We start from the raw sequence: 56106 nt of genomic DNA, 5'->3' as shown, positions 1-56106 counted from the left end.
GACCGTCAGCGCCGGTCCGGACGGCATCGACGATGTGGACATCCGGTTGCGCCCGCATCCCGGCTCGGATCCGCTGCCGATCGGCAAGGGGGCCTCCGGTGGTGAGCTCTCCCGGGTGATGCTCGCCCTCGAGGTGGTGCTCGCGCACGCGAACCCGGTTCCCACACTGGTCTTCGACGAGGTGGACGCCGGTGTGGGTGGAAAGGCTGCGGTCGAGGTCGGCAGGCGGCTCGCCAAACTCGCGGCCACCCATCAGGTCATCGTGGTCACCCATCTCCCGCAGGTGGCGGCGTTCGCCGACAAACACCTGGTCGTGGACAAGAACTCGAACGGTGGAGTGACGCGCAGCGGTATTCGTCAGCTCGCCGATGAGCAGCGGGTTGTCGAACTGTCCCGGATGCTCGCCGGGATGGACTCCACCGATACCGGTCGCGCGCACGCGGAGGAACTGCTCGAGCTGGCGCGCGCGGCCAAGAGCGGCACGGAGGAAACCGGCGGCAACCGGGCGCAGCGAGCACGCAAGCGCCCGGCGACCACCTGTGTCGGAGCGCAGTCCGGTGGTAAGTCCGCTTCGGACGGAAAGAACTCGAACGGCAAAGGTAAGCCTCGCCAGAAGTCTCAGCCGAAAAATGCGAAGGAGAAGATGCCGATGTGATCCACGCCGATCGACAACCGAATATTGCGCGGTGCGGTCACAGGGCGGCCGGGGAGGAACGCCTGAACTGGGGAGAATTCAGCGCCGAGGGGAACTAATTGAGCCGATGATGCGGCTCGTGACGTGAAGTATTCATCGACATGCGTTCGGCGTGGCAACGTCATTATCACGAGCACATTTGTCACCATCAGCCACATGAAGATCTCGTCCATGCTCACGCGTCCGAACCAGACACTGCCCGGTATCACGGGCGTGGCGCGGGTCGACCGGCGTACCGGTGACCTGCTGCGGCGCGTCAGCGCGGGCGACATCGTGGTTCTCGATCAGCTCGACCTGGATCGGCGTACCGCGGACGCACTGGTCAACGCCGAGGTGGCAGGTGTGGTCAACGCCTCTCCATCGACCTCGGGCCGGTTCCCGAACCTCGGTCCGGAGGTTCTGGTCGCCGCGGGAATACCGCTCATCGACAATGTGGGCGGCGAGGTGCTGCACGCGGTCAAGGACGGCATGAAGCTGCGCCTGCACGAGGGCGTCGTCTACCAGGGGGAACGCGAGCTCGCGAGCGGGGTGGAGCAGACCTCGGAGTCGGTCGCGGACCAGATGATCGAGGCGAAGGCCGGAATGTCAGCCCAGCTCGAGGCCTTTTCCGCGAACACGATCGAATTCCTCCGCAAGGAGCGCACGCTCATCCTCGACGGAGTCGGGGTACCCGAGCTGCACACCGGTATGCGGGATCGTGAGGTGCTCGTGGTCGGTGACGGCCGGGACGCGCCCGAGGACCTGAAAGCACTCAAGCGCTATATCAAGGAGCACCAGCCGATCCTCGTCGGCGTTGACACCGGGGCGGACACGCTGTTCCACGCCGGGTACCGGCCGAGCGTGATCGTGGGCGACCCGCAGGGGATCGGCACCGAAACCCTCAAGAGCGGGGCCGAGGTCGTCGTGCCCGCACAGGCCGACGGCTACGCGCCCGGGCTCGAACGGATCCAGGATCTCGGCATCGGCGCGGTCACCTTCCCCGCCTCGGGGAACCCGGAGGACCTCGCGCTGCTGCTGGCCGAGGCCGGGAACGCGAGCCTCGTGGTCACCGCGGGATTCCAGGCGACCCTGCGGGAGTTCCTCGACCGGGGCCGCTCGGGCTCCAACCCGTCGACCTTCCTGACCAAGCTCAAGCTCGGCAGCAAGGTCGTGGACGCGAAGGCCGTGGCCACGCTGCACCGCAGTAGGGTCTCCACCGGCGCGATCGTGCTGCTGATCGTCGCCGCCCTCGCAGTACTGCTCGCCGCCTTGCTGCTCTCGGATGTCGGCAAGGTCTACCTGAACTACGTCGGCGACGCCTGGGACTCCCTCGTCGCCTGGGTCAAGGGGCTCTTCACGTGATTTCCCTCCGCTACCACGTCATCTCCATCGCGGCGGTGTTCCTCGCGCTCGCACTCGGGGTGGTGCTCGGCTCGACGACCTTGTCGAACACGCTCCTGTCCGGGCTGTCCAACCAGAAGGACGACCTGTCGGCGCGCCTGTCCGACGAGCAGGCGCAGAACAACGTGCTGCGGGCGAAGCTGGACCGCGCGGACAAGTTCGCGGCCGGGGTCGGCCCGACCGCGGTCAAGGGCGTGCTGGACCGGCGCACCGTCGCCATCGTGAGCACCCCGGACGCGAGTCAGCGGGCCAAGGACGCCATCGGTGGCCTGGTGAAGAACGCCGGTGGATCGGTGACCGCCCAGCTGCAGCTCACCAAGGACTTCTCCGATCCGAGCAAGTCCGACCAGCTGCGGGACCTCGTGACCCGCGTGATCCCCTCCGGAGCGCAGCTGCCGACGGCCTCCGATCCGGGCACCTTGTCCGGGGGCCTGCTCGGTTCGCTGTTGTTGCTCGGTAAGAACAACCAGCCGCAGGCCAACCCGCAGGAGACCTCGGCGGCGATCTCGGCACTCAGCGACGGGGGTTTCGTCCGCGCCAGCGGTGACGTCAAGCCAGCGCAGCTGGCGATCGTGCTCACCGGGGGCGCGGAGAAGGGCGACGCGGCGGGCGACCAGGCCTCGACCGTCGCACGATTCGCCGCGCAGCTCGACAAGTCCGGCGCCGGCGCCGTGCTGGGCGGTGGCGACGGTTCCGCACAGGGCAACGGGGCCGTCGGAGTGGCCCGCGCGGACAGCGCGATCAACTCCCAACTGTCCACAGTGGATGACACGGACCTCGCGCAGGGCCAGATCGCGACGATCTTCGCGCTCGCCGAACAGCTCAACGGGCAGTCCGGCCAGTACGGAACCGCGGGCAACGCGAAGGCCCCGCTGCCGGGCAACGCGCAGGGCTGAGGCGCAGGCCCGAGACACAGGGCCGAGACACAGGGCCGGGGTATCCGGCTGAGGTACCGGGCTGGGGCGCAAACACACGAGGCCGAGCCGAACAGCGAGTGGTGCACCCTTTATCGGTGGTTCCCGATCGAGCGGTGCCCCGCACGCGTGGCCGACGCACCCGGGAGCGGCTCGTGTCGGTTCTCCGCGCCAGTGGTGTTAGGCTGGAGTCCCGTGAACGGCTGGGCCGCACGAACGGCGGATTCGGTGATCCACCGGCGCCGCGAGTGGCTAGGCGTTCGCCTCGGTGGCAGCACGCGGACCGAGTACCGAGCCAGCACTCACGTCACGGGGAGCCCACAAGGTGGCATCGACTCGCCAGACCAAGCACATCTTCGTCACCGGAGGCGTCGCCTCATCGCTGGGTAAGGGACTGACGGCGTCCAGCCTCGGTCAGTTGCTCACCGCACGCGGGCTCCGGGTGACCATGCAGAAGCTGGATCCCTACCTCAACGTGGATCCGGGCACCATGAACCCGTTCCAGCACGGCGAGGTGTTCGTCACCGAGGACGGCGCGGAGACCGATCTCGACATCGGGCACTACGAGCGTTTCCTCGACCGGAACCTGAACGGCACGGCCAATGTCACGACCGGCCAGGTGTACTCGGATGTGATCGCCAAGGAGCGCCGCGGCGAGTACCTCGGCGACACGGTCCAGGTGATCCCGCACATCACCGACGAGATCAAGCGCCGGATCTTCGCGATGTCCTCGGCGGACGAGGACGGGATCGTTCCGGATGTGGTGATCACCGAGGTCGGCGGAACGGTCGGGGACATCGAATCGCAGCCGTTCCTCGAGGCGATCCGCCAGGTCCGCCACGACGTCGGCCGGGACGACTGCTTCTTCCTGCACGTCTCGCTCGTGCCGTTCCTCGCGCCGTCCGGGGAGCTGAAGACCAAACCGACGCAGCATTCGGTCGCCGCGCTGCGCAACATCGGTATCCAGCCCGACGCACTCGTCTGCCGCGCGGACCGGGAACTGCCCGAATCGCTGAAGAACAAGATGGCGCTGATGTGCGATGTGGACACCGAAGCGGTGATCGCCTGCCCGGACGCGCCGTCGATCTACGACATCCCGAAGGTCATCCACGCCGAGGGGCTCGACGCCTACGTGGTGCGCAGGCTCGATCTGCCGTTCCGCGATGTGGAGTGGACCGTGTGGGGCGGACTGCTCGACCGGGTGCACCACCCCGAGGAAACCGTCCGGATCGGACTCGTCGGGAAGTACGTGGACCTGCCCGATGCCTACCTTTCGGTCACCGAGGCCCTGCGCGCGGGCGGGTTCGGGAACCGGGCGAAGGTACAGATCGTCTGGGTGCCCTCCGATGAGTGCGCGACGGATTCCTCCGCGGCGAAGGCGCTGGCCGATCTCGACGGCGTGATCGTCCCCGGGGGCTTCGGTATCCGCGGTATCGAAGGAAAGCTCGGCGCCGTCCGCTATGCCCGTACCCGCAAGATCCCGCTGCTCGGGCTCTGCCTCGGCTTGCAGTGCATGGTGATCGAGGTCGCTCGTTCGCTTGCCGGGCTGGACAAGGCGAACTCGGCGGAGTTCGGTGAGGACACCCCGCATCCGGTGATCTCCACGATGGCCGATCAGCAGGACGTGGTCGCCGGGGAGCGCGATATGGGCGGCACGATGCGGCTCGGCGCCTACCCCGCGAAACTGGCCGAGGGCTCGGTGGCCGCGCGTGCCTACGGGAGCGGAGAGGTCTCCGAGCGGCACCGGCATCGTTACGAGGTGAACAACGCCTACCGGGACCGGCTCGCCAAGGCCGGACTGGTGTTCTCCGGGACTTCCCCGGACAACAATCTCGTGGAATTCGTCGAGCTTCCGGTCGAAGAGCATCCGTTCTTCGTTGGCACACAAGCACATCCGGAACTGAAGAGCCGACCGACCCGCCCGCACCCGCTGTTCACCGCGTTCGTCAAGGCGGCGCTCGACTACCGGGCGGCCGAGCGGCTTCCGGTGGACCTCGGCGATGTGGAGCAGCCGGCGGAATCGGTACCCTCGGCATGAACCACGTCTTCGAGACGGTCTCCTCGGAGCCCGTCTACCGGGGCAACATCTTCGCCCTGCGTGCCGATGAGGTCCTGATGCCCGGCGGGCGCACCGCGCGCCGTGAGGTCGTCGAGCACTACGGCGCGGCGGTGGTCGTCGCCCTCGACGAGGACGGCGCGGTGGTGTTGATCCACCAGTACCGGCACGCGGTCGGCAAACGGTTGTGGGAACTGCCCGCCGGACTGCTCGATGTCCCCGGCGAGTCGCCGGTGCAGACCGCGCGGCGGGAACTGGTCGAGGAGGTCGGGCTCGCCGCGCGGGACTGGCGCACGCTCGTGGATGTCGCGGCGAGCCCCGGAATGACCGACGAGGTGGCCCGGGTGTTCCTGGCCACCGGACTGTCCGAAGTGGACCGTCCGGAGCCGAGCGAGGAAGAGGCCGATCTCCGGATCCACCGGGTACCGCTGGACGAGGCGCTGCGCATGGCGATGGCCGGGCAGATCATCAACGGCTCGGCGGTGAGCGGACTGTTCGCCGCGCGCGCCGTGCTCGACGGCACGCTGCCCGCGCGGGAGGCCGAGGCCGAATTCCCCGACCGTCCCACCAGGTTCGCCGCGGGACGGAGGATCTGAGCTGCCGCGCGCCTAATCGCGCAGCGGGCGGCCCTCCCCGTCCACGCCGCCGTTCACGATCAACAGAATCCCGTCGATGAACGGCCACAGGGCGCCCACGCCGAAGGTGAAGATCGTGACGAGCAGCTGGGCGACCGCGATCCCGGTGTTGCCCGCGTAGAACCGGCCGATTCCGCACGGCAGCACGATGTTCAGTACCCCGGCGGCGACCCTCGACTTCGGGGAGAGCTGGTACTGCGGCATCGGTGGCGGCGCATAGGGCCCGGCGAGCGGGACGGCACCGGGCGGCGGCGCCTGCGGCAGCGGCGGGCGCAGGAACGAGGGGCGTGGTTCGGGCAGGTCCTCGAACAGCGCGGTGAGGTCGCCCCGGACCACGGCGGCGCCCGCCGTCGCGGTGCGCTGCCCGTACTCCTCGGCCGTGATCCGGCCGGCCTCGAAGTGCTCCCCGAGCACCGAGATGGATTCCTCCCGCTCCCGGGTCCCGATCCGCTGTGCGTCGTGCGCGGAGTCCGCCATGCCCGGGACGGTAGCACCACGAGATACCGCGGGGATTGCGTTAATCTCGGTTGTCATGGTGGCGGTCGGTGCTGTCGTGCGTTCCTACCTCGATCACCTCGGGGTGGAACGGGGATCCTCGACGAACACGCTTCGCTCGTACCGCCGCGATCTCGACCGGTACACCACCTTTCTGGGGGAGCAGGGGATCTCCGCTCTCGACGAGGTGACCGAGGACCAGGTGAGCGGATTTCTGGTCCGGTTGCGGGAGGGCACCCCGGAACAGCCGCCACTGGCCGCCTCCTCGGCCGCCCGTGCGGTCGTCGCGGTGCGCGGGCTGCACCGGTTCGCCTTTCTGGACGGGCTCTGCGAGCGGGACGCCGCCCGTGAGGTGCGCCCGCCGACCCCGCCGCGCAAACTGCCCAAGGCGCTCCCGGTCGACGATGTGCTGCGGCTGCTGGATCTGCCCGGGGACGAACCGGTGGTGCTGCGCGACCGGGCGCTGCTCGAGGTGCTGTACTCCACCGGGGCGCGCATCTCCGAGGCCGTCGGCTGCGATATCGACGACGTGCACGGTTCGGAACGAACGATCCTGTTGCGCGGCAAGGGAGGCAAGGACCGGATCGTGCCGATCGGGGTGCCCGCGCTGGAAGCGCTGGACGCCTATCTCGTGCGGGCACGCCCCGGTTTCGCCGCGAAGGGAAGGGGCACCGGCGCGGTGTTCCTCAACCAGCGGGGCGGGCGCCTTTCCCGGCAGTCGGCCTGGCAGGTGTTGCGTACCGCGGCCGAGCGCGCCGGGATCCGGGTTCCCGTTTCCCCGCACACACTCCGGCATTCCTTCGCCACGCATCTGCTCGAGGGCGGCGCGGATGTGCGGGTGGTGCAGGAACTGCTCGGACACGCCTCGGTGACCACCACTCAGGTGTACACCTTGCTCACGGTGAACGTGCTCCGCGAGGTGTATGCCACGGCGCACCCGAGGGCCCGTGGCAGATAGGCTGCGGGGAACAAGGACGACAAGGAGCCAGGTCACCATGTCGACAGCGCAGGACGAGCCGGACGAGGACCCCCGGGAGGAATCGGCACTCGGGCCGACGGGGCGCCCGAGGCGCGTGATACCGGAGCCGCCGTTGCTCGACGGCCATGGTCCCGCGCGCGTGCTCGCGATGTGCAATCAGAAAGGCGGGGTGGGCAAGACCACCTCGACGATCAACCTCGGTGCCGCGCTCACCGAATTCGGCCGCCGGGTACTGCTGGTGGACTTCGACCCACAGGGCGCCCTCTCGGTCGGACTAGGTGTCGCTCCGCATCAGCTGGATCACACCGTGTACAACGTGATCATGGACAAGGGCACCCAGGTGAGCGACGTGGTCATGCGGACCAGTGTCGAGGACATGGACCTGCTGCCGAGCAACATCGACCTGTCCGCTGCGGAGGTGCAACTGGTCGCCGAGGTCGGCCGGGAACACACCTTGCTGCGGGTGCTTGGTCCGGTACTCAACCACTACGACTACATTCTCGTGGACTGTCAGCCCTCGCTCGGCCTGCTCACGGTGAACGCGCTCACCGCGGCCGACGGGGTGGTGATCCCGCTCGAGTGCGAGTTCTTCAGCTTGCGCGGGGTCGCCCTACTCATCGACACGATCGAGAAAGTGCAGGAAAGGCTGAACCCGAAACTGCAGATCACGGGCATCCTCGCGACGATGTTCGACCCGCGCACCGTGCACTCACGCGAGGTGATGGCGCGCGTCGTCGAGGCGTTCGGGGACACCGTGTTCGACACCGTGATCAACCGAACCGTCCGGTTCCCGGAGACCACGGTCGCCGGTGAACCCATCACCACCTGGTCGCCGCGCTCGGCGGGCGCGAAGGCCTACCGCGCACTGGCGAGGGAGGTGATCTCCCGATGACCGGACGACGTGCCGCCCTGCCAGGGGCCGCCGAGCTGTTTCGCTCCACCCACGCCTCGCGGCAGAACGCCGAACGCGCCACCGCACCCGCTCCCGAGCCGAGCGGAAAGAAGACCACCGGACGCGAACGGCACTCCGCGAAAATCACCGTGTACATCTCCGACGAGGAGCTGCTCGCCCTCGAACAGGCGCGGCTGGCCTTGCGCGCCACCCACCGGCTCGCCGTCGACCGGGGCCGCATCGTGCGCGAGGCGGTCGCCGTGATGCTCGAGGACTTCGACGACCGTGGGGCCGAGTCCGTGCTGGTGCGCAGGCTCGGTGGAGAAACCGAGCGACCGTGAGCGAGCTTGCGAGCGAACCGAGGGCACAGCAGCGTTCGCGAACGGCCGAGCCGAGCGCCAGCGAGGAGCGACCGTGAGCGAGACCGCGTTCGCGCGGGGCGACGAGCCGTCCGCCGAGGCCGAACAGGTACCGAAGTTCCAGGTGAGCCTGGACAACTTCACGGGCCCGTTCGACCTGTTGCTGCAGCTGATCTCACAGCATCAGCTGGACGTGACCGAGGTGGCCCTGCACCAGGTCACCGACGATTTCATCGCCCACATCCGCGGGCTCGGGGACAACTGGAACCTGGACGAGACCACCGAGTTCCTGGTCATCGCGGCGACCCTGCTCGACCTCAAGGCCGCGCGGCTGCTGCCCGCCGGCGATGTGGAGGACGAGGAGGACCTGGCGCTGCTCGAGGCGCGGGACCTGCTGTTCGCGCGGCTGCTGCAGTACCGGGCGTACAAGCAGGTCGCGGCGCTGTTCGCGGAACTGGAGGCGGGCGCGCTGCGTCGTTATCCTCGTTCCGTGGCGCTCGAACAGCGCTACACCGAGCTGCTGCCCGAGGTGATGATCGGGGTGAGCCCGGAACGGTTCGCCGAGGTCGCGGCCTCGGTGTTCCGGCCGAAACCGCCGCCCCAGGTCTCGATCGAGCACCTGCACATGGCGAAGGTCTCGGTGCGCGAACACGCGGCCATCCTGCGCGGCAGGCTCGCCGAGCGAGGCAGTGCCACCTTCGGCCAGCTGATCGCGGACTGCGCGCACACCTACGAGGTCGTGGCCCGCTTCCTCGCCTTGCTCGAGCTGTACCGCGAGGCGAGCGTCGGGCTCGAGCAGGAGGATCCACTCGGGGAACTGAACGTGCGCTGGACGGCCAGCTCGCTCGAGGAGGCCGAGGCGGCAGCCCAGCGAAGCGGCGATGAGGAAGAGGAGTACGGGTGACGGAGCCAGAAGGCACAGCGGCCGTGAGCGAGCCGGAGGTCGAGGAGACCGCGGAGCCGGTGGCGGAACCCGAGACCGCACCGGAGACCGTGGCCGAACCGGAGACCGTGGCCGAAGCGGAAACCGAGTCCGTTGAGCCCGGGCCATCCGCTGGGGCCGGACCCGCAGCCGAGCCCGAGGCCGCGGCTGCCTCCGAACCCGAGGAGGGCATCGAGGAACCGGAACCCGGTGACCTCGACGAGGACGCGAAGCTCGAGGCGGCCTGCGAGGCGCTGCTGCTCGTGGTGGACACCCCCATCCACGAGGAGACGCTCGCCCAGACCCTCGGACAGTCCGCCGACCGGGTGCTGGAGACCCTGGAACGCCTCCGGGACCGCTACACCGCCGCCGAATCGGGTATCGATCTGCGCCGGGTCGGCGACGGCTGGCGCTACTACACCCGCGATGTGTACGCCCCGTACGTGGAGCGGCTGCTGCTCGAGGGACAGCGCGCCAAGCTCACCCGCGCCGCGCTCGAGACCCTCGCCGTGATCGCCTACCGGCAGCCGGTGACCAGGGCCAGGGTCGCTGCCGTACGCGGAGTGAACGTGGACGGTGTGATCCGCACCCTGATCGCCCGAGGGCTGATCGAGGAGGTCGGCACGGACGGCGACACGAACGCCACCCTGTACCGCACCACCGAGCTGTTCCTCGAACGCATCGGACTGGCCAGCCTGGAGGATCTTCCTCCTATCGCCCCCTTGCTTCCCGAAGTGGACTCCATCGATGACCTCGACTGAACCCGAGGGGATGCGCCTGCAGAAGGTGCTCTCCCGTGCCGGTATCGCCTCCCGCCGCGCCGCCGAGGAGATGATCGCCGACGGGCGGGTCTCCGTGAACGGCGAGCTCGTCACCGAGATGGGCAAGCGTGTCGATCCGGAGACTGCCGTGGTGCGCGTGGACGGCAGGCGGGTCGCCGTGCGCGAGGACCTCGAATACCTCGCGCTGAACAAGCCGCGCGGCATGCACACCACGATGTCCGACGAACAGGGCCGCCCCTGCGTCGGTGACCTGGTCGCCGAACACGGGAACCGGCTGTTCCACGTCGGCCGCCTGGACGCGGACACCGAGGGGCTGCTGCTGCTCACCAACGACGGCGATCTCGCGCACCGGCTGACCCATCCCTCGTTCGGTATCGCCAAGCGCTACCTCGCCGAGGTGCCCGGACCGGTGCCCAAGGAGGTCGGCAAGCGGCTGCGCGAGGGCGTGGAGCTGGACGACGGCCCCGCCGCCGTGGACGAGTACCGGCTCGTCGCCGAACACGCCGGACGGGCCCAGATCGAGGTCGTCCTGCACGAGGGACGCAATCGCATCGTGCGGCGGATGTTCGACACGGTCGGGCACCCGGTGCAGCGTCTCGTCCGCACCGCGATCGGCTCGGTGCAGCTCGGCAACCAGCGCCCGCGTACCCTGCGCCAGCTCTCCAAGGACGAGATCAGCGGCCTGTTCGCCGCGGTGGACGAGTAACATCAGGCCTGTTTTTAGGCTAAAATTCAGGCCATGAAGATGGACAGCAATGACATGGTCAGCGTCAGCGAGGCCAAGGATAAATTGTCCAGCTTGGTGAACGCCGTTGAGCGGGAGGGCAAGCAGTTCGTTGTCATGAAGCAGAATCGGGTGGCCGCGGCGATGGTCGGCGCGGAGACACTCGACCGGTTGCAGCGGCTGGACGAACTCGAAGAGGACCTTCGGCTGCTCGGTCTCGCACTCGCGCGGACAACGACCGATGACGGCGTCCGGCATTCACTGGAGAGCGTCGCGGCCGAGTTCGGCGTCGATCTGGACGACTGATGGCTGCGGTCCTGCTCACCGATGATGCCCGGGAAGACCTACGAGGCATGGACGGGGCGCAGCGCAAGCTCGTGTTGAAGGCGCTCAAGAAGCTCGAGGACAGCCCGGAGCACCGCGGTGCGCCGCTCGGCAGCCGCAGCCGGGGCGATCTGACCAGCTTCCGGAAGCTGGTCGTCGGCGACCGGGACTACCGGATTGTCTACCGGGTGGAACGAGATGGCACGGTCGTCGTGGTCTGGGTGATCGCCGGTCGTGCCGATGATCGCTGTTATGAGCTCGCGATGTCCCGATTGCGGCTGCGCGGCGGCGCCATTGCCGCCGAGATAGTGCAATTGCTCGACACTGCCTGGCAGCGCGGCGGTTAGTTCACACCGTTTTCGGGGTGCGGTGGCGCAGCGTGCGCAGCCAGCCCACCACCGGCTCGACCAGGCGCGCCCCTACCGGCCCGATGATCGCCATCAGCAGCACGTAGGTCGTGGCGAGCGAGGCCATCTGTTCGGGTACCGCGCCGCTGGCCAAGGCGAGCCCGGCGACCACGATGGAGAACTCGCCCCGTGCGACGAGGGCGGCACCCGCGCGGGCCCTGCCCAGCGGGCGCACCCCGGCGCGGCGGGCGGCGAACCACCCGGTGACGATCTTGGTGATGGCGCTGACCACGGCGAGCCCGATCGCGGCGGGCAGTACGGGCGGGATCTCGGCCGGGTTGGTGTTGAGCCCGAACACGACGAAGAACAGCGCGGCGAACAGGTCGCGCAGCGGGGTGAGCATCCGGGTGGCGTTCTCCGCGGTGGAACCGGAGATGGCGATGCCGAGCAGGAACGCGCCGACCGCGGCGGAGACCTGCAGCTCGGAGGCGAGCCCGGCGACGAGCATGGCCACCCCGAGTACCCGCAGCAGGAACACCTCGGGATCGGGGGAGTCGACGATGGCCGAGACGAACCTGCCGTAGCGCAATGCGACCACGAGCACCACGGTCACGCTGACCAGCGCGATCCCGACCGTGGTCAGCCCGCCGAGCAGGGTGGCTCCGGCGAGTACCGCGGTCAGGATCGGCAGGTACACCGCCATGGTCAGGTCCTCGAACACGAGCACCGCGAGGATGGTCGGCGTCTCCCGGTTACCGAGCCTGCCCAGGTCGGAGAGCACCTTCGCGATGATCCCGGAGGAGGAGACCACGGTGACCCCGCCCATGGCGAGCGCGGCTACCGGACCCCAGCCCAGCAGGAACGCGATCGCGACCCCGGGGGCCGCGTTGAGCACGATGTCGATGAGCCCGGACACCCAGGACCGTTTCAGCCCGGTGACCAGTTCCGCCGCGGAGTACTCGAGCCCGAGCAGCAACAGCAGCAGGACGACGCCGATCTCACTGGCCAGCTCGGTGAATTCGTGGATCCCGTCGAGCGGGATGACCCCGCCCTGCCCGAAGGCCAGACCGCCGAGCAGGTACAGCGGGATGGGGGAGATCCCGATACGCCAGGCGAACCGGCCCAGTACCCCGAGTCCGAAGAAGATCGCGCCGAGTTCGACGAGGGAAATCGCGGTGTCGTGCATCAGCCGCGTTCGAGGATCTCGGCGGCCTTCCGCAAACCTTCGCTGGTGCCGACCACGACGAGCAGGTCACCACCGGCGAGATGGAATTCGGGACCGGGGGAGGGGTGCGCCGTTCCCGCGCGCACCACCGCCACGATGGAGACGCCGGTTCTGGTGCGCATCGCGGTGTCCCCGAGGGTGCGCCCGTCGAACGGGGAGTGCGGGCCGATCGGCAGCTGCTTGGTGCTGATCCCGGTGACATCCCGCTGCTGCTCGTCCAGCGCGGCGACGAGCTGGGGCGAGCCGAGCAGATTGGCCAGCGCCCCCGCTTCCTCCGGAGTGAGCGGGATCGAAGCGGTGCACGCGTCCGGATCGTCCACCTTGGAGATGATCAGGTCGAACCGGCCGTCGCGGTGGTTGACCACGCCGACCCGACGTCCGGCCTTCGAGGCGAAATCCTGCCGTGTCCCGATGCCGGGAAGCGGTGTCACATCGACGTTCACCACTCCACGCTAACCCACCGCGCGGGTCATGAGACTCACCCGTTTGCCCTCGCCTGTCTGCAACGTGCCGACCTGGGCGAATCCGAGCCGTTCGTGGAAGCGCATCGAGCCGGGATTGGGCGGTTCGAGGTTGACCTCGAGCGCGATCTCCGCGACCCCGGCCGCCTTCGCCTCCTCGAGGACCGCCTGGTGCAGTGCCGCGCCGATCCCGGCACCGCGGTGGTTCTCGTCGACCACGATCCGGTCCAGGTACCAGTGGTCGCGGTAGTTCGCCTCGAACCACCGGTAGTTCTCGCTCTCGTACCCGGTCCCCGGGCCGATGACGACGACGAGCCCGGCGAACTCACCGGAGATCTCGGCGGCGAGCGCGAGCGCGCTGTGCCCGAGCACGGACCGCAGTCCGGTCTCGTCGAGTTCGTTGACCTTGGGGACCGCCGCGTTGTTCAGCCGCAGTGCCGCTTCACGATGCTGTTCGCCGAACGGGATGATGCGCATGATCGGCGACGATATCGGGTCGGGCAGAATGGCTGATGACTCGGCGATACGGAGGAGGCGGATAGTGCGGGCTGGCACGTTGCGCGGAGTGATCGCGCTCGACGGACCTTCGGGCACCGGTAAATCGACCGTGGCCCGCAGGCTCGCCACCGCACTGGAGGCCGGATACCTGGATACCGGCGCGATGTACCGCGCGGTCACGCTCGCGGTGCTGCGCGCCGGGATCGACCTCGCCGACGAGACCGCGGTCACCCTCGCCGTCGCCGAGTGCCGGCTCGCGATCGGCACCGATCCGGCGAACCCCAGCGTGCTGCTCGACGGTGAGGATGTGGCCGCCGAGATCCGCGGGCCCGAGGTCACCGGTTCGGTCTCGCCCGTCTCGGCCATCGCCGAAGTGCGCGAACTGCTGGTCGCCGAACAGCGCAGGATCATCGCCGCGACGGTCGAGGAGCGCGGCGGCATCGTTGTCGAGGGCCGCGATATCGGCACCACGGTGGCCCCGGACGCCGAGATCAAGGTGTACCTCACCGCCTCCGAGCAGGCGCGCGCGAACCGCAGGTACCGCCAGGACAACTCGAGCGGGCGGGCCTCGAGCGCCGAGGCCGCGCTCGCTTCGGTGACCGACCGGGACCGCATCGACTCCAGCAGGGCGGTCTCCCCGCTGCGCAGGGCCGAGGACGCCGTGGAGGTGGACACCACCGAACTCGACGCGCGCGGGGTCGTCGCGATCCTCATGTCCCTCGTGGACGAGCGCGGCCTCGTCGGCAGCGGTACGGAGCGCGGGTCGTGACCACCGCGACCGGGCTGCCCGAGGGGACCGGTCCCGCGCTGCACGACGCGGCCAGGTTCGTGGGGCGGTACCTGTACCGGCCGTTCTTCCGGATCCGGGTGCACGGCATGGACCGCTTCCCGCGCACCGGGCCGGTGGTGCTCATCGCCAACCACAGCTCGTTCATCGAACCGCAGCTGCTGCTCGGCCTGGTGCCACGGCGGTGCGTGTTCCTGGTCAAACGGGAACTGTTCGTCGGCCCGGTCGGGGCGTTCTTCCGCAGGATCGGCCAGCTCGCGATCGACCGGAGCAGCCCGGACCGCGCCCCGCTGCTCGCCGCCGTGCGCGTGCTGCGCGAAGGCGGGATGATCGGGGTGTTCCCGGAGGGCACCCGCGGGGACGGGGATGTCGAGGCGGCCGAACGGGGCGCGGCCTGGCTGGTGCGCGCCTCCGGTGCCACGGTCGTCCCGGTAGCGACCCGGGGCACCAGCAAACAGGCCCGCACCGGATTCCGGCCCCGGGTGGATCTGCTCGTCGGGGAACCGTTCACCCCGCAGATCGGCAAGGGCTCGGCGGGCCTTGCCGAGGGCACCGAACACGTCCGCGGCGAACTCGCCGAACTGGTGCGTAGGCTTGACCGGATACGAACCGACGGGGAGCAGGCATGAGTGAGTCCGAACTGATGGGTGACGAGGTGCTCGACGGCACCTGGTCGGACGAGTCCGAATGGGAGGAGTTCACCGGCGCCGAACCGGCCGAGGACAGCGGAACCGCCGCGCCGCAACCGGTTCTGGCGGTCGTCGGGCGGCCGAACGTCGGCAAGTCCACGCTGGTGAACCGGATCCTCGGCAGGCGCGAGGCCGTCGTCCAGGACGTACCGGGAGTCACCCGCGACCGGGTCAGCTACACCGCGCAGTGGGCGGGCAAGGGGTTCACCCTGATGGACACCGGCGGCTGGGATCCGGCCGCCGATGAGCTCTATGCCGCGGTCACCGCCCAGTCCGCCTATGCCATGGAGCACGCCGACGCGATCCTGTTCGTGGTGGACGCGATCACCGGGGCGACCGCGACCGACGAGGCCGCCGCGCGGATCCTGCGGCGGGCCAAGACACCGGTACTCGTGGTCGCGAACAAGGTCGACGACGACCGCAGGGTCGCCGACACCGCGGACCTGTGGTCGCTCGGGCTCGGCCAGCCCTATCCGGTCTCCGCGCTGCACGGCAGGGGATCCGGCGATCTGCTCGATGCCGCGCTCGCCGCGCTGCCCGAGACCCCAAGGGAAAGCCTCGGCCGCGGGGCGGGACCGCGCAGGGTCGCCCTGCTCGGCAAGCCGAACGTCGGAAAATCCAGCCTGCTCAACAAACTCTCCGGGGAACAGCGCTCGGTCGTGCACGAGGTCGCGGGCACCACCGTCGATCCCGTCGACTCGCTCATCGAGCTCGACGGGCAGACCTGGCGCTTCGTGGACACCGCGGGCCTGCGCAAACGGGTCAACTTCGCCGCGGGCGCGGAGTACTACGCCTCGCTGCGCACCAAGGCGGCCATCGAGTCCGCCGAGGTCACCATCGTGCTGCTGGACGCGAGCGAACCGGTGAGCGAACAGGACCTGCGCGTGCTCAGCATGGTCGTCGAGTCCGGGCGCGCACTCGTGTTCGCGCTCAACAAATGGGACCTCATGCACGACGACCGCCGCCGGGAACTCGAACGCGAACTCGACCGCGGGCTCCGGCGCATCCCGTGGGCACAGCGGGTGAACATCTCCGCGCTCACCGGCCGTTCCGTGGCCAAGCTCGCCCCCGCGCTGCGCACCGCGCTCGAATCCTGGGACACCAGGGTGCCGACCGGGGCGCTGAACTCCTGGCTCGGTGAACTCATCGCGGCCACCCCGCCGCCGGTGCGCGGTGGTAAACAGCCCAAGGTGCTCTTCGCTACCCAGGCGCAGACCCGGCCACCCACATTCGTGCTGTTCACCACCGGCTTCCTGGAGGCCTCCTACCGCCGGTTCGTCGAACGCAAACTGCGCGAGAAATTCGGCTTCACGGGGACCCCGGTACGGATTTCCGTCCGGGTCCGCGAGAAGCGCAAGAAGAAGTAACTCAGACCGCGACCGGTTTGAAGGTGCGCTGCCATTCCGCGATCGGTTCGAGATTCTTCGCCAACTGGAGATGGGAGAACGGGATCTCCGGATTCCACGGCGCCACATTGCCCGCTTTCACCGCGGGGAGTGTGGCGAACGTCGGAACCTTCTTCAGCTCTTCGATCTTCATCGCCTGCGGGCGGGAATCGTAGAGAATGACGTCCGCGGGGTAGCGGCCGACCTGTTCCCAGGAAAGCTCGGTGAACACCTCGCCTTTCTGGGTGTACGGCGGATCCACGAAATTGACCCCGAGGTCCTGCACATAGCGCGAATTGTCCTGCTCCTTCGGGTGCGTCACGAACAACTTGTCCGGTGAACCCGAAACCATCAGCACCCGCAGCGGATTCGCCTTCGCGTTCTCCTTGATCGCGGCGCTCGCCTTGTCGAACCGCGAACGGGCCTGCTTCGCCGCGTCCGAATCCGGATCCCCGCCGAGCGAACGGGCCAGCTTCGTCATATTGTCCAGAATCTGCAAGGTGTTCGTGCGCGCCGAGGTGTCGATCAGCGCCACCGGGACGGCCTGCTCCACCTTCGGGAGCACCTCCGGGGTGATGTAGAACGACTTGTTCGGCAGGAACGACGTCTCCAGCACGATGTCCGGCCGCAATGCCAGCAGCTTCTCGATGTCGAAATCCCCGTACTTCTCACCGACCGAGCGGATATTCGCGAAATTCGCGTCGCCCGACTGCGGATTCAGTTTACCGTCCACCGGGGAATGCGGGCCGTAGACCCCGGTGAAATGCACACCGTAGTCGTTCAGCGCGCCGATCACGCCCGAATACGCCACGATCCGCTGCGGTCGCTGCTTCAGGGAGATCCGCTTCCCGCGCGCGTCCGTGTACTCCCACGAGCCGCCGCCCGAAGCCGGACCCGAATCAGAGCCCGAGCCGCACGCCGCCACCGAAACACCGGCCACCGCGGCCAAACCGAGCCCAAGCGCCCGCCGGCGCGAAACCATACCCGTCAACAGTCGACTCCCTGCCTCACACGTCCGTTCGCAGTGAGCTTAGCCTTGCCTAATGGTCTGGAACAGGGTGGGTGACAACACCCTCGGGCCCGTAGGCTACGATCAACACGTCGCAAACGCGGCACCCGGGCTGTAGCGCAGTTTGGTAGCGCACTTGACTGGGGGTCAAGGGGTCGTGGGTTCAAATCCCGCCAGCCCGACCGGCAAAGGGCCGTCTACGCAGGTAGGCGGCCCTTTCTCTGTCCTCGAACGACGAACACCCCCGGCGCGTGCCACATATGCACAACATCGGGGGTGCTCCTCGTTCAGGCCGTCTCGCCATCATCTTGCCGGTCTCGATCTCCTTCAGTGCTTCCCGGCGCTTCGCTTCGAGGCGGTCGGGGAACAGGTGGCCGTAGATGTCCAGCGTCATCGAGGCCGCGGTGTTCCGGAATGAGGAGCTGGGTCACGTCGAAAACATCGGGAATACCGTCAAGGCACACCTATCGTAAGCGGCGAGTTCGTCTCATGTGGTCAGTCGACCAGGCGGGGAAGAAGCGTACGGATACCGTGCCGGAGATCGTCCTGTGCCGTTTCGGTACCGGCGAGATACCGCAACAACGCCTGCTGAAAAAGACCGTCGAACAGGGCGTAGGCATCTTCCGGGGAGCAGGACGGCGTGCCTTCGCTGAGATCGGCGTAGGCGCGGACGTTGCGCCAGAGCATCTGCTGCAGGCTTTCGTCGATCTCGGCGACCTCTTTGCGGAAGGTGTCCTCGAACATCGACTGTATCCGGAGGTCGTACCAGAGCCGGTGCATGAGCGGGGCGTCGCCGAGTGCCTCGGCTAGTCCGTCGCCACAGGCGTTGGCGAGCTGCCCGGGTGTGGACGCTTCGGCGACGAGGCTGTCGTAGCGCTGCACGCAGGCGGCCTTGTAACGCTGTACGCAATAGGTGATCAGATCGATCTTGTCGGCGAAGTAGTAATGCAGCAGGCCGTGTGAGAACTCGGTGTGCTCGGCGATCGTACGGAGACTGGCACGCGCATAGCCGAGGTCCGCGAGAGCGAGGAGCGCTGCGTCGGCGAGCTCGCGACGGCGCTCCTCGAACTTGTTGCCGCGGGCACGGCGCCGGACGGTAGCTGCGCTGGTCATGGCATCAGACTAGCAATCCAGGGCTGAATTTGTCAGTTGTCAAAAAAAATCTTGACAAGTGTCCGAGATCGCGCGACGCTACGCCCCGTCAATAGGTGACGTCCGATCGGAACCGGACCGGCCCGGTCGTCGCGGCGTGCCACTGATCAACGCGGAGACAACGGTGTCGCTGACCTTCTACCTGGACAAAGGTGCTTCTCTGGCCTCCGAGGCGCCATGCCTGACCCTCGACGGGGTTTCGTGGTCCTATGCCGAGGTCGTCGAGCTCACGCATGAGGTTGCGCGGGCGCTGCGACGTTCTGGCGTAGCGCCGGGGGACAAGGTCGGCATCCTTTCCGCCAATGATGCGACCGCGTTCGCGTGCGTGTTCGGTGTAGCCAGGGCGGGTGCGGTGTGGTGTCCGATCAATCCGCGCAATGCCGAGAGGGAGAACGCGGAGCTGCTCGATTTGTTCGACTGTTCCACGCTGATTTTCCAGCCCGCCTTCGACGACCTCGTCGAGCGGATCGCTCCGGACCTTCCGAAGCTGACTACGCTCGTCCGGCTTGGTGCCGGCGATGATCTCGCACCGGGTTTCCATGCCTGGCTGGACGAGGCCCGAAACGATCCGCCTGCCGAAGCCGACCCTCCCGACGACATCGTCGCCCTGGTCGGCACCAGCGGCACGACGGGGCGCCCCAAGGCGGTGATGCTCACCGATCGCAACCTCGAGGCGATGTCGGCGATCACGCTGATGCGGTATCCCTTTACGGGGCGCCCGGTGTATCTGGCCCAGGCTCCACTGACTCACGCGGCGGGCGTGCTGTGTTTGCCGATCTTCGCCAGCGGTGGGGAAGTGGTGATCATGGCGAAACCCGACGTCGGCCAGTTCCTGGAACTGATCGAGCGTCATCGGGTCACGCACACTTTCCTGCCACCGACGCTGATCTATATGGTGCTCGGCCATCCCGCGCTGGAAGATTCCGATCTGTCGTCCCTGCAGTGTTTCTGGTACGGCGCGGCGCCCATGTCCGTTTCTCGGCTGACCGAGGCACTCGAACGTATCGGGCCGATGGCACAGCTTTTCGGCCAGTCCGAGGCTCCGATGATGATCTCCACGATGTCACCCGCTGAGCATCGTTTCCCGGATGGCACTGTCCACACTCGACGGTTGTCCTCCGCCGGAAGGCCTTCGCCATTGGTCACAGTGGGAATTCTCGACGAACAAGGACGGCCCGTTCCCAACGGTGACCGCGGGGAGATCTGCGTGCGCGGCTCACTGGTCATGGCGGGCTATTACGGCAATCCCGAGGCGACCGTCGAGGTTTCGGCGGGCGGCTGGCATCACACCGGCGACATCGGATTCCTCGACGCGGAAGGATTTCTGCACATCGTCGACCGTGCCAAGGACATGGTGATCACCGGCGGGTTCAATGTCTACTCCGCCGAGGTGGAGCAGGCTCTGATGGCGCATGAGGCGATCCGGGACTGCGCTGTGGTCGGTCTGCCCGATGAAAAGTGGGGCGAACGTGTCACCGCCGTTGTCCAGTTGCAACCCGAGGAAACGCTCGACACCGAGGAATTGATCGCGTTCGTCAAGGAACGGATCGGCAGCGTCAAGGCGCCCAAGCAGATCGAAGTGTGGTCGGATCTGCCCCGCTCCACCATCGGCAAGGTACTCAAGAACGAGATCCGCTCGACACTCACCGGCAGCTGAGCCGGTTCGGTTTCGCAGATCAGTAAAACAACACAGCAAGGAGGCTGTTCCACCATGAAGCTCGCGCTCTACCTGCCGAATTTCCGTGACAAGGTAACGGTTGCGGAACTCGAGGAACTCGCCGATCTCGCCGAGGGACTCGACTTCGACTCCGTGTGGTCGCTCGACCGGATCATCGTCCCAGAGGCATCCGACCGTAATGAGATGCAGTACGGCTTCGGCATGATCGATGGCTTCCCCAAGCAGCTTCCGGTGAGTTCGCGGGGTGAATTCCTTCAGGGCATGCCGTTGATTCCGTGGCTCGCTGCGAAAACCTCGAAAGTGCGGATCGGCATGAGTGTCATCGACACGCCCTACCGTTCGCCGGGTGTCCTCGCCGCGGAGCTGGCCACCATCGATCATCTCTCGAACGGCAGGCTCAACGTGGCCGTCGGTGCCGGCTGGATGCCTGAGGAGTTCGCGGCTGCGAGCGCTTCGCACGTCTTTCCCAAGCGGAACAAGCACGTACGGGAAACGTTGGAGATCATGCAGGGCATCTGGACCAATGAGGTCTTCGAATACCACGGCGAATTCGCCGACTTCGACAAGAGCGGGTTCGGGGCGAAGCCGGTGCAGCAGCCGCACCCGCCGATTTTCTTCAGTGGTCTCAAGGACCCGAAACGTGCGGCGAACCGGGTTGCCAAGTACGGCCTTTCGGGCTGGATCGGCATCCAGGATTCGCCGGAGGACATCAAGGTGTGGCGTGCCGAGATCCAGCGGGAGCTCGACGAGCTCGATACGAACCGCTCGGTGGACGATCTCGAGATCAGCAGCATGATCTGGTTCGTCATCACCGATCAGGAAATGGACCAGAGCCCGATGGGCAAGGGCACCAACCTGCTCGCCGGAACAGCCGGGCAGATCACCGACATGCTCAAGCGCTACAAGGAAGCCGGCCTGACGATGCCGTTCCTGTGGCCTCCGTTCGCCGACGTGCCGGTGGCCAAGACGCTCGACGATATGAAGCGGCTCAAGGAAGAGATCATGCCCAAGATCGACGCGATGTGACGGTCCTCGAAACAACAAGCGAGAGGAATACTATGTCCGAGCTTCAGGGAAAGCGTGTCTTCGTCACCGGATCCGGTGCCGGAATCGGCAAGGCAATCGCGGCCTTGTTCGTGCAACGCGGTGCTCAGGTTGTCGTCAGCGATGTCAACGCCGGCGCGGCCGAGCGTGCGGCTGAAGAGGTCGGTGCCGCGGGCGTAGCCAATTGTGACGTCACCGACGAGGGACAGGTCGAGGCCGCCGTACAGCAGGCGGTGGACCTGCTCGGCGGACTCGACGTCCTGGTCAACAACGCGGGGGTTGAGGTCTCTTCGCCGCTGTTGGAGCAGCCGACGGAAAGTTTCGACAAGATCTTCGCGGTCAACGTGCGCGGAACGTTCGTCACGATGAAGGCGGCCATCCCGCATTTGCTCGCTTCCAAGGGAAACATTGTCAACATGGCTTCGATCGCCGGAGTCGGCGGCAGCCCGTTGCTTGGCTCCTACTGCGCGACGAAGGCCGCGGTCATCCAGATGACTCGGGTCGCCGCAGTGGAGATGCGGCCAACCGGTGTGCGGGTGAACGCCGTCTGCCCAGGTTTCGCCGACACCGCAATGGTCGACCGCCTCAAGCCTGACTTCGAAGCCGCGACCCAGATTCCCTTCGGTGATCTGGTCGCTGCGAAGCAGGGTCGCCTCGGTACCCCAGAGGACATCGCGGAGGTCGCTGCCTTCCTCGCGTCCGACCGGGCAGCCTGGGTCACCGGCAGCCATTACGTCCTCGATGGCGGGCTCACCGCGTCGTTGGTGTGACGGACGTTCCTTCTTGGGGCCTGCACCGCCGGATGGCGGAGCAGGCCCCGAGAACGGCTGCTTCGCCGAATCGATGCTGGATTCGAGACTGACTCCGGTGTGCACCCGCAATCGGCCGAGTGCGTTCACTTCGTGCGCGATAGCCATGGATGTACGGAGATGTCGGTCAGCCACAGGTGGTTCGGTGCCTGCGAGGTGAACTCGCGACACACCAGGTCCTCGTGCACCGGCGGTAGGCCCACGCCACTGCCACAGAAGGCCCGAGTGGGGCATCAGGGGCGGCCAGCTTCCTTGACGATTGGTCAAGAGGTCGTGGGTTCAAAATCCCGCCGGTCCGACCGGGAGCGGGTTTTCGCGTTCACAGCTGCGGGAACCCGCTTTAGTTGTTCGATGGCAGTCGACGCGCTACAACCACCAGCTCGCGGTCACCCAGCTGGCCGAGTTCCTGAACGGAGCCGAGATGGCTCGATACGTGCCGCAGGGTTCGGATCTGCTCGAGGACTTCGATGCGGACGAGGACCCCACGGACGTGGAGCCTGGCCACGTGGAGTGTTTATCGCGTGGATGATCGAGATCCGCCCGGACAGCACCGCGTTGAACAAGTTCAAGTCCGTGCAGCAGTTCTTCAACTACCTGGTCGAGGAGGAGATGCGCGAGCACCCGATGGCCCGGCATCGTCGCGGTCGGCGAGGACCTGCCGACCGCGACGGCCACCGCGGTCTCGCCGCACGATCCGGCCGCGGTGCGGCGTGAGCGCATTCGCGTCGGGCCGTCAGCTGGCCGTCCCGTAGAGCTCCACCTCCGCGATACCGGCGACACTGGCTCCTCCGCCGGCGGTGACTGCGGTGACGGTCAGGCGGATCCAGCGGATGTCCGGTTGGGAGAAGGTCTCGGCGATGGTGTCCTGCCCGGTACGGGTCACGTTGGACAGGACCGTTTTCCAGTTCTTGGCGTCCGGTGATACCTGTACGTTGTAGGTGTAGGTGGTGCTGTCCTTGCCCCAGTGCACGCGAATGCCTGCCATTGTGTGGTTTTTCGCCAGTTTCGCGGTCAGGGTTTGGGGCAGGTCGGTGGAGGCGGCCTGCCAGCCGGTGCCGAAGGTGGTGTCGCCGTCGAACGCCTTGGCGGGGTCGAATCCGGAAGCGGAGCTGCTGGCGGTGGCGGACACCACCTGATGGTGATCGATCGTCGGGCCCGGATCGACCGGCGGGGCGCCGCCCGTGGTTCCCGGCGGGATGGCGCGGAATTCCCGGAGACCGGGCCGTTTTCCGCTACCGGTGCAGACGACGCGCAGGTAGCGGGTTCTGATGGTGACATGGTGGGTCACCGTGGCGGAGCCGGTGGTCGCCGCGATGACGGTGGACCAGGTTGCCGCGTTGTCGGAGGCCTGGACCGTGTAGGAGGCGGTACCGGCCGCCCAAGCGAGCTGGAGACCGATCAGGTCGAAGCGGTCTCCCAGATCGACCTGCCACCATGCGGACGTCGATCCGGTCGGTGGTGCCCATTCGGTGCTCTCATCATCGTCGACGGCATTGCCTGACCGGGTTCCGGCGGCGGATCCGGATGCCGTCGTATGTTTGAACAACGCCGGGTTCTGCGTGCCTTGGTCTTCCAATGTCGCGATGTCCCGCCAGGTTCGGTGCCGGCCGTCCGCGACCCGGGGCACGGTGGCGGGTTGAGGCCACACCGTCCATCGGCCGGTTCGCAGACCGTCCGCGGTCGCCTTGAGCGTGACCGGGCCGCTACGGTTGCTGGTGGCGATCAGCGCGAAGCCGATCCCGGCCCGCAATTTCTGTCTTTCGGCACCGATGCGCGGAATGCCTGCGCCGACCAGCTTGCCCGGACCGTCAACCGACAGGGATATGGCCGTGTCGGCGTCCGGGACGACCGTGCCGTGTTCGTCGGTCACCTTGATGTGCACGGGTATCAGGTCGCAGCCGTCGGCCACCGGTTGAATCCGCTGTAGGGCCCGGAGCAGGGCACGCCGCGTGTCGCCCGATTGGCACCATGTTCGCAGGGCCTCGGTCGCACCGCCATCGTCGGCTTCGATCTCGATGTGGTGGGGTGCGCCGGGGGTACGCACCGTGTGGGTAGCGGCGAGGGCGTCGTGCACGAACGCTTCGGCGCGGAGTTCTCCGGGTTCGAAGGAAGGGAGTTCGAACCTGAAGTACGGGCTGCCGCCCTTGGCTGCGATCCGTGGGGCGCTTGAGGCGTTCTCGGCTCGTGTCCGTTCCCCGAGCAGACGGCCGTTGCGGTGGAGACGGACGCGGTCGGCGTTGCTGAACACCAGTATTTCGCGAGATGAGGTCGCCGTGTTGTTGTTTGCGATGCGTACCATCGGGGCGGTTGCCGGTCGCATCGATTGCAGCCAGTAGTAGGAGTATTTGGGATAGCGATCGATGTCGACGGCGCCGGATTTCTGGTAGGTGTCGTTCGTGCCGTAGTCCTCGAGCACCCACAGGAAGTAGCCTCCGACGCGGGGGTTGGCATCCAGCCCGCCCCAGTCCCAGTAGCCGGCACCGTCGAGATAGCGCTGGCGGGTCTTCACCTGTTCCACGAGCGCGGCCTCGCCGTCCTCGCGCGATGCCCGGCACGGATCCTGCCAGTCTCCCCACTCCCGGGTGAGGAACGGTTTGGCCGGATCGGGATCGCTGCCGTCCGGATTGGTGACCTTGTAGCAGACGTCGTAGTACTGCTTGCCCCACAGTCCGAAGTCGGCGGCGGTGAACATCTGGTCGTTGGGCATCTCGGCATGGGCCAGGGCGGTCATTCGCCGCGCCCACGCCTCGGGTACGGCTGTTTCGTTGAGGGCGGTCTCCCACAGGAACACACTCGGATGGTTGCGGTCCCGCCGGATCATCCCGGAGACTTCGGCAGCGGCGCGATCGGCGAAGATCGGATCGGGATTGTAGTACTGCCAACCGGTTTCGCAGGCGACGACGAGCAGTCCGAGTTCGTCGGCGGCATCGAGGAACGCAGGGTCATGGGGATAATGCGCGGCGCGCACCGCGTTGAAGCCGCCGAGCTTGATGCGCAGGGCGTCACGGTATTGCATCGAGGCTGGTGCGGCGTCACCGATCCAGGCGTGGTTCTGGTGGCAGTTGGCGCCGCGCAGGTAGATCCGTTCGCCGTTGAGGTAACAGCCGTCAGCGCGGAACTCGATGCGGCGGATACCGGTGGTCGTGGTGAGGGCGTCGACCGGGCGGCCGTCGTGCAGGACCTGGCTGTGCAACCGGTACAAGTGGGGGTGGTCGGGATGCCACAGGGCGGGCCGGTCCACCGTCAGGGATTGGGGGAAGTGATGTCCTTCGCCGCCGGCGAGATCGGCAGTTGTGGTGGCGTGCCCGGCGACGGTGCCGTCGGGGGCCAGTAGTGTGGACACGAGCGTGATCCGCCCTGCCGTAGAGCCGGAGTTGCGCACATGGGTGCGGAGCTCGAGCCGGGCCGAACCGGTGTCGGCGGCCGGGCAGGTGATGAACACCCCGCCACCGGCGGTCTGGTTCGCTTCCAGCGGGTCGGTGATGTGGACCTTGTCGGTGGAGCGCAGCCGAACGGATCGGTAGATGCCGCCGAAGGTGAGGAAACCAAGCGTGTCTTGGGTCTTGCCCGCAGGGGTCAGCGGATCATCGGAACTATCGACCCGCACGGCCAGGACATTGTCCCGGTCGAATTGGACGGCCTCGGTGATGTCGACGATGAAACCGAGGTAGCCGCCGTGGTGCTCGGCCAGTCGTCGGCCGTTGAGATAGATCTGACAGCCGGTCTGGACACCGTCGAACCGGAGTGTGAGGCGGCGGCCGTGCTCTCGTGGGCTCAACCGGAAATAGCGTCGGTACCAGCCGATACCGGCGAACGCGGAGTAGGCGGCGGGGTGTGTGCGCTCCAGACGCATCGTGTGCGGGAGTGAGACCGCGGCCCATCGGCCATCGTCATGGTCGACCTGCTCTGCTCCAGGGGCGTCCGCGCGCCAGAAAGCCCAATCGGTGTCGAGGCTGAGTTCGCGGCGTTCGTTTCCGGCGGTCCGGCCTGCAGCGACCCCTGCCGAGCCCTGCCCGAGTCCCACCCCGATGACCCCGGACGCCGCGGCGAACATGACCTGCCTGCGGCTGGGCCGCCACGGGTGGGACGTGTTGCTGTCCATGCGGATACGACCTCCCGACTAGTCGAATGCACGGTAGTGCACATGATGCCCCAAAATCGAGCAAAAAAACACACCCAAGCTCAAGAGGGGCTTCCGCATGCCGGAGTGCCAGCGGGCAGCGGGAGGATTGGCGGACAGTGCTCGACCGACCGTGGAATCCGGCTCCGAGCCATGTCGGCTCCAGCCTCGGCCGGGCAGCTCGTGTCCTTTTCAGGCTCTGCGGGCCCTGCGGCCGAGGATGACTACAGCGGAATGACCGGAAAGGGCAGGATCGCTCAGGTGTTTCCTGTCAGGAGACCGATGACCCAAGCTCTGCCGTCGCTGCGTGCAGTCGCCGAGCTGGTGTGACCGTGGGGCGCTGCCAGGCTGAGCGCCAAGAGTGTTGTCGTTCTACCGGACTAAGATTGAGGAAACTTTGCTTGTTCAGCAAGGTATGTTGGTCGGGGCGGGTTGTCTGTTCGTTGCCGATGCATCGCGTTCACGGAGTGTCTCGTGATACGGGATCGGCGGGGTCCGGTCTGTCCGATCTTTAACGTGCAAGGGGAAACCGGGTACTGAGCCAGTCGCGGATCGCCCGGCCCGCCAAGCTCGCCCCGGTCGGTTCGCCTTCGGTGATCGCGCCGCCGAAATGCCGTCCGCGCACACGCTGGTGAGTCACATCGGGGTGCCCGATCGCCTGGGTCATGGCCTCCGCGTCGGCGGGGAAACAGGCCTGGTCGCCGGTGAGCTCGATCAGCAGGGCAGGCACCGTGATTCCGGGGGCGCAGCGCAGGAAGTCGGCATGGGTGTGGTTGGCCGACCAGGTCGAGAGCCACGCTTCGGGCGTACAGAGCCGTCCGAAACCGAGGAGCCCGTAGTTGATCAGATCGGGCCGGGAACCGAAAAGCGATCCGTACGGCCGGTCGTTGGGGTCGAGCGACCGGTCGACCGAACGCAGCTCGGCATCGGTGCGGTAGACGGTGAGGATGTTCGGCGCCAGGGCCCTGCGGCGCTGGTCGGCATCGCCTTCGGTCTTGGCGCGTTGGCGTGCGGTGGCAGTCTCGGCGGCGAGTGACTGGGCGCGTTCGTCGATGCGCCGGACCCGATCCCGTTGTGCGGCACGGTATCGGGCGATGAACTCGGCGGAATAGGCAGAGCTTTCCGGTGCGGGAGCGAACCCGTTGCGGGGCAGGTACGGATCGAGTTCCGGATCCGCGGCGAGCGGGTCGGCCTCATCGGTGACCGAGGGATCGATCAGCCGCTGCAGCAGTGCGCCCTGACCGGGATGCGGGGCCATGAACAGTGCGCCGTCCGGGGCGGGCAGTTCGGCACCGGCCAGGTCGACGGGGCGGCCGCCCGGGCTGCGGGCGATCCGGTGTGCCGGCGCGAGCCCGGACTGCTGGTGATACAGCGCGGCGAGTGCGCCCCCGCCGGAATGCCCGAGGGTGAGCACCGAGGCGAAGCCGTACTCACGCAGAAACCGTTGCCCGGCGGCCATGTCCAGGACCGCTTGTTCGTGCAGCAGGTTCAGGTCGTTGTTGACCGAGCGGCTGCCCTGGGTCCACACGGCAACCCCTGCGGTCAGCAGTTCGGGAACGAGCACGTGGTGGGTGAAGTCCTGGCGCGGGTGCATCAGGCACACGACCGTCTCTGCGCCGGGTACCACCCGCAGCACCCCGGAAACGCTTGCGCCGTCCGCGGTGCCGAGCTGGTGCAGGGTGGTCACGGTGTCCGCGGGTGGTTCGCCTGGTGCGAGATGGCGCCCGGCGCCGAGGCGTTCGCCTGCCCGGGTCACCGGTCTTCCACCCGCAGCGCGTTCTTGTCGTGCTGGGTGATCCGGGATCGCTCCAGCCCGGCGATGGCGCTGTACCAGACGGCGTGCCGGCAGCCGGTGGCCCGCCGGTCCACCACGATGGTGTCCGGCGAGCTGACCCGGAAGTACGGGCCGACCCGGGTGACGGTCACCTCGTTGTCCCGCTCGGCGATCTGCGGGAGCGTCGTGTTCTCCGGAACATCGAGTACGTAGAAGGTGCTCATGCCTGTGCTCCCGCGGGCTGTGCCTGCTGCCAGTCCTCGGCGCGTTGGACGATCAGTTCCGCCTTGCGGGTGAGCAGTTTGTCCATGCTGGGCTCCGGGCCGGAGGCGATCTCGACGAGCGCGTCCACGGTGAGCGCGGCGTCCAGATCCTCCTGCGGGGTCACCGGGCGCAGCGCGCGGGTGATCTCGACCATGTAGCCGTTCGGATCGTGGGTGTAGATCGACTCGATCGTCTCGTGCATGACTTGCATTTCCACCGGCCATTGGGAATCGTCCAGGCGGCGGCGGTACTCGAGCAGGTCTTCCTCGTCCTCGACGTGAATGGCCAGATGCCGCGAGTTGATGAAGAACTGCGGCACGTCCGCGGCGAACCGGGCGTACACATCGCCGTTCTCGCCGGCGTGCACCGGCGGTTCGAAACCGAAGTAGTAGAAGAACGCGATCCGGTCCCCGCCGCCGATGTCGAAGAAGAAGTGAATGAAATCCGGGTGTTTCTCCGGGCCCCAGCCCGCGGCGCAGATCGAGTGCACCACCGGGAATTTCAGCACGTCCCGGTAGAACCGCACGGTTGCGGCGGGATCGAAAGTGGGAAAGGCGGCGTGGTCGACGCCGTGCACGCGGTGTTCGGGTTTCTGCGAGCTCATTCTCGTACCTCCTGGTGATCTGTTCTCAGTTCGTGTGCAGCAGGCTGCCCGCGTCCGGCAGCCGCGGTGCGAGTCCCAGCTTGCGCAGCAGGGTGTAGGCCCCTGCGGTCGCCGCGGTGATCACCGGAATGCCGAACTCGTCCTCGGCCCGTTGCACCAGCGACAGTGAGGGCATCTGTACGCAGGCGGACAGCACCAGCGCGTCCACCCCGGTCAGGTCGAGTTCGCGGGCCGCGGTCATGACTCGTGCCCCGGGAATCCGGCCGACCTCGGCGTTGTCCGCGACCTCCAGCGCGCGCCAGTCCGCGACCGTGAACCTCTCCGCTTCCAGGTAGCCGACCACCTGTTCGGCGAGTGGGCGCACATACGGGGTCACCAGCGCGATGCGCCGCGCGTCGAGCGCCCACAGCGCCTCGATCAGCGCGCCCGCGCTGGACACCACCGCCGCGCTGGCGCCACCGGCGGAGAGCTGCTCGATCACGGCAGCCTCGGTGCGCCGGTGCTCGTCCGGGCCACCGGCCATCACTGCGACCAGGCAGGCGTAGAGCATCGCGTCGACACCGGCGTCGCCCAGCTCCAGGATGCAGCGTTCCCGCTGGCTGTTCATCGCGCGCAGCTGCTCGGGCGAGACCGTGTGCATGCGCATGCGACTGGAGTGAAAACTGAATTCCGCCTCGCTGTGCCGCCCGAGGAGCTGCGGCATCTCGGTCTCCACGGTCGTGTTCGAACTCGGCACGACCAGACCGATCCGGGTCGGTGCGGGCATGGACGGCTCCCTCTCAGTCGACTCGACGTTAATGACGAGTTTTCGACATGAGAGTCGAGTTGTCAAGCTCGGTTTCTACTCCTCGTTCGGGATGAGGCGTTCCAGGGCGTCCAGGCTCGAGCGCGCCTGAGCCAGCGCCGAGCGTGCCGAGCCCGCATTGCCGCCTTCGGTGGCCAGCAGCATGTCCGCCACCGACTGGCTGATCTGCCTGGCGACAGGTTCGAGGTCCGTTCCGTGGCCGGGCCGGTACCACCAGGCCACCCAGTTGCACATGCCGAGCACGCTCAGCGCGGCGATGCGCGCGTCCAGGGGTTTGAACTCGCCGCCGGCGATCCCGTCCTCGATCACCCCGGTCAGTTCGGTGAGGACGTCCTTGCGTGCCTTGAAGTGCTGGCTGCGCAAGGGTTCCGGCAGCATCGCCTCGACCTGGTCGAGAACCCGGAACTGGTCCGGTGAGGAGGCGCGCTGGCGCACCACCGAACCGGTGAACTCGCGGAGCTTGTCCTGCGCGGACAGATCGGTGCGCGCGTGCAGTACCGCAAGTGAGTCGGCCAGTCCGCGGCTCATCTGCTCCACGAGCATCGCGAGCAGGTCCTCTTTGCGGGAGACGTAGTGATAGAGCCCGGACCGGGAGACCCCGAGCGCATCGGCGACATCCTGCAGGCTGGTCGCCTCGTAGCCCTGATCGGCGAACAGTCGCGTGGCGTGGTCGAGGATCTCGCGGGTGACCAGCGAGCGCCGTTTGCTGGACCGCTGCCCCGATTCGGCGCCGTTCTCCGCTTGTTTCCCGGTGCGCGCGCTCTTCTTCGCCGTACTCATGCCGTGATCCTATCCATCGACTATTCGACACCCGAGTATTGACATTCGACATGAGTGTCCATAAATTGACGCTCATGTCGGCAACGATCGCTGTGGATCACGAGGGCCTGGTCGGCTATCCGGAGGCGCTGCGCGAGCGGTACCGCGCCGCCGGGATCTGGGCCGGCCGGTCACTGGACGAGGAGCTGCGCGCGGCCAGGTACGGCTCCGCGCCGCTGCCCGCGCTGGTGACCGCCGCGGGCCGGTGGAGTTACGGACAACTCGACACGCTGTGCGAGCGGTTCGCCCGCGGACTGCTGGCCCGCACCGCACTGCGGCCGGGCGACGCGGTGATGTTCTCCATGGGCAACACCGCGGAGACCGTGGTGGCCTACTACGGAGCGCTGCGGGCGGGACTGGTCCCGGTGTGCACGCTGCCCCAGCACGGCGCGCGCGAGATCGGAGTCCTCGCCGGGCACACCGGGGCCCGAGGGCACTTCGTCCAGGCGGATTTCCGCGGCCAGGACCTGCTTGCCATGGCCGCCGCGGTAACCGAAACCGAGGGCACAGCGCGCGAACTGGTCGTGTTCCGGGGAACGGCACCGCCCGGGGCGCACGAATACCTGGACCTTCTCGAGGCCGGCGATACCGCCCCGAGCCCTCCGGCGGCACCGGATCTCGATGCGCCCGTGGTGTACCAGCTTTCCGGTGGAACAACGGGTTTGCCGAAGATCGCGCCCCGGTTGCACGAGGAGTACGCCTACAACGCGCGGCAGTGGGCCGCCCGGCTCGGCTGGAGCCCGCGCACCACGGTGCTGTACCCACTGCCGATCATGCACAACGCGGGAATCGCGCTGGCGTTGCAGCCCGCCCATCTCAGCGGTGCCCGGGTGGTACTGACCGGCAAGGCCGATGTGGACTCCATCCTGGACGCGATCGAGGCGGAGCGCCCGAACGTCCTTCCCCTGGTGCCGCCCGCGGTCGCGATCCGATTGCTCGAGCACCCGCGCACCCCGACCGTGGACCTGTCCTGCATCGAGGAGTTCATCGTCGGCGGCCAGAAGCTGCCGCTCGAGGTGGCCGATCGCCTGGAGAACGAACTCGGGCTCCCGCTGCGCCAGATGTTCGGGATGGCTGAGGGGATGTTCTTCCTCACCCCGTCCGATGCCGCGCCCGAAGTACGGCAGCGCACCGTCGGCGAACCGATCAGCGAGGACGACGAGGTCCGCGTCTACGGGATCGGCACCGAGACCGAGGTCCCGGACGGTGTCGAGGGCGAGCTGTGTGCCCGTGGCCCGTACACGATTCGCGGCTATTACCGGGCCGGGGAACACAATCGGGAGGCGTTCACCGCGGACGGGTTCTACCGGACCGGTGATCTGGCCGCCCGGCGCCGCATCGAGGGCGGCGTCTACTACTCCATCGAAGGCAGGATCAAGGACGTCATCAACCGCGGTGTGGAGAAGATCCACGCTGAGGAGGTGGAGGACCTGATCGTGCGCCATCCCGCGGTGGCCGATGCGGCCGTGGTCGCGATGCCCGACCGTGAACTCGGGGAACGTGCCTGCGCGTATCTGGTCCTCGCCGAGGGAGCCGAACCACTGGATGTCGCCGCGCTCGCCGAACATCTGCGGTCCTGCGGGCTGGCGAAGTACAAGCTGCCCGAACGGGTCGAGCTCCTCGAGGCCTTCCCGCTGACCAATGTGGGCAAGGTGGCCAAGAAGACCCTGCGCGCCGATATCGCCGCGAAGCTCGATACCTGAGACCCCTGGAGAAATCACATGTGTGCTCGACGCGTCGAGATCGTCGGCGGTGGTCCCGCCGGGTTGTACGCCGCACGGCTGCTCAAACTGAACAGGCCGGACTGGCAGGTCACGGTGCACGAACGGATGCAGGCCCACGCGGACACCTTCGGCTTCGGCGTCGTGCTGACCGGATCCACATTGGACAATCTCGAGGCGGCCGATCCGGAGTCCGCGGCCGGGATCCGGTCGGCGGGGCATGCCGGGCACGCGCTGCGGCTGCACCGCGGGGTCGAGCAGATCATGTTGCACGGGGCCAGGAATCTCGCCATCGGCCGGCACGCCCTGCTCGAGGTGCTCGGGGCGCATGCGCGGGCGGCGGGGGTGCGGGTGCGCACCGGGGAACACGTGGATTCGGTGACCCTCGACGCGGATGTGGTGATCGCCGCGGACGGGGTGCGCAGCGCGACCCGGGAGAAACTCGCCGGGGATCTGGGCGGCGACCTCCAGATGGGCCGCGGACTGTATCTGTGGTGCGGGGCGCCGTTCGCGCTCACCGATTCGGTGTTCGCCCCGGTCCGCACCGAGCACGGGCTGTTCGTCGCGCACGCCTACCCGTACTCGCCCGAGCGCAGCACCTTCCTGATCGAGACCGACGAGGCCACCTGGCGCGGCGCCGGGATGGAGACGAGCGCTTCCGCGACCCCGGCAGGAGATTCCGATGCGGCCAGCCTGCGCTATCTGGAGCGCGCGTTCCGCGCGGAACTGGGCGGATGCGCCCTGCTCGGTAACCGCAGCCGGTGGTCCCGGTTCGCCACGGTGCACCTGGATCGCTGGTACCACGGGAACACCGTGCTGATCGGCGATGCCGCGCACACCGCGCACTACACGCTGGGTTCGGGAACCAAACTGGCGCTGGAGGACGCGATCGCGCTGACCGGGAACCTGCTCGCCACCGAGGATGTGTCCACCGCTTTCGCCGAGTACGAGCGGAATCGCCGTCCCGCGGTGGATCGGTTCCAGCAGCTGGCCGCCCGAAGCCAGCGGTGGTGGGAGTCCTTCGGCAGCCGGGCGCATCGTCCGCTTCCGGTGCTGGCCACCGGATTCATGACCCGGGCTGGGAACCTCGATCTCGATCGTTTGGCGGGGAACAGCCCCGATCTGGTGCGTTCGGCGCTGGAGGCCTATCGCGGGGAACCGGTCGCAGAACTGCCGGCCGATGTCGCGGCCTGGGTGTTCGAGCAGCCGTGGGTGCATCGCACGCTCGATCTTGCCACCCGGATCGTGCAGGATCCGGAGATTCTCGGCGAGCACACCGAGCTGGACTGGTCGGATCCGGATCCGTGGAGCCACGAGGCCCGGGCCGTGCTCGACGCGGTGCGCGCGAACCCGGGCGGAGTGGTGCGGTTGCGCGGCGCGGACCACGGCGCCCAGGGACGGATCGACCTCGCCGAGCGGATCCGGCTCGAACTCCAGCGCCCCGTGCTCGTGGAACTGCCACGTTCCGCACGGGACGGGGCCGCCGCCGCACTGCTGTGCGGGCGCTGCGATCTGGTGCGGTTCACCGACTGAAGGGAAAGGCATGAGCATGCAAGCCCAAGCCGCGCTCGCCACCGCCCCGGGCACGGCGCTGACGGTCGACACGGTGGAACTCGCGCCGCTGCGCCCGGACGAGATCCGAGTGCGCGTCGCGGGCGCCGGGGTCTGTCATTCCGCGGTGCTCGCACGCGACCAGCAGTACCCGGTGCCGCTGCCCGCGGTGTTCGGGGACGAGGGCGCCGGGGTGGTGGAGGCTGTCGGGGAGGCCGTGCGTTCCCTCGCGGTCGGCGACCACGTGGTGCTCGGTTTCAACTCCTGCGGCACCTGCGGATACTGCCGTTGCGGGCAACCCAGCAGCTGCACGGAATTCTTCGCGCACAACTTCGGCGGTTACCGCCCGGACCGGAGCAGCCCGATCAGCTGGCGGGGCGCCCCGGCAGCGGGCTGGTTCTTCGGCCAGTCCTCGTTCGCCGAACTCGTGCAGGTGCCCGAACGCATCGCGGTGAAAGTACCCGCCGAGGCACCGATCGAACTACTCGGCCCGCTGGGCTGCGGACTGATGACCGGGGCTGGAGCGGTCCTCGAGGTGCTGCGCCCCCGGCCCGGGGACAGCTTCGCCGTTTTCGGCACCGGTGCGGTCGGGTTCGCCGGACTGCTCGCCGCCAAGGCGAGCGGGGCCACCACCCTGATCGCCGTGGACGTGTCCGCGTCCCGCCTCGAACTCGCCCGGGAACTCGGCGCAACGCACACCGTGAACAGTCGTGTCACCGATCCGGTTGCCGAGATTCGGGCCATCACCGGGGGAGCGGGGGTCGAGTACGCCTTCGACGCCGTCGGGATCACCGAGGTGTTCGTCCAGATGACCGAGGCGCTGGCGCCGCGCGGGCACGGTGCGCTGGCCGGGGCGCCCCCACAAGGGGATCGTGCCGGGATCGACGTCGGCAGCCTGCTGTTCACCCAGCAGCGGCTGTCTCTGGTGCTGGAGGGTTCCGCGGTGCCACACGAATTCATCCCGCGACTGGTCCGGCTCCACCAGGCCGGGCTGTTCCCCTTCGACCGGTTGGTCAGAACCTATCCGCTCAGCGAGATCAACACCGCACTCGCCGATGCCGAAAGCGGCGCGACGGTGAAACCCATCATCACTTTCGGCTGAGTCCTGCTTCTTTTCACTCCAGACACGCTTCAACGAGGAGGCCATCATGACCCTGACCGATTCCACTGCCGCCGCGGCAAGCCTTTACCAGAGCGAGTACGGGCAGTTCATCGGCGGCGAATGGGTTCCGGGTGCGACCGGAGCCACGATTCCGCTGCGCAATCCCGCGACCGGGGAAACCCTGGCACACATTCAGGCGGGCGACGCGCGCGATGCCACCCGCGCGGTCGACGCGGCCGCTGCGGCGTTCCCGGCATGGAGCCAGAGCTCCCCGAGCGAGCGCCAGGCGATCCTCTACGAGATCGCGAAACGGTTGCGCGCCAACGTAGAAAAGTACGCCATGCTCGACACACTCAACAATGGCAAGCCGATCATGGAAGCGCGCTACTTCGATATGCCGATGGCGATCGAGCAGTTCGAGATCTTCGCCGGGGCACCGTGGCGGCTGCACGGTGAATCGTTGAACACCCCCAACGGGGTCGGCATCATCCACCGCGAACCGCTCGGCGTGTGCGCGCAGATCATCCCGTGGAACGTGCCGATGATCATGATGGCCGCGAAGGTCGCCCCGGCCCTGGCCGCGGGCAACACCATCGTGCTCAAACCGTCCGAGATCGTGTGCCTCTCGGTGCTGGAATTCTTCAAGGACATGGCCGATCTGCTGCCGCCCGGCGTGGTCAACCTCGTCACCGCCTATGGCCCGGAGATCGGCGAGCCACTGGTCACCGATCCACGGGTGCGCAAGGTGGCGTTCACCGGATCCCGGCCGACCGCGCGCACCCTGATGCAGCTCGCCTCGGTGAACATCATCCCGCAGACCATGGAACTCGGCGGCAAATCCGCGAACATCGTGTGCGCGGACGCGGATCTGGTCGCGGCGGCCGAAGGCGTGGCCCAGTCCATGATCCTGAACAAGGGCGAGGTGTGTCTCGCCGGAAGCCGGGTGCTGGTCGAGGAAAGCGTACGCGAGGAATTCCTCACCCACCTCGAACGCATGCTGGGCCGGGTCACCATCGGCGACCCTGCCAGCGACACCACCCATCTCGGCGCACAGGCCTCCCAGGCGCAAATGGACAAGGTCATGGGCTACCTGGAACTCGGCCCGGCCGAGGGCGCCGAAGTACTCATCGGCGGCGGCCGCAAACAGGTCGAGGGCCTGCCGGACGGTTTATTCATCGAGCCGACCGTGTTCGACAGGGTGGACAACTCGATGCGGATCGCGCAGGAGGAGATCTTCGGCCCGGTCGCCACCATCCAGACCTGGCGCGACGAGGACGAGATGATGCGGCTGGCCAACGATTCCGACTACGGCCTCGGCGGTGGACTGTGGACGAGGGACCTCGCCCGCGCCCACCGGCTGGCCCGGAAGCTGGAAACCGGGACCATCTGGGTCAACCGCTACTACAACTTCGTCGGCAACATGCCCATCGGCGGCTACAAACAGAGCGGATTCGGCCGTGAATTCAGCGATGAGGTGCTCAACCACTACACGCTCACCAAGAGCGTCGTGATCGATCTCGACGGCGGCCCGCAGGGCACCTTCGGCGGCTGAAGGAAAACCGGTGATCCCGATGAAACCCGTTCGCGCGCTCGCCGCCGCCTCCGCCGTGTTCGCCGCGCTGCTGTCCGCCGTTCCCGCGGGTGCCACCACGCCCGCGGGGACGGCGGGCACGCCGAGCCCGGCGCACGTTTCCGGTCCCGCCTCGGCCAGTGGCGCGCACTGCCGGGATTACTGGTTCCCGGTGACGACCGGGCCGGAAAGCAAGACCGTGCACCGCGAGTTCGGGCGGCTGTGCACCAGCGATCCCGCGAAACTCGGGAAACAGCCGGTGCAGGTGCTCATCCACGGCGGCACCTACGACCACACCTACTTCGACTGGCCCTATCGGCCCGAGCGGTACAACTACGTCCGGTACATGACCCAGCGCGGATTCACCACGCTCAGCCTGGACCGGCTGGGTTACGGGCACAGTGACCATCCACCCTCGCTCGCCCTGAACTTCGACACCGCCGCGCACACCACCCACCAGATCGTGCGGTATCTGCGCGGCGGCGCGCTCGGCCCGAAGTTCTCCACCGTCGTGGCCAACGGGTATTCCATGGGCGGGCTCACTGCCCAGGTCGAAGCCGCCCGCTATCACGATCTGGACGCGGTCGCCGTGCACGCCGTCGGGCACGGGCTGCTCACCCCGCGCTCCCTGCTGCGCCTGGGAACTTTCGTGTACCCGGCCCTGCTCGACCCGAAGTTCGCCGGGAAACCGTGGGCGCTGGATCCCGGTTACGTCACCAATCTGCCCGGAAAACGCACCCTGTTCCACGGGCCGAAGGGAACCTACGATCCGGTCCAGCTGCGCTACGAGGAACGGCTCAAGGACACCATGTCGGTCACCGAACTCACCGACATCACCCTCAAGTCCTACACCGACCTCACCAAGCGGATCGACGTGCCGGTACTCTGGGAACCCGGCCGCTACGACAAGATCTGGTGCGGCACCACCGATGACTGCACCACCGATCCGGAGAACGCCGGCGAGGACCGGTTCTACCGGCCGGGTGTGCTGACCAAGTACGTCGTCCCGAACACCGGGCACGGCGCCCTGCTCGGGTACGGCGGAACCGACTACCTGGCCGGGATCGTGGACTGGCTCGCCGCGAAGGGCATCCACGGCGTGCGCTGAGCGGTCCGATCGCGTTACACCACGGGGGTTTCGTGGTTCCGTGCTGGCGAGGTCGTCGAAGTGGCCTGCTCGAACAGGGGTCCAGGCAGCAGCTGCCGGACACCCTGTTTGTCCGGCAGCTGCTGCTGCGCGACGTCTCCGTCTCGAACGAGTACCCCTACACGCTGCCGGTCGTACGGCATCTGCTCGAGAACCCCCGGGACGGTTCTTCCTGCGAGCCACCATGTCGCACCGAGCGCGCGCACCTGTTCCATCGCCGTCTGGACATCGAACTGATGCCGGGTCCGGCGCGGAAGTGTGCGTATCCGGGATCGGGACGGCCATACGGTCGAGTGAACATCGTCGAGAGCCTGAGCTAGGGGAAACATTGTCCCCCTAGCTCGGCACCGGTTGCGCTCAACCGATCGGAAACCCGATACGCCGGTCGTTATGCGGGATTACCGGATCCGTGGTAGTGGCTTTTCGCGAATTTCCGGACCGCGCCGTAGTAGGTGGACGTGACGGCGAAGCAGGTCTTTCCTTTGACGCCGGAGGGGTAGGCGCGCAGGCAGGAATCGCGCAGTGCCGTGCGAAGGTTGATGTCACAGGTTTTGCGGTCTGTGTTGCTGTTGTGCGAGTAGCAGTTGTCGTGGTTGAAGCACGCGGTTGAGAAGTCTGCTTTGAACCAGTGGTCGGGGACCCATTTGCTGATGCCCGAGCCGCCGCAGTAGTCCTTCTTGGCGACGGCTGTGTGGGGATTCGGTTGCGCTGGCGTGGCTTGCGCGGCTGCTTCGACGCCGAAGGTGATCGCCGCCGCCGTCAGCAGTACGGCTGCGGCTCGCCCGGTCCGGCGTGTGTATCGGTAGCTCATTCGTCTCGCCCCTCTTCGGTTCATTGTGCCGATCCGTTACCGGCCGTCATGAGCATAGTTACCGGGGCACCGGAGCATGTCGGTCGAACACCCCTCAAGCCTGCGACATCGTGGTGTGATCGGTGTTTTCCGGGAAGGCGGAATCGGGGAAGCCGCCGGGCAGGCTCGACCGCCGTGATGCGCGGACTCCAGGTGTTGGCTGGCATACACGGTGTGTTGTGGGTTGTTTGACCGGCAATGCGTGGAGCCGGAACGGATTACGGTCTGTGCCGGAGGTTCGGGGAGCCGGGGCCGCGGAGTAGAGGGGAGGGGCGGATGGACGGGTATGGGTTCAAGCCGGAGGAGTTCCCCCTGCTTTTCGCGCAGTGGACTGAGGTGTTGGACCAGCTGAAGCGGAAACAGGACGCGATCACCACGGTCATGGGGACGGCACCTCCCGCACAGGACGAGGCGAGCGTGCATTTCACGCAGCGGGTGCGGGATTCCGGGTTCGCCCTGCTGGAGGCGAACCGGAAGATGCAGGAGTTCGTGAAGGCGTACATCACGAACCTGGTCGAGACCGCCCGTCAGTATCACGTGCAGGAGGCGGAGAGCGTGGACCTGCTCCGCCTCTTCGCCTAGCGCCCCCGGACCGAGGACGGAGTTCCTGTCATGCCGATGAGTGCGAGCGAGATCTATGCCAACTTCACCAATGGTTCTCCGGAGGCGTTGCGTGGTAGCCAGGAAGCGCTGATCGAGCTGACGAACAGTCATGTCGAACTGGCGGACAAGGTCCGCCGGATGCAGGACAAGATCGCGGACTCGTGGACCGGTTCGGCGGCGGGCGGTGCGCGCACCAATGCCGCAGGATTCTCCGGGAACCTCGAGGATATCGCCGCTCCGTTACAGGAGAACCAGAACGCCCTTGTCGGACAGTTGGCTGTGTTTCACGATGTGCGTTACGGCGTCAAACCGGTCCCCGAGGAAGTGAAACCGCTGGACTGGGTCAAGGCCGTCGTCACGGGAAAGCTCGAGTCCGCCCTGGAACGAAGCGCGGCGCATCACGAGGCGGTCACCACCAATCACCGGCTCATGCGGGAGTACGCCGACCGGACGAACCAGTACGCGAACGGGATCCCCCAGAACTACGCGGCCCCGCAGAATTCCGGCACGGACCACACCACCTTCGACGGGGATCGAGGTGGGCCCGCTCGTGGGGAGCATCTCGGAAACGGGGAAGGCCCCGGCGGTGAAGGCCCGCCGGGCGGCTCGGGTGGTGCACCCGGATGGGTCGGTCCGGGTGCACCACCCGAGTTCGGGGAAGGCGGGCAGCCGGGGACGGGCCATGCTGGTGGGCTCGTCCCCTCGGGGACCATGCCGCCGGGCCTGCCGGGTGGCGGCGGTCCTGCCGGTGGAGGCCCGATTGGTGGAAATCCCGGAGGCTGGAGCCCAGGCGGGCCGGAAGGACCAGGAAACCCGGGCGGTCCGGGCAATCCCGGCTACCCGGGTGGGCCGGGCGGGCACATCGGCGGACCGGCGCCCTATGTTCCCCCGTCGCCTGGGGGACGGAAGCCGCCGATCGGACGACCGGACGTACCCCGGGTTCCGCCGGGCAATGGCCGCCCTGAGCGACCCGATGACCACGATCCCGGAGAGTTGCTGCCCTCGGGTGTCGAGCCCTTGCCGGGTGACGAGATCGATCCCACTACCGGGCTGCCGTCGAGTCTGGTCACCTCGTCGGCGTCGGCGGCGCCCGGTGGGGTTGCGGACGACATCGTGCGCCGGGGCAATCCCTTCGGGGACGGCGGGACGGCCGGGAACGGCGTGGGGAACGGCCCGCTCAGCGGCGCGGGACCGGGAGCCATGGCCGAATCCGGGCTCCGGGGTGCCGCCGGCGCGGTCAGGAGCGGGGCGGGAGCGGGTGCGCCGATGCCGTTCGGTGCCGGGGCCCCACGGGAGAAAGACAAGGAACACAAGACCGCGGAATATCTGATCACCGAGGAAGCCGGGGACGAGATCGTCGGTGAGCTGCCCCGGACCGCGCCGCCGGTGCTGGGGGCCGAATGGGACTGACCGGTGAACGGTCCGCGTTGCGCGGTGCGGTGTCCGGGGAGGCGTTGCACTGGGTGCTCGAGCGGTACGGGATCGGTGAACTGCACCCCGTGGTGGCCCCCGAGCGGTACTGGTACGCGGACAGCGAGCGGCACACCGCCGAAACCGAATGGCGCCAGGAATTGATCGAGGCGGGCATTTGCGACCGGTACGGTGAGCTGTCCGAGCGCACCGCGAGACTTCTGCTCCTGCTCACCCGGCCCGCGGTGGAGTTCAGCGTGTTCCTCGGCGCCGGCTCACTCAGCGCCGGCCTGCTGATCGCCGGCCGGGGTGCGGATGCGGTGGTGGCCAAACGCATCGGTGCGCAGGTCGAGCTGGACACCATCGCCAACGAGTACCTCGCCGAACGGCTCCACGAGCAGTTGCCGGAGGTGGCGCCGGGGCGGGGCTCGGCAACGGTGCGCCTGGACACGCTCGTCGCGGGTGAGTCGGATCCGGACCTGCGGCGCCTTCAGCGGATCGCGGGCAGCGCGCAACCGTGCCTGCTCGCCGAGGTCTACGCGGGGGCCAGGGACGGCCTCGGCGGTTATCGCCGGACCGAACAGGGTATTCAGCTCCGTGATACCGAGCGGGGCCGCTGGATCGTGAAGGTCGAGAACGGGTACCTGTCGCTGTTTCCCGGTTCTCGCACGGCGGTGCTGGAGAACCTGCACCGGCTGGCCGATTCGGTACAGGCTTAGCGAAGGGGAGTCGAGATGAGCGATGTGCTCATGGAACTGCGTGACCGGTTGCGCCAGGCACAGGAACAGGCGCGGGCGTGCGAGCGGGTCCACGAATCGGTTCGGGGCCTCACCGGAACGGCAGAGCTTCCCGGTTCCGCTGGTTCGGTCACGGTGGACGTGAACGGCTCGCTGGCCGGGATCGCCCTCACCGAGCGCGCCACCCGGATGGGCCCGGAAGCTCTGGGCGCCGCGATCCTGGGTGCCGCGCGCCGGGCGGCGGCGCGGATCCCGCAGCGGGTCGGCGAGGTGGTGGACGAACTCGCGCCGGACCAGGCGGCGATGCGCGAGCTCATGCTCGACGGTTACCGGAAACGCTTCGGTTCCCCGGATCCGGAGGCCGCGGCGCGATCACCGAAGTCCGGGAAAAACAGGCCACCGGAGGACGAGGACGAAGTGTTCTACGACCCGGCGAGGTGGTAGGCGATGTGTGTGAAGGTCACCGTCGCGGAGATCCGCGCGCACGCCGCCCACGTGGACGAGGTCACCGATGCCTTGAACGAAGCGCACAACGCGGCGGCGACGACCGAACAGTCCGCCGAGGCGTACGGCATCTTCGCGCGCCCGATCGTCCCGGTGTTCAACAGGTGTATCCAGGGCGGTGCCGAAGTCCTGGAGACAGCCGGGATCGGCTCGAACCACGTCGCCCGCGCGCTCCGGGAGACCGCCGCGATCTACGAGCACACCGAAGAACGCAACCGGGCGTCCATCGACCGCGCCTACGAGCGACACCGAAGCACGGCAGGTGATGGCGGCCTTACCGAGCACGCTGCGCCGCGGGGTCGCCGGGGCGGGGTGTTCACCGGTCTGGACTCGGTCGAGAACGCCACCAAGGGACTCCCGATCGCCGAGGACATCCTCGCGATCGTCGAGCGGATCGAGGACGGCCACTGGGCACGGTTCTCGCTCGACACCGTGGTCGATGTCGGTGCCATCGGGAAGGACTACCTCAAGACTCAGCTGGACGCACTGGCGATCGCGCTCGATCCGGTCGGCTCAGCCGTGGAGTACGTGTTCGGCTGGCTGCTGTATCACCTGGAACCGCTGCAGAAAGCGCTCGATGAGCTGGTGACCCGCCCCGAGGAAATCCAGGCCAAAGCGGATACCTGGCAGAACATCGCACAGGAGATCATCGAATACGCACTCGGCTACGGGAGGCAGGTCGAGGCTGATCTGCGGGACTGGAGCGGGAAGGCGAAGGACAACTACCAGGCGAGTGCCCGGCGGCTCGGCCAGGTCCACTCGGCCGTCGCGGGATACTCGAGCGGGGTCTACGCCGCGATGACCCTGTTCGCCAAGGCCGTGGACGCGGTGCGGGGATTCGTCATCGCCCACATCGCCCGGCTGATGTCCACGCTCACGGTCCGCGTCCCCGAGTGGGCCCTCGAGGCCGAGACGATCGCCTTGATCCCCGTGGCCGTCGCGGATATCGCCGACACCGTCGCGCGGTTCCTCACCCCGGTCCTCGATCTGCTCGACAAGCTCGTCACCGCGTACCAGGAGTTGAGTCCCTTGCTCGAACAGCTCCGCGATGCCGCGGGCACCCTGAAGGAGACCTACCGGAACGTGGTCGAACTTCAGGAAGTCCCGCATTACCAGGGCTGAACCGGTTAGTCTCCGCGAATGCCCCGAATCACGCGATGGCTGACCGAGCGGGGCACGCGGGCGGGCCCAGGCCCCAGCGAGACGCGGTTCGGCGCCACGACCCCGTTGTTCGGCTGGTGGGCCAGGCTGGCGCTGGTACTCGCGTGGACGGTGCTCGGGGCCCTGGCGAACGGCGGCCGCGGCGGCCTGCTCATCGCGGTGCTCGGCGCGCTGATCGTGCTGTGGTGCGCGCTGCGGCTGCGCGGCTATGCGGGAGCGTGGTGCCTGCCGGTGGAGCTCGTGCTCGCCGCGGCGCTCGGTCTCGGACAGGTGTGGGACGGTCCGCCGAGCGCGGGCAGCTGGGCGATCCGGGTCGCGTCGATCACCGCGGCCGCGGCGTTTTTCGAGTGGCCGCGCAGGATGGGCGTGGCCTGGGCGATCGCCGTGCTCGGGGTGGGCAGCACGGTGGTGGGCAGTGTGCTCGCCGATCCCTCGCCGCGGTTGGTGTGGGTGCTGGTGCCGGTGGCCGTGGAAACGGTTCTGGCCTGGTCGGTGTTCCTGGTGCTGCGCGCGAGCACGCGAGCGGTGGATGCGGCCGGTGAGCGTACGGCGCGCCGGCGGCGTGCGGCAGAGGTTTCCGCGGCCCGCCGGAACACCGAACGCGAATACCTGGCGACGCTGCACGATACGGCGTGCACCACCCTGCTGATGGTCTCGCGCGGAGCCGCGGCCAGCGATGCGAGCTGGGTGCGGGAACGGGCTCGCCGCGATCTGGCCGCGTTGCTCGCCGATCCACGCGAGGAAGCGGAGGTCAAAGATCTTTGCGTGCTGCTGGCCGCGGTGGTCCGGGAATCCGATCCGGTGGTGCACGCCGAACTCCCCGGTCCGGTTCTGCTGCCCGCCCCGCTGGCCGCCGCGATCGTGCACGGGATGCGCGAGGCGATCCAGAACATCCGGCTGCACGCGGGGATCGGCACCGCCCGGCTGCGGCTCACCGATGGCGATCCGGAGGTGGTGGTGGAGCTCAGCGATGCGGGTCGCGGCTTCGATCCGGCGGCGGTGTCCCCGCATCGGCGGGGGATCGCGGGATCGATCGTGGGGCGGATGGCCGCAGCCGGAGGCACGGCGAGCGTGGAATCGGCTCCGGGAAGGGGAACCGTGGTGCGGTGGACCTGTCCGCGGGAGTGCACCGGATCGGGAGCGCGGGAATGAGCACCGGCGGCTATGCGGCGATGACACAGCGGCGACTCCGGGAAGCCGTGCGGATCGGGCTGCTCATCGTGGCATTCGGCGAACAGTGCGCGCTCGGTCTTCCCCGGCTCGGCGGTTCAGCGGGGGAACTGATCGCCTTCGGGCTGCTCGTGGTCACCGCGGCGGGGACGGCGGCGGTGGTGCTCGCGGGGATCATGTTCACCGTCTGGCTGCGGGCCTGCGGGCTGACGTTCGTCGTGGCGGCCACGGCATGGATCAGTACCGCCCTACCCGCCGGTGCCATCGAACAGTTGGGGCACTGGTACTTCATCGTGGGCGGCTGGTATTTGTTCGTGCTGCTGTTCGATCTGCCGCTGATCGTGCTCGGCACTGCCGATGTGCTCTATGCCGCCTGGTTTCTCGTCCAGGCAGCGGTGGATGGCTGGTCCACCGAACAACTCGCCCACCTCGGTATCCTCGCCATCGGTGGACCGGGGTTCCAGTTCGCCCTCGCCCTGGCGACCCGGCTCATCCGGCGTATCGGGATCCAGGCGGAATCGCTGGCGCGCACCGAGGAACACCAGCGCACCGCCGAGGCCATCGGGGAGCAGGCGCAGGCCGATTACGAGCGCCGGTACGCCCGGCTGCGTGCCGAGGCCGTGCCGCTGCTTTCCGGGCTGGCCGACGGTTCGCTTGACCCGAACGACGACCAGGTCCGGGATCGGTGCGCCATCGAGGCTGCGCGGATGCGGGTGCTGTTCGCCGAACGAGACACCGCGGCCGACCCGCTCATCCACGAACTGCGCGCCGGACTCGACGTGGCCGAACGACGGGGCGTCACGGTGGATCTCGCGGTGCGCGGCCGACCCCAGGAGTTACCCGGCGAGGTACGGCGCGGTCTGCTCGACCCCGTGCTCGCCGAGGCGGTCTCGGCTCGGGCGCACGCCAGGATCACCGTGCTGCGCTTCGCCGGCCAGGTCCGGGTCAGCGCCTACAGCGAACACGTCGACCCCAGTGGCGGGGACTGGCCTGCCAAGGAAGACTGGTGCAGCGCGGAGGTGCGGGTCAGCGTCGTTGCGGAGGGGGAGGCCCTGTGGACGGAGACGATATGGCAGCCGAGCACATCACCGTCACGGTGATCGACGACCATCCCGCGGTCGTCGCCGGGATCGAAGCCTGGTACTCCCGCCACGATCCGCCGATCCAGGTACTCGCCAGCGGGAACAGTGCCCGTGCCGCCTGGATGCCGCCGGGGGACACCGCGGATGTGGTGGTGCTCGATCTGCTGCTCTCGCCCGATCATCCGGAGTGCTTCGCCGATCTGCGCCGCCTGGTCGAGGCCGGGAAGCGCGTCGTGGTCTACACCATGCGCGAGGACGAGCAGGTCGCCCTGACCTGTCTTGAACTGGGCGCGTTCACCTTCCTCACCAAGGCCGAGGGACAACAGCACCTCATCGAGGCCACACTCGCCGCCGCCGACGACCGGCCCTACGTCCCGCCCGCACTGGCCGGGGCGCTGGCCGCGGACACCGGGCCGACTCGCCCACAGCTGTCCGCGCGGGAGCAGGAAGTGCTGATCGAGTGGTTCCAGAACGAATCGAAACAGCTTGTCGCGCAACGGATCGGAATCACGGTGCGCACCGTCAACACCTACCTGGACCGGGTTCGGCTGAAATACGCCAACGTCGGCAGACCAGCACCCACCAAGGCCGCGCTCGTGGTGCGCGCGGTACAGGACGGGATCGTCGCGCTCGACGAACTGTGAGCTCACCGATCCGGTGGCGAACCATTCACCACCCACTGTGCGGGGTGTTCGACCGACACGCACCGTCACTCATCTGAATTACGCTCTGTATAGCGAATGTGGAGACGAGGGGACGGACCGTGAAACAGACGTACGTGAAATTGCTGGTGATCGCCGCGCTGCTGATCGTCCTGGGTGTCGTGGCCTTCCCACTGCAACCCGGCGAACCAGAATCGGTCTGTGCCACGGGAAACGTCACCTCCGGCTATTTCGACAAGGAGAAGAACTGCCCGATATCCGTCGAGAGCATGCGCGAAATCGGGGAGTACCTCAGCGCACCCAAGGTGTTCCGGATCGCCGGGGTGGTGCTCATCGTCGCGGGAGTCGGCGTCGGTATCGGCGGACTCGTCTCGTTCACCAAGTCACGTCGCAGACAGGCCTGCGCAGAGGTCGAGTGACGATCACGATGCCGCTTGGAGGTGTCCGATCATTGCGGTGGCGAACTTCTTCGCGATGCTGCAGGGGTCCTTTTTGTTCGAACCCATGCTGATGTTCGGGAGGACCGAGACTGCGAGCTGGTCGGTGACGCCGACCCAGAGGGTGCAGATGCCGTTCGAGCGGCTGTCCTCGGTAGCAGCGAAGACTGCCGGGTAGCCGTTGACCGTGGTGGGTTCGAAGTAGGCCTGCTTGGCCTTCTGGTCGTAGATGTCGCTGATCCCGTGCTTGTTCTGCTCGATCGGCGTGTCGTTGACGAAGTTCAGGTTGCTTCCGGAGGAAGTCCAGCGGCAACCGTTCAGCGTGCCGGTGCTTTTCTCGCCGGGATACTTGAGGCCGACCTGTCGTGCCTGCGAGGCGTTGAGCACGCTGCACGGGTTGGCGATCAAGTCCTTGGTGGGCAGCGGGGAGGGGACCTTGGGGCCCGAGCCGCCGCTGTCGGCGGGAGCGCTCGGGCCTGCGCTGGCCGGCGGCTGAGCAGTTCCCCCAGCCCCGCCGCCGCAGGCTGAGGTGACGGCGAGCAAGCCGATTGTGGCGACGGCAGCTGCGGCGAGTCGAACGGTGCGGTGCGGCATCTGGTGCTCAGACTCCCTTGCCTGCTGGTTCATCTGGTTATCTTCCTCCGCCCAGTTTCGGTGCTGTGCGGCCGGATCCGGGACCTCTTCCTTGACGATGAGGAGATCTCCGTGATCACCATCGAGATTATGCCCGCCCGTTACGCAAGGCACGGCCTGACGCGCCGATATCGCCAGCCCGGAGATCCCGCGATACTCGCATCGCCACCAGGCCAAGGCCGGCACCGCAAGAATTCGCATCGCTCACCCGGCGAACGTGTCCAGCAGTCTGCGGCGCCGTGCCTGCCCCCGACCTGCCGACCCGGCAGTGCTGCCCACCCGCACACCGCGATCGATGCCGGGACCGTCGTCGGACCGAGCCCAGGCACCGCTCGAAGAACCAGCCCCCGCGTTCGCCGCGTGACGACCTCGCCTCGATCGAACACCTCCGCCAAGCCCGGCTCGGTGCGGTGGCGTTTGGCTGCACGGTTGAGGAGTTCGACCGCGAGCAGTAGTGCCGGAGGTGGGCTGGTAGCGATGTTCGCGGTCATCGACGGCCCGGTTCCCCGAGGGCAAGGGCGAGCCAGGCGGCTCACCGTCGACCATCGTGCGCGCAACGCGGTTTCCAGAGTTCGACGGTAGCGGCAATCACCAGTACGTCGATGCCGGACCGCAGCGCGAATTCGCGGCCGCGCCGGAATGAGGTAGCTGGCGCCGAGCGCGACCAGCGCGGTGCAGGCGCATTGGATCAACAGCGACACTGAGTGGCCGGTACGGGGTAGCGACTTCACGGGGCACCTCCGGCCCGTCGAGTACTCCACGGGGTCGCGGGTCGGGCATCGAACGACGGCTTTCGTCCACCACACCGGATCCGGCAGTCTGTGTTTTGTTGGTCACGAGGCATCATGGGGCCTGCGGTCGCGAGGGTGTCGCGTGAACCCCTTCACGACGGCGAATCGCAGCTCACGGCGTTGCGGTTTCGTGTGCATCTGGCCTGAATCGGGTCCTCGGATTGAGGACGCCCTCGGTAGCGTCATCGCCGCCGACGCGGTCAGCATCATCGCGGGCGAGGGCGACAGGAATCCGGCCCCGTGCGCCTCCTCGACCTGTCGGGCCGCGTTCTTCGACACCAGCCAGAGTCGCACCCGTAGATGGTGCGATACGAACACCTGCGGGAACCGGCAGAAGAAGGCGCGCTTCAATGCCGATCAGCGGAAAAAGTCCGGATCGGGGAAAGGATCGACACCACTTGCCGGTCGGTGACGGTCAGGCCTTCTGGGGTTGGGCCACCAGCCGTTCGGCGACGGTTCGGAGCTTGGTGTTGCTGTGCTGGCTTGTCTTGCGCAGGAGGGCGAAGGCTTCGTCCGCGGACAGTCCTTCCCGGGCCATCAGGATCCCTTTCGCTTGGTCGATGACCTCGCGGGAGGACAGCGCCTGCTGTAGCTCACCGGTGAGCTTCTCCTTGTCGGCGTGTTTGAGCAGGCACCACATCCCCGCGGCGGCGAGATCCGCGACGAGTGTGCCGAGCACGTGCCCGTTGTCGAAGGTTCCCTCCGCTTCCGAGTAGAGGGTCACGACACCGAGTACCTCGTCGCCGGCGATCATGGGCAGTGCCGCGATGGAGGCGATCCCGTCACCGCTCGCGTCCGTCGAATAGTCGCCCCATCGCTGTTCGCTGCGCATCGAGGACACGACGACGGGTTTCCCGGTCCGGATCACATCCATGACCGGTCCGGTGCCCTTGGCGTACTGACTGTCCTCGAGGACCGTATGCCGGGAGGAAAGGCGCAAGAGGGAGACCGGCTCTCCATCCCGCAGCAGGGTGACTCCGCAGGCGTCGACCTTGTCGTCGGCGTGCACCGCCAGCATGGCGGTTTCCCACACGATCTCGTCGATCGCATCGGTGTCCAGTAACAGGCCGCGAAGTTGTCCGAGGCTGGCTACCAGATCGGGTACCGACTCGAGCTTCGGCGACCGCGGGGACCGTTCGTCCTGCATCGTCACTCCTTTCCGAGATCAGGATGCCACATTCTGGACAGACCTTCCGGGCTCGGATATGCTCTCGACCGAGGTTCAGCCACGTAGCCTCGCTCGGCAGGGAGATGCTGCGGCGAGTGTGTTGCGTGATTCTCCGTCTTTTTCCCTCGGTATCTCTCGTGTCGAACACAGATCAGGTCTACGAGAGGGAGAATGTCGGATGCTGCGTGGGTATCGAGTGGCTCTCATCGCTACCGATGACGTGGACATGGAGCAGATTTCCTCCGCCAGGCGAATCTTGGCCGACCGCGGGGCGGAAGTCGAGCTGATCGCACCGCACGACGGTGACATCCGGGCGGTCGGCCGCCGCAAGAGCAGCGAACTCCATACCGTGGATGTCGTTGCCTACCAGGCAGATGCCACCGACTTCGATGCCGCGCTCGTGCCGGACGGGGCCGGCGAATGGTACCGGCTCGACCATGATGGAGAGCTGATCGCCTTGGTGGACGATCTGCTCACCAGGCAGTGCGCGGTCGCGTTCCTGCCACAGGCCGGCCGGATGCTGACGGCGATAGCTGTGGCGGGGAAACGGGTCACCGCCGATCGCTGGCTGCGTGAGCGGGTGCGGGAACGTGGGGCGCACTGGACGGACGAGCATCGGGTCGTCGATGGAGGGCTGATCACCACGCGTCGTCGCGAGGCGGGGCCACTGACCGAGCTCCTGTGTCAGGTATTGGGGCGCCAGCCGCTCCCCGTGCATCGGTGACTGCGGGATCGAGGGAATCGTTCGCGAAACCCTGTTCGGATACCGGCGCCCGTTCTGCGGATTTCCTTGGCGCCGCACGCGTTTTCCGGCTGGTGGTGGGCGAGGAATGCCGGGAGGTGGAGGACCTCGACGATACGGCGCTCGTTCACCTGGCACGGGCGGATCCGCGGGTCTACGAGGTGCTGGTTCGCCGTCACCAGGAAGCCGTTTTCCGCCTCGCGCTGTACCTGCTGGGAGATCGTGGCGAAGCCGAGAAGGTCGCGCAGGATGTCTTCGTTTCCGCGTGGCGGCAGATCACCCGGATACGCGTGGACGAGACCTTCGCCGGTCTGCTCTGCCGATCCGCGACGGTGCGCTGCCTGGCTCTGCTTCGTCACCGCGATCCAGGGAAAGGGGAAGTCAGGGAACCGGTTTCCGCGCGATCCGGTGGACGACCCGCGGTGTTGCGGCAGGGGTTGGGTGATCTTCCGCCGAGGCAGCGTGCCTGTTGGCTGCTGAGCGAGGTGTACGGGCGCGGTGACGAAGAGATCGGCGAGGCGACGGGCGAGAGCCCGAGTGCGGTCCGGCTGATCGTCGCACGTGCCAGGGCGCGGCTGGCGGTGCTGATGAATCCCGATGGCGATGGTGAATACGGAGGAATGCTCGATGACCCAGACGAACGGAAAGTACACGACAACCGATGCGGGTATCCCGGTCGAGAGCGATGAACACTCGTTGACGGTGGGATCAGCGGGCCCGATCCTGTTGCAGGACGCGTATCTGATCGAGCAGATGGCTCAGTTCAACCGGGAGCGAATCCCCGAGCGGCAACCGCATGCGAAGGGGAGCGGCGCCTTCGGTCGTTTCGAGGTGACCAACGACGTCAGTGCGTACACCAAGGCGGAGGTGTTCCAACCGGGAACCACGACCGGACTCGTCGCGCGCTTTTCCACCGTGGCCGGAGAACGCGGGAGCCCGGATACCTGGCGGGACCCACGAGGATTCGCGCTGAAGTTCTACACGCCCGAGGGGAACTACGATCTGGTCGGCAACAACACCCCGGTCTTCTTCGTCAAGGACCCGATGAAGTTCCAGCACTTCATTCGTTCGCAGAAGCGCTTGGCGTGCAACAATCTTCGCGACCATGATATGCAGTGGGATTTTTGGACACTGTCCCCGGAATCGGCGCATCAGGTTACCTGGCTCATGGGGGACCGCGGTATTCCACGTACCTGGCGCCACATGAACGGATACGGCTCGCACACCTATATGTGGATCAACGAGTCCGGCGAGCGGTTCTGGGTGAAGTACACGTTCAAGACCGATCAGGGGATCGAGTTCTTCACCCAGCACGAGGGCGATCAGATGTGCTCCATGGACACCGATTACCACACTCGGGATCTGTGGGAGCACATCCGCGATGGCGACCATCCGAGCTGGACGATGTATGTACAGATCATGCCGTATGCCGATGCCGCGGGCTATCGCTTCAATCCGTTCGATCTGACCAAGGTGTGGCCGCACGGCGACTATCCGCTGATCGAGGTCGGGCGGATGACCTTGGACCGGAACCCCACCGACAATCACACCGAGATCGAACAGGCCGCCTTCCAACCCAATAATCTGGTCCCCGGGATCGGGCCGAGTCCCGACCGGATGCTGCTCGCCCGGTTGTTCTCCTATGCCGACGCCCAGCGTGCTCGAATCGGAGCGAATTACCAGCAGCTTCCGGTCAACACCCCGCGGATGGCGCACCCGAATTCCTACACCAAGGACGGCGCCATGCGGTTCGTCCCGGTCTGCGACCCCGTCTACGCACCCAACTCCAAGGGAGGACCGGTGGCGGACGTGGCCTCGTGCGGAACACCGCCGAGTTGGTACGCCGACGGCGAGATCACCCGCACCGCTCATGTTTCTCACCCGGAGGACGACGACTGGGGCCAGGCACGTGCCCTGATTCGCGAGGTGATGGACGAGCCTGCCCGTGAACGCCTCGTGGACAACGTCGTCGGGCATCTGCTCAACGGTGTGACGGCACCCGTTCTGGAACGAGCCTTCGGTTACTGGCGCGCCATCGATACCGAGGTCGGTGACCGTATCCGGTCCGGAGTACAGGCCAAGAAGGCCATGGCGGACCCGAAGGCCGAGGAACAGGGGAATGCGGCCCGGTCCGGGATAAGGAAGAAGAGTTGAGCACCTTTTCCGAGCGGGCCCCGGATTCGATCGGTGCCGGGTCCCTGTCGATACGCGGTGACGGATGCCGGTCGGTGGACTGGCCGCCGGAACTGTTGGCGGACCTGGTCTCGGCCGCCGGCGAGGTCGAGGCCGCGCTGGCAGTGGCCGGGCGGGTCGCCGCGCTGACCCCGGCGACAGGGGCGACGATGCGCCGTTGGGAGGTCTTGGCGACCCTCGCCGCCGTGGACCTCACGGTAGCGAGAGTCATCGAGCCGCACCTGGACGCGCTCGCGATTCTCGGGGAGGCACCGGAACCGGTGCCACTGGATCGGATCGGCGCCACCGGAACGGAGGTCCGCTGGGGTGTATGGGCGGCGCACAGCGGGGACACGCGGCTCGAGGCGGTCCCGGAACGGGGCCGCTGGGTGTTGCGGGGGAGGAAACCGTGGTGTTCGCTGGCGCCGTGGCTGAGCCACGCGGTGGTCACCGCGCACACCCCAGGGGGAGCCCGGCGGGCCTTCGCGGTCGGGTTGCACGCCGCTGGTGTGCGGGTACTCGACACACCTTGGGTCGCGCGGGGACTCACCGCCGTGCAGAGTCCGACCGTGGAATTCGGCGGTTCCTTCGCCATCCCGGTCGGTCCGGACGGCTGGTATCTGCGGCGACCGGGGTTCGCCCGGGGTGGGCTGGGCGTGGCGGCCTGTTGGTACGGCGGGGCCGTCGCACTGATGCGGAGCCTGCGTTCGGCTTTGGCGAGCCGAGAGCGGGCCGATGAGCTCGACGAGATCGGGCCGATGTATCTCGGAAAGGTCGACGGCATGCTGCACGCTGCGCGGGCCTGTCTTGCCGAGTCCGCCGAACTCGTCGACTCCGGATATGCGGAGGGTGACACGGGAATCCTGCTCGCGAATCGGGTGCGCGCGACGGTGGCCGCGGCAGGCGAACAGACCATCCGGCTCCTCGGGCACGCACTCGGCCCGGCACCGCTGTGCCATGACCAACGGCATGCCGCCCGGGTCGCGGATCTCGAGGTGTACCTGCGCCAGCACCACGCCGCCCGTGACCACCGCCGGTCGGGGCAGGCCATCTTGCGGGCCGAGAACAGGGACGGCGATGACGGCTGAGCACGGCTTCGATCACCGGGCGAGCGGGACGCCGGAAGCGAACTGGCGCGGTGATCCGCATTGGCCGACCCTTCCATTGTTCAGGCTGCACCAGCATGACGGTCACGACATCGACCGGATCATCGTCGTCGCCGCGCATCCCGACGACGAGACACTCGGCGCCGGCGGGCTGCTCGCCCATGCCCGCCGAACGGGGATACCGGTCACCATCGTCGTCGCCACCGATGGCGAGCATTCCCATCCCGCGTCCAGGACCCGGACACCGGCCACGATGGCGAGGATTCGTCGCGCGGAAAACGCCGCGGCGCTCGGTCTGCTCTGTCCGCACGCCGAGGTACGGCAACTCGGGCTCGGCGACGGGCAGCTGTCCGCTCGTCGCGACGAGCTCACCGAAGCCGTCGAGGAGTGCCTGACGTCTCGTTGCCTGCTGCTCGCCCCGTGGCGGGACGACAGACACCCCGATCACGAGGCGGCCGCGGTTGTCTGCGAATCTCTCTGTTTCCGGCACGGCACGCGGTTGCTCGAATACCCGATCTGGTTGTGGCACTGGGGAAAACCCGGCGACGTTCCCTGGGCCCGGCTCTGCCGGTTCGACCTCGAGGACGGCGAGCGAGAAGCGAAACAGGACGCGCTCGCCGAATACCGGAGCCAGCTCGAGGCATCGACAGCGCGACCCGGTGACGAACCGGTCCTGCCCGCCGCTGTGCTCGAACACTTCGAACGGCCCTTCGAGGTCTTCTTCGCGACCGCCGGACGACTCGCCCGTCCCTTTGATGCCGCCTTCAGCAGATCCGAGGATCCGTGGGCGGTCGAACACAGTTGGTACGAACAACGCAAACGCGACCTGACGATGGCGATACTGCCCAGGCAGCGCTACCGCTCGGCGATCGAACTCGGCTGCTCGACCGGTGCGCTCGCCGCACGGATCGCCACCAGGACCGATCACGTGCTCGCCATCGACACAAGCCGCGAGGCACTCGCCAGGGCGCGGAATCGCCACGCCGCGCACAACATCGAGTACCACATGGCCACCCTGCCCGGGGAATGGCCGGACGGTACGTTCGACCTCATCGTACTGTCCGAACTCGGCTACTACCAGACTCGGACCGAGCTGCGGGAACTGATCGACAAGGCACGAGCGGCCCTGTGCGCCGACGGTAGCCTGCTCGCCTGTCATTGGCGACATTCCATCGAAGGCTGGCCGCTCGACGGCGATATGGTTCACCGCCTGCTCCGCGCCACCAGGGGACTGCGGACCATCGCCAGCCACGTCGAACGACATTTCCGTGTCGATGTGCTCGTCCATGCTTACCGGCCCGGGCACAGCCGGTGACCGGGATCGCCCCGGCAGGCGGGATCGAATCGGTCCGCATCGTCATTCCCGCGCGCAACGAGGAATCCCGGCTGCCCGCCTGCCTTTCGGCACTCGATGACGCTCTGGACGTTCTGGCGGCTGCGTTTCCGACGGTCGAGGCACGGGCTTTCGTGGCGGCCGACAGCTGCCACGATCGCACGCCGGACATCGCACACGCCTGGCCGAGTGTGACACTCGTGCAGGCGGACGCGGCCGTGGTCGGTGCGACGCGGGACCGCGGAATCCGCGCCGCGCTCGCCGATTCCCCTCGCCCAGGGCCAGCCACCTGGATCGCGTGCACCGATGCCGACACCCTCGTCCCACCGCATTGGCTCGAAACTCAGCTGGTTCACGCCAATCGTGGCTGTGCCCTGTTGCTCGGCACCGTCCAACTTCCCGACGCAACACTGCCCGGCTACCAGTACACCGAGAGCCATCCGCATGTGCACGGCGCGAATCTGGGCGTGCGGGCCGATGCCTACCTCGCTGTCGGTGGCTTCCCGCCGTTGCCCGAGCATGAGGATCACCGACTCGCCGCCGCCATCCGCGCGGCCGGGTTACCGTGGCATGCCACTGACACGAACCGCGTCATCACCTCGGGCCGGCGTGCAGGCCGAACACCCGGCGGATTCGCCGCGACCATCCGATCGGCCGCGGCACGGACACCATCACGGGAAACACCAGAACTGGCGCGCTGCCTCCACCCGTGAATGTGATGCGTGACACGCCGTATTGGCGTGAGGTTCAGAACGGACAACCTGTCTTTTCCAGAGAATCAAGACATCGAAAGGAAATGGTCATGAGTTTTTGGGGCGGTATCGGCGGCATTCTCGGATGGATCGTCGCCGGAATAGTCTTGGGTCTGCTCGCCAAAGCGATACTTCCGGGTCGGCAGGCGATTCCGTGGTGGGCAACGATTCTCGGCGGTATCGTCGGCGCGTTCATCGGCAATGCCGTCGCGGGATCACTCGGCTACGAGAACGCGAACGGTGGCCTGCCGTGGTTCCGGTGGCTGCTCGACGTCGTCGGCGCGGTGGTGGTGATCGCTATCGCCAGCTCAGTGTGGAGCAGGCGTTCGGTGCCCGCGCGCCGGGGAAAGTGGAACCGCTGACCGGACCGTGCCGTCGCGGGCCGGGCCGGATTCCGCAGGCCGGTATCACGCGGCGGTAGGATCGCCGGGACCATATGTGAATCAATGCGCAGCGTCACGATGGCTCCGGATCGCCCGAAGGGCCTTCCCTTCGCTGCGGGGTGATCGGCACCACTCCTTGGTCGGAGACTGACGGCCTCGGGCAGCGGATTCCGGCCGCTCAACCGAGCCGCGACCTCCTCCTGCCAAGGCGTGGCGACGGTGATGGCGGGATAGGACAGCGGTGGCGCCGGTGTAGGTGTGGCACTGGTGGCCGCGGGTGTTCTGGTCCTGGCCGCTGCGCTGGCGTTCGGCACGTTGAGTTCCCGCCCGAACGGTGGGTCTGGCGCTGACGCGCACACCGGTACAGAACGAGAGGCGACCAGCGGTACCGGAGAAGCGAATTGACCGATCACCGGTGTTTCCGATCCGGTCATGCCGAGAAGAACGCGAGGTCAGCACGACCGGTCGCCGATCTGCCCACCCCACTCGCCGACATCAAAGACCTCGAACTCGTCTGAGCGCGCCGACAACAGCGCTACGAGGTCCGGCCGAGGACACCGCTGCCAGCCTTTGCGCATCCTCGTCCGTCATAGGATCCAGTGTTTCGGTCATGATCGGTCCTTCCCGCCGAGCACCGCTCGGCGTGTCGACCAAGATCAGATCCACCGTTCATCTGGCTCTGTCGCACTTTTC

Annotated in this window: 57 protein-coding genes, 1 tRNA gene and 1 pseudogene (1 of these 59 only partly in view); 43 read left to right on the top strand and 16 right to left on the bottom strand. The window is 67.4% G+C overall.

The window, feature by feature from the left end; genetic code table 11:
* Positions 1-655: the 3' portion of a DNA repair protein RecN gene (gene recN / locus AD72_RS30315; protein ID WP_231645047.1), read on the top strand. The gene continues 1265 nt to the left of window position 1, outside the view; the window shows 655 of its 1920 coding nt (coding positions 1266-1920); its start codon lies off the left edge, out of view; the stop codon is at positions 653-655.
* Here the strand turns inward: recN and AD72_RS36835 are convergent.
* A complete protein-coding gene (locus AD72_RS36835) occupies positions 619-867 on the bottom strand; it encodes a hypothetical protein (protein WP_156365430.1) in 249 nt (82 codons plus the stop codon). The two genes, recN and AD72_RS36835, sit on opposite strands and share 37 nt — an antisense overlap.
* Here AD72_RS36835 and steA point away from each other — a divergent pair.
* The 4 genes from steA (at position 851) to AD72_RS30295 (ending at position 5640) form a co-directional block, all read left to right on the top strand.
* On the top strand, positions 851-2035 hold the full coding sequence (gene steA, locus AD72_RS30310) for a putative cytokinetic ring protein SteA (protein ID WP_031470056.1): 1185 nt from the start codon (positions 851-853) through the stop codon (positions 2033-2035). The two genes, AD72_RS36835 and steA, sit on opposite strands and share 17 nt — an antisense overlap.
* Positions 2032-2970, top strand: a complete 939-nt coding sequence (locus AD72_RS30305; RefSeq protein ID WP_031470055.1) for a copper transporter — start codon at positions 2032-2034, stop codon at positions 2968-2970. The genes steA and AD72_RS30305 overlap by 4 nt, the downstream gene beginning before the upstream one ends.
* Before the next feature lie 343 nt (positions 2971-3313).
* Positions 3314-5026: a CTP synthase gene (gene pyrG, locus AD72_RS30300; protein ID WP_031470054.1), complete on the top strand. Its 1713-nt coding sequence runs from the start codon at positions 3314-3316 to the stop codon at positions 5024-5026.
* Positions 5023-5640 carry an NUDIX domain-containing protein gene (locus AD72_RS30295; RefSeq protein ID WP_031470053.1) on the top strand — a complete coding sequence of 206 codons (618 nt, stop codon included), beginning with the start codon at positions 5023-5025 and terminating at the stop codon, positions 5638-5640. The genes pyrG and AD72_RS30295 overlap by 4 nt, the downstream gene beginning before the upstream one ends.
* A gap of 12 nt (positions 5641-5652) precedes the next feature.
* Here AD72_RS30295 and AD72_RS30290 read toward each other — a convergent pair whose 3' ends face one another.
* A complete protein-coding gene (locus AD72_RS30290; RefSeq protein WP_031470052.1) occupies positions 5653-6156 on the bottom strand; it encodes a DUF1707 domain-containing protein in 504 nt (167 codons plus the stop codon).
* 55 nt (positions 6157-6211) lie between these two features.
* On the opposite strand from AD72_RS30290, the gene AD72_RS30285 reads away from it, so the two are divergent.
* The 8 genes from AD72_RS30285 (at position 6212) to AD72_RS30250 (ending at position 11503) form a co-directional block, all read left to right on the top strand.
* Positions 6212-7132 carry a site-specific tyrosine recombinase XerD gene (locus AD72_RS30285; protein WP_031470051.1) on the top strand — a complete coding sequence of 307 codons (921 nt, stop codon included), beginning with the start codon at positions 6212-6214 and terminating at the stop codon, positions 7130-7132.
* Positions 7133-7169: 37 nt separating this feature from the next.
* The gene (locus AD72_RS30280; protein WP_197285121.1) at positions 7170-8045 is read left to right on the top strand and encodes a ParA family protein; all 876 of its coding nucleotides are present in this window, start codon (positions 7170-7172) and stop codon (positions 8043-8045) included.
* Positions 8042-8386: a hypothetical protein gene (locus AD72_RS30275; protein WP_031470049.1), complete on the top strand. Its 345-nt coding sequence runs from the start codon at positions 8042-8044 to the stop codon at positions 8384-8386. Before AD72_RS30280 ends, AD72_RS30275 begins: the two co-directional genes overlap by 4 nt.
* A gap of 73 nt (positions 8387-8459) precedes the next feature.
* Positions 8460-9308, top strand: coding sequence for a segregation and condensation protein A (locus tag AD72_RS30270; RefSeq protein WP_031470048.1), 849 nt, complete (start codon positions 8460-8462; stop codon positions 9306-9308).
* Complete coding sequence (scpB, locus tag AD72_RS30265) at positions 9305-10087, top strand: SMC-Scp complex subunit ScpB (RefSeq protein ID WP_231645044.1); 783 nt, start codon at positions 9305-9307, stop codon at positions 10085-10087. The genes AD72_RS30270 and scpB overlap by 4 nt, the downstream gene beginning before the upstream one ends.
* A complete protein-coding gene (locus AD72_RS30260) occupies positions 10074-10814 on the top strand; it encodes a pseudouridine synthase (RefSeq protein ID WP_031470046.1) in 741 nt (246 codons plus the stop codon). The genes scpB and AD72_RS30260 overlap by 14 nt, the downstream gene beginning before the upstream one ends.
* Before the next feature lie 33 nt (positions 10815-10847).
* A complete protein-coding gene (locus AD72_RS30255; protein ID WP_082469234.1) occupies positions 10848-11138 on the top strand; it encodes a type II toxin-antitoxin system Phd/YefM family antitoxin in 291 nt (96 codons plus the stop codon).
* On the top strand, positions 11138-11503 hold the full coding sequence (locus tag AD72_RS30250) for a type II toxin-antitoxin system RelE family toxin (RefSeq protein ID WP_037347848.1): 366 nt from the start codon (positions 11138-11140) through the stop codon (positions 11501-11503). The genes AD72_RS30255 and AD72_RS30250 overlap by 1 nt, the downstream gene beginning before the upstream one ends.
* Position 11504: 1 nt before the next feature.
* Here the strand turns inward: AD72_RS30250 and AD72_RS30245 are convergent, their stop codons facing one another.
* From AD72_RS30245 to AD72_RS30235, 3 genes are read right to left on the bottom strand one after another with little or no spacing between them, the layout of a single operon-like run.
* A complete protein-coding gene (locus AD72_RS30245) occupies positions 11505-12689 on the bottom strand; it encodes a cation:proton antiporter (RefSeq protein WP_031470043.1) in 1185 nt (394 codons plus the stop codon).
* Positions 12689-13171: a cation:proton antiporter regulatory subunit gene (locus AD72_RS30240; protein ID WP_031470042.1), complete on the bottom strand. Its 483-nt coding sequence runs from the start codon at positions 13169-13171 to the stop codon at positions 12689-12691. The genes AD72_RS30245 and AD72_RS30240 overlap by 1 nt, the downstream gene beginning before the upstream one ends.
* Before the next feature lie 9 nt (positions 13172-13180).
* Positions 13181-13666, bottom strand: coding sequence for a GNAT family N-acetyltransferase (locus tag AD72_RS30235; RefSeq protein ID WP_051899168.1), 486 nt, complete (start codon positions 13664-13666; stop codon positions 13181-13183).
* 64 nt (positions 13667-13730) lie between these two features.
* On the opposite strand from AD72_RS30235, the gene cmk reads away from it, so the two are divergent.
* From cmk to der, 3 genes are read left to right on the top strand one after another with little or no spacing between them, the layout of a single operon-like run.
* The gene (gene cmk, locus AD72_RS30230) at positions 13731-14456 is read left to right on the top strand and encodes a (d)CMP kinase (protein WP_231645042.1); all 726 of its coding nucleotides are present in this window, start codon (positions 13731-13733) and stop codon (positions 14454-14456) included.
* The gene (locus AD72_RS30225) at positions 14453-15103 is read left to right on the top strand and encodes a lysophospholipid acyltransferase family protein (RefSeq protein WP_031470039.1); all 651 of its coding nucleotides are present in this window, start codon (positions 14453-14455) and stop codon (positions 15101-15103) included. The genes cmk and AD72_RS30225 overlap by 4 nt, the downstream gene beginning before the upstream one ends.
* Complete coding sequence (gene der, locus AD72_RS30220; RefSeq protein ID WP_031470038.1) at positions 15100-16530, top strand: ribosome biogenesis GTPase Der; 1431 nt, start codon at positions 15100-15102, stop codon at positions 16528-16530. Before AD72_RS30225 ends, der begins: the two co-directional genes overlap by 4 nt.
* Before the next feature lies 1 nt (position 16531).
* Here the strand turns inward: der and AD72_RS30215 are convergent, their stop codons facing one another.
* Positions 16532-17359 (bottom strand): ABC transporter substrate-binding protein, encoded by an 828-nt coding sequence (locus AD72_RS30215; RefSeq protein WP_197285119.1) that lies wholly within the window; start codon positions 17357-17359, stop codon positions 16532-16534.
* A gap of 306 nt (positions 17360-17665) precedes the next feature.
* On the opposite strand from AD72_RS30215, the gene AD72_RS30210 reads away from it, so the two are divergent.
* Positions 17666-17739: transfer RNA gene (locus AD72_RS30210), tRNA-Pro, on the top strand.
* Positions 17740-18052: 313 nt separating this feature from the next.
* Here the strand turns inward: AD72_RS30210 and AD72_RS30205 are convergent.
* Complete coding sequence (locus AD72_RS30205) at positions 18053-18670, bottom strand: TetR/AcrR family transcriptional regulator (RefSeq protein WP_031470036.1); 618 nt, start codon at positions 18668-18670, stop codon at positions 18053-18055.
* 163 nt (positions 18671-18833) lie between these two features.
* Here AD72_RS30205 and AD72_RS30200 point away from each other — a divergent pair, with 163 nt between their 5' ends.
* The 4 genes from AD72_RS30200 to AD72_RS30185 all read left to right on the top strand — a co-directional run bounded on the left by AD72_RS30200 (position 18834) and on the right by AD72_RS30185 (position 22954).
* Positions 18834-20366 carry an acyl-CoA synthetase gene (locus AD72_RS30200; protein WP_031470035.1) on the top strand — a complete coding sequence of 511 codons (1533 nt, stop codon included), beginning with the start codon at positions 18834-18836 and terminating at the stop codon, positions 20364-20366.
* 54 nt (positions 20367-20420) lie between these two features.
* A complete protein-coding gene (locus AD72_RS30195) occupies positions 20421-21413 on the top strand; it encodes an LLM class flavin-dependent oxidoreductase (RefSeq protein WP_031470034.1) in 993 nt (330 codons plus the stop codon).
* A gap of 32 nt (positions 21414-21445) precedes the next feature.
* Positions 21446-22201, top strand: a complete 756-nt coding sequence (locus AD72_RS30190; protein WP_031470033.1) for an SDR family NAD(P)-dependent oxidoreductase — start codon at positions 21446-21448, stop codon at positions 22199-22201.
* Between the two features lie 564 nt (positions 22202-22765).
* Positions 22766-22954, top strand: coding sequence for a hypothetical protein (locus AD72_RS30185; RefSeq protein ID WP_031470032.1), 189 nt, complete (start codon positions 22766-22768; stop codon positions 22952-22954).
* Positions 22955-22973: 19 nt separating this feature from the next.
* Here the strand turns inward: AD72_RS30185 and AD72_RS30180 are convergent, their stop codons facing one another.
* From AD72_RS30180 to AD72_RS30155, 6 genes are all read right to left on the bottom strand, one after another.
* Entirely contained in the window at positions 22974-26342 is a 3369-nt protein-coding gene (locus tag AD72_RS30180; RefSeq protein WP_051899167.1) for a discoidin domain-containing protein, read from the bottom strand.
* A gap of 529 nt (positions 26343-26871) precedes the next feature.
* Positions 26872-28116, bottom strand: a complete 1245-nt coding sequence (locus AD72_RS30175) for an alpha/beta fold hydrolase (protein ID WP_031470030.1) — start codon at positions 28114-28116, stop codon at positions 26872-26874.
* The gene (locus tag AD72_RS30170) at positions 28113-28358 is read right to left on the bottom strand and encodes a hypothetical protein (protein WP_031470029.1); all 246 of its coding nucleotides are present in this window, start codon (positions 28356-28358) and stop codon (positions 28113-28115) included. Before AD72_RS30170 ends, AD72_RS30175 begins: the two co-directional genes overlap by 4 nt.
* Positions 28355-29002, bottom strand: a complete 648-nt coding sequence (locus AD72_RS30165; protein WP_031470028.1) for a VOC family protein — start codon at positions 29000-29002, stop codon at positions 28355-28357. The genes AD72_RS30170 and AD72_RS30165 overlap by 4 nt, the downstream gene beginning before the upstream one ends.
* Before the next feature lie 25 nt (positions 29003-29027).
* Entirely contained in the window at positions 29028-29768 is a 741-nt protein-coding gene (locus AD72_RS30160; RefSeq protein WP_031470027.1) for a maleate cis-trans isomerase family protein, read from the bottom strand.
* A gap of 75 nt (positions 29769-29843) precedes the next feature.
* Entirely contained in the window at positions 29844-30587 is a 744-nt protein-coding gene (locus AD72_RS30155) for a TetR/AcrR family transcriptional regulator (protein ID WP_031470026.1), read from the bottom strand.
* 74 nt (positions 30588-30661) lie between these two features.
* Between AD72_RS30155 and AD72_RS30150 the strand changes: the two genes are divergently transcribed.
* The 5 genes from AD72_RS30150 to AD72_RS30130 are packed head-to-tail and all read left to right on the top strand — an operon-like array spanning position 30662 to position 37678.
* The gene (locus tag AD72_RS30150; RefSeq protein ID WP_031470025.1) at positions 30662-32329 is read left to right on the top strand and encodes an AMP-binding protein; all 1668 of its coding nucleotides are present in this window, start codon (positions 30662-30664) and stop codon (positions 32327-32329) included.
* A gap of 18 nt (positions 32330-32347) precedes the next feature.
* Positions 32348-33880 carry an FAD-dependent monooxygenase gene (locus AD72_RS30145; protein WP_031470024.1) on the top strand — a complete coding sequence of 511 codons (1533 nt, stop codon included), beginning with the start codon at positions 32348-32350 and terminating at the stop codon, positions 33878-33880.
* Positions 33881-33890: 10 nt separating this feature from the next.
* The gene (locus AD72_RS30140; protein ID WP_231645040.1) at positions 33891-35000 is read left to right on the top strand and encodes an NAD(P)-dependent alcohol dehydrogenase; all 1110 of its coding nucleotides are present in this window, start codon (positions 33891-33893) and stop codon (positions 34998-35000) included.
* 46 nt (positions 35001-35046) lie between these two features.
* Positions 35047-36552 carry an aldehyde dehydrogenase family protein gene (locus tag AD72_RS30135; protein WP_031470022.1) on the top strand — a complete coding sequence of 502 codons (1506 nt, stop codon included), beginning with the start codon at positions 35047-35049 and terminating at the stop codon, positions 36550-36552.
* 19 nt (positions 36553-36571) lie between these two features.
* The gene (locus AD72_RS30130; protein WP_037347861.1) at positions 36572-37678 is read left to right on the top strand and encodes an alpha/beta hydrolase; all 1107 of its coding nucleotides are present in this window, start codon (positions 36572-36574) and stop codon (positions 37676-37678) included.
* Positions 37679-38105: 427 nt separating this feature from the next.
* Here the strand turns inward: AD72_RS30130 and AD72_RS30120 are convergent, their stop codons facing one another.
* Positions 38106-38528: a phospholipase A2 gene (locus tag AD72_RS30120; protein ID WP_031470019.1), complete on the bottom strand. Its 423-nt coding sequence runs from the start codon at positions 38526-38528 to the stop codon at positions 38106-38108.
* 315 nt (positions 38529-38843) lie between these two features.
* Here AD72_RS30120 and AD72_RS30115 point away from each other — a divergent pair, with 315 nt between their 5' ends.
* The 9 genes from AD72_RS30115 (at position 38844) to AD72_RS30075 (ending at position 46315) form a co-directional block, all read left to right on the top strand.
* The gene (locus AD72_RS30115) at positions 38844-39149 is read left to right on the top strand and encodes a PE domain-containing protein (protein ID WP_031470018.1); all 306 of its coding nucleotides are present in this window, start codon (positions 38844-38846) and stop codon (positions 39147-39149) included.
* A gap of 30 nt (positions 39150-39179) precedes the next feature.
* Positions 39180-40580, top strand: coding sequence for a hypothetical protein (locus tag AD72_RS30110; RefSeq protein ID WP_031470017.1), 1401 nt, complete (start codon positions 39180-39182; stop codon positions 40578-40580).
* Positions 40571-41299: an ESX secretion-associated protein EspG gene (locus AD72_RS30105; protein ID WP_031470016.1), complete on the top strand. Its 729-nt coding sequence runs from the start codon at positions 40571-40573 to the stop codon at positions 41297-41299. Before AD72_RS30110 ends, AD72_RS30105 begins: the two co-directional genes overlap by 10 nt.
* A gap of 15 nt (positions 41300-41314) precedes the next feature.
* On the top strand, positions 41315-41761 hold the full coding sequence (locus tag AD72_RS30100; protein WP_031470015.1) for a YbaB/EbfC family nucleoid-associated protein: 447 nt from the start codon (positions 41315-41317) through the stop codon (positions 41759-41761).
* A gap of 3 nt (positions 41762-41764) precedes the next feature.
* Positions 41765-42943 (top strand): type VII secretion target, encoded by a 1179-nt coding sequence (locus AD72_RS30095; RefSeq protein WP_031470014.1) that lies wholly within the window; start codon positions 41765-41767, stop codon positions 42941-42943.
* Positions 42944-42961: 18 nt separating this feature from the next.
* Positions 42962-44134 carry a sensor histidine kinase gene (locus AD72_RS30090; protein WP_156365427.1) on the top strand — a complete coding sequence of 391 codons (1173 nt, stop codon included), beginning with the start codon at positions 42962-42964 and terminating at the stop codon, positions 44132-44134.
* The gene (locus tag AD72_RS30085) at positions 44089-45252 is read left to right on the top strand and encodes a hypothetical protein (protein WP_051899165.1); all 1164 of its coding nucleotides are present in this window, start codon (positions 44089-44091) and stop codon (positions 45250-45252) included. Before AD72_RS30090 ends, AD72_RS30085 begins: the two co-directional genes overlap by 46 nt.
* Positions 45222-45878, top strand: a complete 657-nt coding sequence (locus AD72_RS30080; protein WP_031470011.1) for a response regulator — start codon at positions 45222-45224, stop codon at positions 45876-45878. The genes AD72_RS30085 and AD72_RS30080 overlap by 31 nt, the downstream gene beginning before the upstream one ends.
* Before the next feature lie 119 nt (positions 45879-45997).
* Positions 45998-46315 carry a hypothetical protein gene (locus tag AD72_RS30075; RefSeq protein WP_031470010.1) on the top strand — a complete coding sequence of 106 codons (318 nt, stop codon included), beginning with the start codon at positions 45998-46000 and terminating at the stop codon, positions 46313-46315.
* A 3-nt stretch (positions 46316-46318) separates the two neighbouring features.
* On the opposite strand, the gene AD72_RS30070 is transcribed toward AD72_RS30075, so the two are convergent.
* Positions 46319-47167 (bottom strand): DUF3558 domain-containing protein, encoded by an 849-nt coding sequence (locus AD72_RS30070; protein WP_082469233.1) that lies wholly within the window; start codon positions 47165-47167, stop codon positions 46319-46321.
* A 738-nt stretch (positions 47168-47905) separates the two neighbouring features.
* Here AD72_RS30070 and AD72_RS36025 point away from each other — a divergent pair.
* Positions 47906-48169, top strand: a pseudogene (locus AD72_RS36025) (CGNR zinc finger domain-containing protein); the annotation flags it as partial.
* A gap of 3 nt (positions 48170-48172) precedes the next feature.
* Here the strand turns inward: AD72_RS36025 and AD72_RS30065 are convergent.
* Positions 48173-48904 (bottom strand): GAF and ANTAR domain-containing protein, encoded by a 732-nt coding sequence (locus AD72_RS30065; protein ID WP_051899163.1) that lies wholly within the window; start codon positions 48902-48904, stop codon positions 48173-48175.
* Positions 48905-49103: 199 nt separating this feature from the next.
* On the opposite strand from AD72_RS30065, the gene AD72_RS37300 reads away from it, so the two are divergent.
* The 7 genes from AD72_RS37300 (at position 49104) to AD72_RS30030 (ending at position 55392) form a co-directional block, all read left to right on the top strand.
* Positions 49104-49649, top strand: a complete 546-nt coding sequence (locus AD72_RS37300) for a DJ-1/PfpI family protein (RefSeq protein ID WP_197285118.1) — start codon at positions 49104-49106, stop codon at positions 49647-49649.
* Between the two features lie 116 nt (positions 49650-49765).
* Positions 49766-50356 carry an RNA polymerase sigma factor gene (locus tag AD72_RS30055; RefSeq protein WP_231645038.1) on the top strand — a complete coding sequence of 197 codons (591 nt, stop codon included), beginning with the start codon at positions 49766-49768 and terminating at the stop codon, positions 50354-50356.
* Positions 50295-51821 (top strand): catalase, encoded by a 1527-nt coding sequence (locus AD72_RS30050; RefSeq protein WP_031470005.1) that lies wholly within the window; start codon positions 50295-50297, stop codon positions 51819-51821. Before AD72_RS30055 ends, AD72_RS30050 begins: the two co-directional genes overlap by 62 nt.
* On the top strand, positions 51818-52927 hold the full coding sequence (locus AD72_RS37295; protein WP_051899161.1) for an acyl-CoA dehydrogenase family protein: 1110 nt from the start codon (positions 51818-51820) through the stop codon (positions 52925-52927). Before AD72_RS30050 ends, AD72_RS37295 begins: the two co-directional genes overlap by 4 nt.
* Entirely contained in the window at positions 52917-54260 is a 1344-nt protein-coding gene (locus AD72_RS30040; protein WP_037347841.1) for a PIG-L family deacetylase, read from the top strand. Before AD72_RS37295 ends, AD72_RS30040 begins: the two co-directional genes overlap by 11 nt.
* The gene (locus AD72_RS30035; protein WP_051899160.1) at positions 54257-54991 is read left to right on the top strand and encodes a glycosyltransferase family 2 protein; all 735 of its coding nucleotides are present in this window, start codon (positions 54257-54259) and stop codon (positions 54989-54991) included. The genes AD72_RS30040 and AD72_RS30035 overlap by 4 nt, the downstream gene beginning before the upstream one ends.
* Before the next feature lie 5 nt (positions 54992-54996).
* A complete protein-coding gene (locus AD72_RS30030) occupies positions 54997-55392 on the top strand; it encodes a GlsB/YeaQ/YmgE family stress response membrane protein (protein ID WP_231645051.1) in 396 nt (131 codons plus the stop codon).
* Positions 55393-56106 lie beyond the last annotated feature (714 nt).

The sequence above is a fragment of the Sciscionella sediminilitoris genome, from assembly GCF_000737195.2.
In the GTDB taxonomy this organism is placed as follows: Bacteria; Actinomycetota; Actinomycetes; order Mycobacteriales; family Pseudonocardiaceae; genus Sciscionella; species Sciscionella sediminilitoris.
This window is presented reverse-complemented; position numbering and strand designations above follow the sequence as displayed.

Excerpts from the sequence above, each read along its gene's own strand:
- steA (WP_031470056.1), top strand. The coding sequence starts at position 851 with ATGAAGATCTCGTCCATGCTCACGCGTCCGAACCAGACACTGCCCGGT.
- AD72_RS36835 (WP_156365430.1), bottom strand. The coding sequence starts at position 867 with ATGGACGAGATCTTCATGTGGCTGATGGTGACAAATGTGCTCGTGATA.
- AD72_RS30295 (WP_031470053.1), top strand. The coding sequence starts at position 5,023 with ATGAACCACGTCTTCGAGACGGTCTCCTCGGAGCCCGTCTACCGGGGC.
- AD72_RS30290 (WP_031470052.1), bottom strand. The coding sequence starts at position 6,156 with ATGGCGGACTCCGCGCACGACGCACAGCGGATCGGGACCCGGGAGCGG.
- AD72_RS30285 (WP_031470051.1), top strand. The coding sequence starts at position 6,212 with ATGGTGGCGGTCGGTGCTGTCGTGCGTTCCTACCTCGATCACCTCGGG.
- AD72_RS30280 (WP_197285121.1), top strand. The coding sequence starts at position 7,170 with ATGTCGACAGCGCAGGACGAGCCGGACGAGGACCCCCGGGAGGAATCG.
- AD72_RS30275 (WP_031470049.1), top strand. The coding sequence starts at position 8,042 with ATGACCGGACGACGTGCCGCCCTGCCAGGGGCCGCCGAGCTGTTTCGC.
- AD72_RS30260 (WP_031470046.1), top strand. The coding sequence starts at position 10,074 with ATGACCTCGACTGAACCCGAGGGGATGCGCCTGCAGAAGGTGCTCTCC.
- AD72_RS30255 (WP_082469234.1), top strand. The coding sequence starts at position 10,848 with ATGAAGATGGACAGCAATGACATGGTCAGCGTCAGCGAGGCCAAGGAT.
- AD72_RS30250 (WP_037347848.1), top strand. The coding sequence starts at position 11,138 with ATGGCTGCGGTCCTGCTCACCGATGATGCCCGGGAAGACCTACGAGGC.
- AD72_RS30245 (WP_031470043.1), bottom strand. The coding sequence starts at position 12,689 with ATGCACGACACCGCGATTTCCCTCGTCGAACTCGGCGCGATCTTCTTC.
- AD72_RS30235 (WP_051899168.1), bottom strand. The coding sequence starts at position 13,666 with ATGCGCATCATCCCGTTCGGCGAACAGCATCGTGAAGCGGCACTGCGG.
- der (WP_031470038.1), top strand. The coding sequence starts at position 15,100 with ATGAGTGAGTCCGAACTGATGGGTGACGAGGTGCTCGACGGCACCTGG.
- AD72_RS30205 (WP_031470036.1), bottom strand. The coding sequence starts at position 18,670 with ATGACCAGCGCAGCTACCGTCCGGCGCCGTGCCCGCGGCAACAAGTTC.
- AD72_RS30195 (WP_031470034.1), top strand. The coding sequence starts at position 20,421 with ATGAAGCTCGCGCTCTACCTGCCGAATTTCCGTGACAAGGTAACGGTT.
- AD72_RS30190 (WP_031470033.1), top strand. The coding sequence starts at position 21,446 with ATGTCCGAGCTTCAGGGAAAGCGTGTCTTCGTCACCGGATCCGGTGCC.
- AD72_RS30185 (WP_031470032.1), top strand. The coding sequence starts at position 22,766 with ATGATCGAGATCCGCCCGGACAGCACCGCGTTGAACAAGTTCAAGTCC.
- AD72_RS30180 (WP_051899167.1), bottom strand. The coding sequence starts at position 26,342 with ATGGACAGCAACACGTCCCACCCGTGGCGGCCCAGCCGCAGGCAGGTC.
- AD72_RS30170 (WP_031470029.1), bottom strand. The coding sequence starts at position 28,358 with ATGAGCACCTTCTACGTACTCGATGTTCCGGAGAACACGACGCTCCCG.
- AD72_RS30165 (WP_031470028.1), bottom strand. The coding sequence starts at position 29,002 with ATGAGCTCGCAGAAACCCGAACACCGCGTGCACGGCGTCGACCACGCC.
- AD72_RS30160 (WP_031470027.1), bottom strand. The coding sequence starts at position 29,768 with ATGCCCGCACCGACCCGGATCGGTCTGGTCGTGCCGAGTTCGAACACG.
- AD72_RS30155 (WP_031470026.1), bottom strand. The coding sequence starts at position 30,587 with ATGAGTACGGCGAAGAAGAGCGCGCGCACCGGGAAACAAGCGGAGAAC.
- AD72_RS30150 (WP_031470025.1), top strand. The coding sequence starts at position 30,662 with ATGTCGGCAACGATCGCTGTGGATCACGAGGGCCTGGTCGGCTATCCG.
- AD72_RS30145 (WP_031470024.1), top strand. The coding sequence starts at position 32,348 with ATGTGTGCTCGACGCGTCGAGATCGTCGGCGGTGGTCCCGCCGGGTTG.
- AD72_RS30140 (WP_231645040.1), top strand. The coding sequence starts at position 33,891 with ATGAGCATGCAAGCCCAAGCCGCGCTCGCCACCGCCCCGGGCACGGCG.
- AD72_RS30135 (WP_031470022.1), top strand. The coding sequence starts at position 35,047 with ATGACCCTGACCGATTCCACTGCCGCCGCGGCAAGCCTTTACCAGAGC.
- AD72_RS30130 (WP_037347861.1), top strand. The coding sequence starts at position 36,572 with ATGAAACCCGTTCGCGCGCTCGCCGCCGCCTCCGCCGTGTTCGCCGCG.
- AD72_RS30120 (WP_031470019.1), bottom strand. The coding sequence starts at position 38,528 with ATGAGCTACCGATACACACGCCGGACCGGGCGAGCCGCAGCCGTACTG.
- AD72_RS30115 (WP_031470018.1), top strand. The coding sequence starts at position 38,844 with ATGGACGGGTATGGGTTCAAGCCGGAGGAGTTCCCCCTGCTTTTCGCG.
- AD72_RS30110 (WP_031470017.1), top strand. The coding sequence starts at position 39,180 with ATGCCGATGAGTGCGAGCGAGATCTATGCCAACTTCACCAATGGTTCT.
- AD72_RS30105 (WP_031470016.1), top strand. The coding sequence starts at position 40,571 with ATGGGACTGACCGGTGAACGGTCCGCGTTGCGCGGTGCGGTGTCCGGG.
- AD72_RS30100 (WP_031470015.1), top strand. The coding sequence starts at position 41,315 with ATGAGCGATGTGCTCATGGAACTGCGTGACCGGTTGCGCCAGGCACAG.
- AD72_RS30095 (WP_031470014.1), top strand. The coding sequence starts at position 41,765 with ATGTGTGTGAAGGTCACCGTCGCGGAGATCCGCGCGCACGCCGCCCAC.
- AD72_RS30090 (WP_156365427.1), top strand. The coding sequence starts at position 42,962 with ATGCCCCGAATCACGCGATGGCTGACCGAGCGGGGCACGCGGGCGGGC.
- AD72_RS30080 (WP_031470011.1), top strand. The coding sequence starts at position 45,222 with ATGGCAGCCGAGCACATCACCGTCACGGTGATCGACGACCATCCCGCG.
- AD72_RS30070 (WP_082469233.1), bottom strand. The coding sequence starts at position 47,167 with ATGCGAATTCTTGCGGTGCCGGCCTTGGCCTGGTGGCGATGCGAGTAT.
- AD72_RS30065 (WP_051899163.1), bottom strand. The coding sequence starts at position 48,904 with ATGCAGGACGAACGGTCCCCGCGGTCGCCGAAGCTCGAGTCGGTACCC.
- AD72_RS37300 (WP_197285118.1), top strand. The coding sequence starts at position 49,104 with ATGCTGCGTGGGTATCGAGTGGCTCTCATCGCTACCGATGACGTGGAC.
- AD72_RS30050 (WP_031470005.1), top strand. The coding sequence starts at position 50,295 with ATGACCCAGACGAACGGAAAGTACACGACAACCGATGCGGGTATCCCG.
- AD72_RS30040 (WP_037347841.1), top strand. The coding sequence starts at position 52,917 with ATGACGGCTGAGCACGGCTTCGATCACCGGGCGAGCGGGACGCCGGAA.
- AD72_RS30030 (WP_231645051.1), top strand. The coding sequence starts at position 54,997 with ATGCGTGACACGCCGTATTGGCGTGAGGTTCAGAACGGACAACCTGTC.